56 protein-coding genes and 1 pseudogene (2 of these 57 only partly in view) are annotated in these 55705 nt (G+C 68.5%); 24 read left to right on the top strand and 33 right to left on the bottom strand.

The features are described from left to right. Together AC5Y5V_RS07185 and AC5Y5V_RS07180 are read left to right on the top strand one after the other, a co-directional pair. On the top strand, positions 1–761 hold the 3' end of the coding sequence (locus tag AC5Y5V_RS07185) for a PE family protein (protein WP_499932246.1). Its footprint begins 2731 nt before the window's first position; only the last 761 of its 3492 coding nucleotides appear in the window; the start codon falls outside the window, past its left edge; it ends in the stop codon at positions 759–761. A gap of 550 nt (positions 762–1311) precedes the next feature. After that, positions 1312–3072, top strand: coding sequence for a PE domain-containing protein (locus AC5Y5V_RS07180; protein WP_499932244.1), 1761 nt, complete (start codon positions 1312–1314; stop codon positions 3070–3072). A gap of 21 nt (positions 3073–3093) precedes the next feature. On the opposite strand, the gene AC5Y5V_RS07175 is transcribed toward AC5Y5V_RS07180, so the two are convergent. Beyond that, complete coding sequence (locus AC5Y5V_RS07175) at positions 3094–3402, bottom strand: hypothetical protein (RefSeq protein ID WP_499932241.1); 309 nt, start codon at positions 3400–3402, stop codon at positions 3094–3096. 133 nt (positions 3403–3535) lie between these two features. Here AC5Y5V_RS07175 and AC5Y5V_RS07170 point away from each other — a divergent pair, with 133 nt between their 5' ends. Further along, positions 3536–4636, top strand: a complete 1101-nt coding sequence (locus AC5Y5V_RS07170) for a ferritin-like domain-containing protein (RefSeq protein ID WP_499932239.1) — start codon at positions 3536–3538, stop codon at positions 4634–4636. 62 nt (positions 4637–4698) lie between these two features. After that, positions 4699–5907, top strand: coding sequence for a multidrug effflux MFS transporter (locus AC5Y5V_RS07165; RefSeq protein ID WP_499932237.1), 1209 nt, complete (start codon positions 4699–4701; stop codon positions 5905–5907). A 52-nt stretch (positions 5908–5959) separates the two neighbouring features. Here AC5Y5V_RS07165 and AC5Y5V_RS07160 read toward each other — a convergent pair whose 3' ends face one another. From AC5Y5V_RS07160 to AC5Y5V_RS07135, 6 genes are all read right to left on the bottom strand, one after another. Next, positions 5960–6724: an ABC transporter permease gene (locus AC5Y5V_RS07160; protein ID WP_499932234.1), complete on the bottom strand. Its 765-nt coding sequence runs from the start codon at positions 6722–6724 to the stop codon at positions 5960–5962. Further along, positions 6721–7527: an ABC transporter permease gene (locus AC5Y5V_RS07155; RefSeq protein ID WP_499932232.1), complete on the bottom strand. Its 807-nt coding sequence runs from the start codon at positions 7525–7527 to the stop codon at positions 6721–6723. The genes AC5Y5V_RS07160 and AC5Y5V_RS07155 overlap by 4 nt, the downstream gene beginning before the upstream one ends. After that, entirely contained in the window at positions 7524–8516 is a 993-nt protein-coding gene (locus AC5Y5V_RS07150; RefSeq protein WP_499932230.1) for an ATP-binding cassette domain-containing protein, read from the bottom strand. Before AC5Y5V_RS07150 ends, AC5Y5V_RS07155 begins: the two co-directional genes overlap by 4 nt. Then, complete coding sequence (locus tag AC5Y5V_RS07145; protein ID WP_499932228.1) at positions 8513–9868, bottom strand: wax ester/triacylglycerol synthase family O-acyltransferase; 1356 nt, start codon at positions 9866–9868, stop codon at positions 8513–8515. The genes AC5Y5V_RS07150 and AC5Y5V_RS07145 overlap by 4 nt, the downstream gene beginning before the upstream one ends. 657 nt (positions 9869–10525) lie before the next feature. After that, the gene (locus tag AC5Y5V_RS07140) at positions 10526–12370 is read right to left on the bottom strand and encodes a patatin-like phospholipase domain-containing protein (protein WP_499932226.1); all 1845 of its coding nucleotides are present in this window, start codon (positions 12368–12370) and stop codon (positions 10526–10528) included. A gap of 23 nt (positions 12371–12393) precedes the next feature. After that, positions 12394–13164: a sensor domain-containing protein gene (locus AC5Y5V_RS07135; RefSeq protein ID WP_499932224.1), complete on the bottom strand. Its 771-nt coding sequence runs from the start codon at positions 13162–13164 to the stop codon at positions 12394–12396. Positions 13165–13449: 285 nt separating this feature from the next. On the opposite strand from AC5Y5V_RS07135, the gene AC5Y5V_RS07130 reads away from it, so the two are divergent. Beyond that, positions 13450–13971: a M15 family metallopeptidase gene (locus AC5Y5V_RS07130; protein WP_499932223.1), complete on the top strand. Its 522-nt coding sequence runs from the start codon at positions 13450–13452 to the stop codon at positions 13969–13971. 14 nt (positions 13972–13985) lie between these two features. Next, positions 13986–15062 (top strand): hypothetical protein, encoded by a 1077-nt coding sequence (locus AC5Y5V_RS07125; protein WP_499932221.1) that lies wholly within the window; start codon positions 13986–13988, stop codon positions 15060–15062. Positions 15063–15068: 6 nt separating this feature from the next. Here AC5Y5V_RS07125 and AC5Y5V_RS07120 read toward each other — a convergent pair whose 3' ends face one another. Continuing rightward, positions 15069–15662 (bottom strand): hypothetical protein, encoded by a 594-nt coding sequence (locus AC5Y5V_RS07120; RefSeq protein ID WP_499932220.1) that lies wholly within the window; start codon positions 15660–15662, stop codon positions 15069–15071. Positions 15663–15695: 33 nt separating this feature from the next. Between AC5Y5V_RS07120 and AC5Y5V_RS07115 the strand changes: the two genes are divergently transcribed. Further along, a complete protein-coding gene (locus AC5Y5V_RS07115) occupies positions 15696–16457 on the top strand; it encodes an alpha/beta hydrolase family protein (RefSeq protein ID WP_499932218.1) in 762 nt (253 codons plus the stop codon). Between the two features lie 28 nt (positions 16458–16485). Here the strand turns inward: AC5Y5V_RS07115 and AC5Y5V_RS07110 are convergent, their stop codons facing one another. Continuing rightward, on the bottom strand, positions 16486–16731 hold the full coding sequence (locus AC5Y5V_RS07110; protein WP_499932216.1) for a hypothetical protein: 246 nt from the start codon (positions 16729–16731) through the stop codon (positions 16486–16488). Positions 16732–16770: 39 nt separating this feature from the next. Between AC5Y5V_RS07110 and AC5Y5V_RS07105 the strand changes: the two genes are divergently transcribed. Continuing rightward, on the top strand, positions 16771–17682 hold the full coding sequence (locus AC5Y5V_RS07105) for a hypothetical protein (RefSeq protein WP_499932215.1): 912 nt from the start codon (positions 16771–16773) through the stop codon (positions 17680–17682). Here AC5Y5V_RS07105 and AC5Y5V_RS07100 read toward each other — a convergent pair. Further along, the gene (locus AC5Y5V_RS07100) at positions 17647–18306 is read right to left on the bottom strand and encodes a class I SAM-dependent methyltransferase (RefSeq protein WP_499932213.1); all 660 of its coding nucleotides are present in this window, start codon (positions 18304–18306) and stop codon (positions 17647–17649) included. The genes AC5Y5V_RS07105 and AC5Y5V_RS07100 overlap by 36 nt on opposite strands. Positions 18307–18333: 27 nt before the next feature. Between AC5Y5V_RS07100 and AC5Y5V_RS07095 the strand changes: the two genes are divergently transcribed. Continuing rightward, positions 18334–19179 (top strand): helix-turn-helix transcriptional regulator, encoded by an 846-nt coding sequence (locus AC5Y5V_RS07095; protein WP_499932211.1) that lies wholly within the window; start codon positions 18334–18336, stop codon positions 19177–19179. Next, positions 19176–20564 carry a xylulokinase gene (locus AC5Y5V_RS07090; RefSeq protein ID WP_499932209.1) on the top strand — a complete coding sequence of 463 codons (1389 nt, stop codon included), beginning with the start codon at positions 19176–19178 and terminating at the stop codon, positions 20562–20564. The genes AC5Y5V_RS07095 and AC5Y5V_RS07090 overlap by 4 nt, the downstream gene beginning before the upstream one ends. On the opposite strand, the gene AC5Y5V_RS07085 is transcribed toward AC5Y5V_RS07090, so the two are convergent. Further along, complete coding sequence (locus AC5Y5V_RS07085) at positions 20561–22045, bottom strand: bifunctional phosphatase PAP2/diacylglycerol kinase family protein (RefSeq protein ID WP_499932208.1); 1485 nt, start codon at positions 22043–22045, stop codon at positions 20561–20563. The two genes, AC5Y5V_RS07090 and AC5Y5V_RS07085, sit on opposite strands and share 4 nt — an antisense overlap. A gap of 21 nt (positions 22046–22066) precedes the next feature. Continuing rightward, positions 22067–22741 carry a GAP family protein gene (locus AC5Y5V_RS07080; protein WP_499932206.1) on the bottom strand — a complete coding sequence of 225 codons (675 nt, stop codon included), beginning with the start codon at positions 22739–22741 and terminating at the stop codon, positions 22067–22069. A gap of 100 nt (positions 22742–22841) precedes the next feature. On the opposite strand from AC5Y5V_RS07080, the gene AC5Y5V_RS07075 reads away from it, so the two are divergent. Continuing rightward, positions 22842–24251, top strand: a complete 1410-nt coding sequence (locus AC5Y5V_RS07075) for an amidohydrolase family protein (RefSeq protein ID WP_499932205.1) — start codon at positions 22842–22844, stop codon at positions 24249–24251. 8 nt (positions 24252–24259) lie between these two features. On the opposite strand, the gene AC5Y5V_RS07070 is transcribed toward AC5Y5V_RS07075, so the two are convergent. The 12 genes and pseudogenes from AC5Y5V_RS07070 to AC5Y5V_RS07015 all read right to left on the bottom strand — a co-directional run bounded on the left by AC5Y5V_RS07070 (position 24260) and on the right by AC5Y5V_RS07015 (position 33208). After that, positions 24260–24565 carry a hypothetical protein gene (locus AC5Y5V_RS07070; protein ID WP_499932203.1) on the bottom strand — a complete coding sequence of 102 codons (306 nt, stop codon included), beginning with the start codon at positions 24563–24565 and terminating at the stop codon, positions 24260–24262. 53 nt (positions 24566–24618) lie between these two features. Further along, on the bottom strand, positions 24619–25488 hold the full coding sequence (locus tag AC5Y5V_RS07065) for a glycoside hydrolase family 16 protein (protein WP_499932201.1): 870 nt from the start codon (positions 25486–25488) through the stop codon (positions 24619–24621). 74 nt (positions 25489–25562) lie between these two features. Then, positions 25563–26408: a TauD/TfdA dioxygenase family protein gene (locus AC5Y5V_RS07060; RefSeq protein ID WP_499932199.1), complete on the bottom strand. Its 846-nt coding sequence runs from the start codon at positions 26406–26408 to the stop codon at positions 25563–25565. An 18-nt stretch (positions 26409–26426) separates the two neighbouring features. Continuing rightward, positions 26427–26762, bottom strand: coding sequence for a hypothetical protein (locus AC5Y5V_RS07055; RefSeq protein WP_499932197.1), 336 nt, complete (start codon positions 26760–26762; stop codon positions 26427–26429). Continuing rightward, on the bottom strand, positions 26755–27996 hold the full coding sequence (locus AC5Y5V_RS07050) for an aromatic ring-hydroxylating oxygenase subunit alpha (RefSeq protein ID WP_499932195.1): 1242 nt from the start codon (positions 27994–27996) through the stop codon (positions 26755–26757). The genes AC5Y5V_RS07055 and AC5Y5V_RS07050 overlap by 8 nt, the downstream gene beginning before the upstream one ends. A gap of 20 nt (positions 27997–28016) precedes the next feature. Continuing rightward, positions 28017–28760 (bottom strand): SDR family NAD(P)-dependent oxidoreductase, encoded by a 744-nt coding sequence (locus tag AC5Y5V_RS07045; RefSeq protein ID WP_499932194.1) that lies wholly within the window; start codon positions 28758–28760, stop codon positions 28017–28019. Next, positions 28757–29035: pseudogene (locus AC5Y5V_RS07040) on the bottom strand (2Fe-2S iron-sulfur cluster-binding protein); the annotation flags it as partial. The gene AC5Y5V_RS07045 and the pseudogene AC5Y5V_RS07040, both read right to left, overlap by 4 nt. 79 nt (positions 29036–29114) lie before the next feature. Next, complete coding sequence (locus AC5Y5V_RS07035) at positions 29115–29567, bottom strand: MarR family winged helix-turn-helix transcriptional regulator (protein ID WP_499932192.1); 453 nt, start codon at positions 29565–29567, stop codon at positions 29115–29117. A gap of 1 nt (position 29568) precedes the next feature. Continuing rightward, positions 29569–30816, bottom strand: coding sequence for a metal-dependent hydrolase family protein (locus tag AC5Y5V_RS07030; RefSeq protein ID WP_499932190.1), 1248 nt, complete (start codon positions 30814–30816; stop codon positions 29569–29571). Next, positions 30813–31142 carry a hypothetical protein gene (locus tag AC5Y5V_RS07025; protein ID WP_499932483.1) on the bottom strand — a complete coding sequence of 110 codons (330 nt, stop codon included), beginning with the start codon at positions 31140–31142 and terminating at the stop codon, positions 30813–30815. Before AC5Y5V_RS07025 ends, AC5Y5V_RS07030 begins: the two co-directional genes overlap by 4 nt. Positions 31143–31147: 5 nt before the next feature. Further along, positions 31148–32416: an aromatic ring-hydroxylating oxygenase subunit alpha gene (locus tag AC5Y5V_RS07020; RefSeq protein ID WP_499932188.1), complete on the bottom strand. Its 1269-nt coding sequence runs from the start codon at positions 32414–32416 to the stop codon at positions 31148–31150. Positions 32417–32605: 189 nt separating this feature from the next. Then, on the bottom strand, positions 32606–33208 hold the full coding sequence (locus AC5Y5V_RS07015) for a TetR/AcrR family transcriptional regulator (protein ID WP_499932186.1): 603 nt from the start codon (positions 33206–33208) through the stop codon (positions 32606–32608). A gap of 102 nt (positions 33209–33310) precedes the next feature. Here AC5Y5V_RS07015 and AC5Y5V_RS07010 point away from each other — a divergent pair, with 102 nt between their 5' ends. The 6 genes from AC5Y5V_RS07010 (at position 33311) to AC5Y5V_RS06985 (ending at position 39912) form a co-directional block, all read left to right on the top strand. Further along, the gene (locus tag AC5Y5V_RS07010) at positions 33311–34483 is read left to right on the top strand and encodes a spirocyclase AveC family protein (RefSeq protein WP_499932185.1); all 1173 of its coding nucleotides are present in this window, start codon (positions 33311–33313) and stop codon (positions 34481–34483) included. 43 nt (positions 34484–34526) lie between these two features. Beyond that, positions 34527–35699, top strand: a complete 1173-nt coding sequence (locus AC5Y5V_RS07005; protein WP_499932183.1) for a spirocyclase AveC family protein — start codon at positions 34527–34529, stop codon at positions 35697–35699. Further along, positions 35699–36517 carry a CbbQ/NirQ/NorQ/GpvN family protein gene (locus tag AC5Y5V_RS07000; RefSeq protein WP_499932182.1) on the top strand — a complete coding sequence of 273 codons (819 nt, stop codon included), beginning with the start codon at positions 35699–35701 and terminating at the stop codon, positions 36515–36517. Before AC5Y5V_RS07005 ends, AC5Y5V_RS07000 begins: the two co-directional genes overlap by 1 nt. Continuing rightward, positions 36514–38214 (top strand): nitric oxide reductase activation protein NorD, encoded by a 1701-nt coding sequence (locus AC5Y5V_RS06995; RefSeq protein ID WP_499932180.1) that lies wholly within the window; start codon positions 36514–36516, stop codon positions 38212–38214. The genes AC5Y5V_RS07000 and AC5Y5V_RS06995 overlap by 4 nt, the downstream gene beginning before the upstream one ends. Before the next feature lie 3 nt (positions 38215–38217). Next, complete coding sequence (locus tag AC5Y5V_RS06990) at positions 38218–39195, top strand: NAD-dependent epimerase/dehydratase family protein (protein WP_499932178.1); 978 nt, start codon at positions 38218–38220, stop codon at positions 39193–39195. A gap of 138 nt (positions 39196–39333) precedes the next feature. Continuing rightward, entirely contained in the window at positions 39334–39912 is a 579-nt protein-coding gene (locus AC5Y5V_RS06985) for a hypothetical protein (protein WP_499932176.1), read from the top strand. Here AC5Y5V_RS06985 and AC5Y5V_RS06980 read toward each other — a convergent pair. Next, a complete protein-coding gene (locus tag AC5Y5V_RS06980) occupies positions 39909–40928 on the bottom strand; it encodes an NADP-dependent oxidoreductase (RefSeq protein WP_499932174.1) in 1020 nt (339 codons plus the stop codon). The genes AC5Y5V_RS06985 and AC5Y5V_RS06980 overlap by 4 nt on opposite strands. A gap of 35 nt (positions 40929–40963) precedes the next feature. Between AC5Y5V_RS06980 and AC5Y5V_RS06975 the strand changes: the two genes are divergently transcribed. Further along, positions 40964–41623: a DUF3060 domain-containing protein gene (locus AC5Y5V_RS06975; RefSeq protein WP_499932172.1), complete on the top strand. Its 660-nt coding sequence runs from the start codon at positions 40964–40966 to the stop codon at positions 41621–41623. Positions 41624–41684: 61 nt separating this feature from the next. Here AC5Y5V_RS06975 and AC5Y5V_RS06970 read toward each other — a convergent pair whose 3' ends face one another. From AC5Y5V_RS06970 to AC5Y5V_RS06955, 4 genes are all read right to left on the bottom strand, one after another. Beyond that, positions 41685–44843 carry an ATP-binding protein gene (locus tag AC5Y5V_RS06970; RefSeq protein WP_499932481.1) on the bottom strand — a complete coding sequence of 1053 codons (3159 nt, stop codon included), beginning with the start codon at positions 44841–44843 and terminating at the stop codon, positions 41685–41687. 11 nt (positions 44844–44854) lie between these two features. Next, on the bottom strand, positions 44855–45238 hold the full coding sequence (locus AC5Y5V_RS06965; protein ID WP_499932170.1) for an Rv0313 family protein: 384 nt from the start codon (positions 45236–45238) through the stop codon (positions 44855–44857). Positions 45239–45318: 80 nt separating this feature from the next. Further along, positions 45319–47220, bottom strand: coding sequence for an Hsp70 family protein (locus tag AC5Y5V_RS06960; RefSeq protein WP_499932168.1), 1902 nt, complete (start codon positions 47218–47220; stop codon positions 45319–45321). A 154-nt stretch (positions 47221–47374) separates the two neighbouring features. Then, entirely contained in the window at positions 47375–48595 is a 1221-nt protein-coding gene (locus AC5Y5V_RS06955) for a hypothetical protein (protein ID WP_499932479.1), read from the bottom strand. A gap of 51 nt (positions 48596–48646) precedes the next feature. Between AC5Y5V_RS06955 and AC5Y5V_RS06950 the strand changes: the two genes are divergently transcribed. Beyond that, entirely contained in the window at positions 48647–49297 is a 651-nt protein-coding gene (locus AC5Y5V_RS06950; RefSeq protein ID WP_499932166.1) for a TetR/AcrR family transcriptional regulator, read from the top strand. A 136-nt stretch (positions 49298–49433) separates the two neighbouring features. Next, positions 49434–49952 (top strand): nuclear transport factor 2 family protein, encoded by a 519-nt coding sequence (locus AC5Y5V_RS06945; RefSeq protein ID WP_499932164.1) that lies wholly within the window; start codon positions 49434–49436, stop codon positions 49950–49952. 19 nt (positions 49953–49971) lie between these two features. Here AC5Y5V_RS06945 and AC5Y5V_RS06940 read toward each other — a convergent pair whose 3' ends face one another. Both AC5Y5V_RS06940 and AC5Y5V_RS06935 read right to left on the bottom strand, forming a co-directional pair. Continuing rightward, on the bottom strand, positions 49972–50628 hold the full coding sequence (locus AC5Y5V_RS06940; RefSeq protein ID WP_499932162.1) for a L,D-transpeptidase family protein: 657 nt from the start codon (positions 50626–50628) through the stop codon (positions 49972–49974). A gap of 4 nt (positions 50629–50632) precedes the next feature. After that, on the bottom strand, positions 50633–51316 hold the full coding sequence (locus AC5Y5V_RS06935; RefSeq protein WP_499932160.1) for a phosphatase PAP2 family protein: 684 nt from the start codon (positions 51314–51316) through the stop codon (positions 50633–50635). Between the two features lie 49 nt (positions 51317–51365). Here AC5Y5V_RS06935 and AC5Y5V_RS06930 point away from each other — a divergent pair, with 49 nt between their 5' ends. After that, positions 51366–51848, top strand: a complete 483-nt coding sequence (locus AC5Y5V_RS06930) for a hypothetical protein (RefSeq protein WP_499932159.1) — start codon at positions 51366–51368, stop codon at positions 51846–51848. Here the strand turns inward: AC5Y5V_RS06930 and AC5Y5V_RS06925 are convergent. Then, complete coding sequence (locus AC5Y5V_RS06925) at positions 51838–52116, bottom strand: hypothetical protein (RefSeq protein WP_499932157.1); 279 nt, start codon at positions 52114–52116, stop codon at positions 51838–51840. The two genes, AC5Y5V_RS06930 and AC5Y5V_RS06925, sit on opposite strands and share 11 nt — an antisense overlap. A gap of 47 nt (positions 52117–52163) precedes the next feature. On the opposite strand from AC5Y5V_RS06925, the gene bluB reads away from it, so the two are divergent. Both bluB and AC5Y5V_RS06915 read left to right on the top strand, forming a co-directional pair. Further along, on the top strand, positions 52164–52871 hold the full coding sequence (gene bluB / locus AC5Y5V_RS06920; RefSeq protein WP_499932154.1) for a 5,6-dimethylbenzimidazole synthase: 708 nt from the start codon (positions 52164–52166) through the stop codon (positions 52869–52871). Positions 52872–53025: 154 nt separating this feature from the next. Further along, the gene (locus tag AC5Y5V_RS06915; protein WP_499932152.1) at positions 53026–54414 is read left to right on the top strand and encodes a sulfatase family protein; all 1389 of its coding nucleotides are present in this window, start codon (positions 53026–53028) and stop codon (positions 54412–54414) included. Positions 54415–54418: 4 nt separating this feature from the next. Here AC5Y5V_RS06915 and AC5Y5V_RS06910 read toward each other — a convergent pair whose 3' ends face one another. Continuing rightward, positions 54419–55204 carry a trans-aconitate 2-methyltransferase gene (locus AC5Y5V_RS06910; protein WP_499932150.1) on the bottom strand — a complete coding sequence of 262 codons (786 nt, stop codon included), beginning with the start codon at positions 55202–55204 and terminating at the stop codon, positions 54419–54421. Positions 55205–55364: 160 nt separating this feature from the next. Here AC5Y5V_RS06910 and AC5Y5V_RS06905 point away from each other — a divergent pair, with 160 nt between their 5' ends. Continuing rightward, positions 55365–55705: the 5' portion of an alpha/beta hydrolase family protein gene (locus AC5Y5V_RS06905; RefSeq protein ID WP_499932477.1), read on the top strand. 868 nt of this gene lie beyond the right edge of the window; the window shows 341 of its 1209 coding nt (coding positions 1–341); the start codon lies at positions 55365–55367; the stop codon falls past the right edge of the window.

Genomic DNA, 55705 nt, shown 5'->3' with positions numbered 1-55705 from the left:
CCTCGTTAAGTTCGGTCGGCGGCACCGGCGGCGCCGGCGGCAACGGCGGCAACGGCGGCAACGGCGAGAGCGTCTTCGGCGTCGGCGGCGGCATCGGTGGCAATGGCGGCAACGGCGGCAACGGCGGCGCCAGCGGTGCCGGCGACCTCGCCGAGACCGGCGGTGCCGGCGGGAAGGGCGGCAGCGGCGGCGAGGCGGGCTTCAACGGGCTCGGCCTCTTCGGCTTAGCCGGCGGCAACGGCGGCGCCGGCGGCATCGGCGGCGCCAGCACCGGCGGCCTCGCCACGGACCTCGGCGGAGCCGGTGGCGTGGGCGGAACCGGCGGCGCTGGCGGCACAGGCCCCGTCGGCGTCGGATTCCCGGGCGGCCCGGGTGGATCGGGCGGCCAAGGCGGATCCGGCGGCGCAGCTTCCGGTCCCGGGGCCACCGGCGGCAACGGCGGCGCGGGCGGCACGGCCGGCGTAGGCGGCCTCGGCGGCCAAGGCGTACTGGCCCCGGGCGGCGCCGGAGGCTTAGGCGGCTACGGCGGTAGCGGCGGCGCAGGCGGCATCGGTGTCGGCGGCACCGGCGGCCACGGCGGCGACGGTGCCAACGGCGGCAAAGGCGGCCAGGGCGGGCCTAACTCGTTTGACCAGCCCGGCGATCCCGGCTCCGCCGGTACGACCGGCACCTCCGGCGGCAGTCCCATCGGCGGCCTCGGCGGCCTCGGCGGCCTCGGCGGATTCGGTGGCCCCGGCGGCGCCGGCGCTCGCGTCGACTAGGCCGTGTCTGACAGATGGGTTGGGCACCGCACTGGGCGCCGGCTTTCTCGTAACGCCTGGGGCTCGTGAGGCCGACGCAGCGCCGCGGCGTGAGTCCCGCCGGGCCCGTTGGGCCAAATTCCAGGCCACACTGGCCGGTCACCACTGTCGCTTGCCAAGCGGATGGGGAGCGAGCCTTGTGCTCGACGAACTAGACGACTTGAGGCGCAGGATCGAGCGAGCAAGCACATAGCGCGGTCTCGGACAAACCGGCGATCCGGCAATTCAGATTATGCAGCCAAACCATTGCCCATTAGTGGGCGCAGCTAAGGGCCAACACTCCCCCGACGGCACGCCCGAGGCCACTGTCCAAGGCCCAAAGGTATTGCATCGCAAAGAAAAATCGCCCCGGCGTTGCCCGATCGCTGAGTTTGCCCAACCGCTACCAGCCCACCCCCGCGCCGCCAAAGTTTCGGCGACGCGCGGGAGAACTATTGATCACAACCGCCTCGACGCGCATAGTGCCCGTTAGATTTTTCCGCAACTGAAACCCACACACGCAGGGGTGTCAATGACGCTAGTGATCGCAGCACCGGAAACGATGACCACGGCGGCGTCAGAGTTGGCCCGCCTGAGTTCACAGCTGGGCGAGGCGAATGCGCTCGCGGTGGGGCGCACCGGCGCGTTGCTACCCGCCGCCGCCGACGAGGTGTCGTCGGTGATCGCGTCACTGTTTTCCGGCCACGCTCGCGAGTTTCAGTCGCTCAGCACCGAGGCAACGACTTTTCAGGAGGAGTTTGCCCGGGCATTGAGCAGCGCGGCAAATTCGTACTCCGCCGTTGAGGCGGCGAATGCCTCGCAATTGCGCACGCTGCAAGACGGCGCCTTGGCCATGATCAACGCGCCCTTCAAGGCGCTCTTGAACCGCCCACTCATCGGCAACGGCGCGAACGGCGCCGCGGGCACCGGCGAGAACGGTGGGGCCGGCGGAATCCTCTGGGGCAACGGCGGCAACGGCGCCGACGGCGGAATCGGGCAGGCGGGCGGCAGGGGCGGTGACGCCGGGCTGTTCGGCAACGGCGGTAAGGGCGGCACCGGTGGGACTGGCACGGCCGGCGTCGCGGGCTCGAACGCCCTGGCGGCCAGCGGTGGCACCGGCGGCGCCGGCGGCGACGGCGGTCATGGCGGGCTGTTGTCCGGTAACGGGGGCGACGGCGGTAACGGCGGTCGCGGCGGCAACGCCGCCACGGGAGGCTTCGGCGGCGACGGCGGCGCGGCCGGGACCGGTGGTCAGGGTTCGGCCTTTTTCGGCCATGCGGGCACCGACGGTGCGGTGGGCGCCCGTGGCGCCGACGGTGGAACCGGCACCGGCGGGGGCATCTACTCGCCGTATGTGGACATCACCCTCTGGCCTTCGTCGGCCGGCTACGACTTTGCCGCCGCGGCCCAGGCGGGAGTCCACAACGCCACGCTCGCCTTCATCACCGCGGACCCCAATGGCCTTGCGGCGTGGGGCGGTTACCAGGCCTATGACGTCACCGGCGGCACCGACAGCTGGTACATCAACCAACAGATCGCCAACATGCACACCGCGGGCATCAACGGGACCATCTCGTTCGGCGGCGAAGCCGGCACGGATCTGTCGGCGGTGCCTGGTCAGACGGCCGCAAACCTGGCGCAGCAGTACATGAACGTCGTCAACACGTACAAGATCTACAACCTCGACTTCGACGTCGAAGGTGCCTTGCTCAGCAACCAACAAGCGCTGACGATTCAGGCGCAGGCGATCCAGCTGGTGCAGCAGCAGGCGGCGGCGGCCGGTACGCCCGTCACCGTCTCCTACACGCTTCCGGTGCTACCGACCGGCCTGGTCGAGGGGCAGACCGGCGGCCTGAACGTGCTGCAGGTTGCCGCGACAAACGGCGTCAGCGTCTCCAAGGTCAACGTCATGGCCATGGACTACGGCTCCGCCTTCGACCAGCCCGGAAACCCGGGCATGGGCCAGTACGCGATCGACGCGGCAACGGCCACCCATAGCCAGTTGATGACGCTCTACCCGGTCACCAGCCAGCAAGCCTGGTCGATGCTCGGGGTGACGCCACTGATCGGAATCAACGACGACCCGAGCGAGATATTCACCCTCGCCAACGCCCAACAGCTGACCACCTTCGCCCAGCAGAACGGCATGGGCTCCCTGTCGATGTGGGAGCTGCCGCGCGACCAATCGGGCACGTTGGGCGTACCAGATGCCAACAACGGCAGCGGGATAGTCCAAACTCCGTTCGAGTTCTCCCAGATCTTCGGGCAGATCGAAACCTACAAACGGACCTGACGCCGGATACCCGCGGCACCGTCAGGTCGGCGTCCAGACCCACTGCTGACGGCCGTAATCCCACAGCGGAACGGCCGTCGGCGGCGCCCACGACGGCCGCGGCGGGGGCGGCGGCGCCCACAGCGGTGCGTTCATCGGCGCATATGTCGGCGGGCGCTGCCACCATGCGGGCGCCGGCGGCGGCGGTATGCACTCATTGGTCGCCACGATGTGCGACCAGTTCGGGTCGCATTGCGCCGAGCTGACTCCCGGCGGCGCAACAGCCGCAGCCGCGAATCCCGCTAACGCGACCGCGACGCGGGCGGCCGGACGGCGAAGAAACCGCGTCATCGTAGAACCTCCCTCTGCGCCGGCGCAGCGCTTCAACAGCCACCCGCCAAGGCTTGACAGTACCGTCGAACGCGGCGCACTGTGATACACGTCATATGACCACTGGTCACACGGGGCGGAGAGGTGGCAGCTCATGACCACACGGGACATGTACACCGACGTGCCCGAGCCGTTGTTCCGCGACGTCCCCAGCGCCGGCGACGCGCGTTTCACCTGGGAGTACGACGAGGGCCGCGCGCGGCTCCTCTCCCTGTACCAAAAAGGCAAGGACAAGCAATGGGACGCCCAGTCGCGCATCGACTGGGCGCAGGACGTCGACCCGATGAACCCCGTCGGGCTGCCCGACGAGTTCCATCCGCTATTCGGCAGCCCGATGTGGGAGGCCGCCGACGAATCGCTGCGCGCCCAGATGCGCCAGCACAGCCAGGCCTGGCAGTTTTCGCAGTTCCTGCACGGCGAGCAGGGGGCGATGGTGTGCGCGGCCAAGATCGTCGAGGTCGTCCCGGACCTGGACGCGAAGTTCTACGCGGCCACCCAGACCATGGACGAGGCCCGGCACGTCGAGACGTTCTCGCGATTCCTGCAGGAGAAGGTCGGCCTGGTCTACCCGATCAACAAGCACCTGACCGCGCTGCTGGACGACACCCTCCACGACTCGCGCTGGGACATGCCCTACCTCGGTATGCAGGTCCTGATCGAGGGACTCGCGCTCGCCGCCTTCGGGGTGCAGCGCGACCTGGCGGCACCGGGCTCTCTGGCCAAGCAGGTGCTGGCCTACGTCATGCAGGACGAGGCCCGCCACGTCGCCTTCGGCCGAATCTCGCTGAAGGACTACTACGGAGCGCTGACCGATGCCGAGCGCGACGAGCGCGAAGAGTTCGTCGTCGATGCCTGCTATCTGATGCGCGACCGGTTCCGCGGCGAGGAGGTGTTCGAGACACTCGGCCTTGACGTCCAAGCGTGTGCCGAGTGGGTCGACACGTCGCCGATCATGATCCAGTTCCGCTCGCACCTATTCAGCCGCATCGTGCCGATCGTCAAGGACATCGGGCTGTGGGGCGACAAGGTGCAGAAGGCCTTCCGCGACATGGGTGTCCTCGACATGTCCGGCTTCGACATCGAGTCGCTGATGAAGGCCGACGAAGATCAGGCCGAAGCGCTGGACAAGGCACACGCCGAGATGGCCAGCCGGGCCCTCGAGGTGGACCAGGTGATCGCCGCGGGCGCAAGCTAACCGCGAAATGCGGCCCTCGCGGGCCGCGCCCTGCCTATCATGGTCGACGTGGCGGCGGTCCGATGACGAAGGCCCCGCCGCGTTTCATCGTCGCGATCCTGCTGTGCGTCGTCCCGCTCAGTCAGATACCGCTCGACGTCTACACCCCGGCGCTGCCGCGGATGGTCGTCGATTTGCAGTCCACGTCGACGGCCATGCAGAACACCGTGACCGCCTACATGCTCGGCCTGAGCATCGGCTTCATCCCGGTCGGCGTTCTCGCCGACGCGTGGGGCCGCAAGCGAATACTGCTGAGCTGCCTGGGTGTCGTGATCGCCACCAGCCTGCTGTGCGCGGTCGCCACCAACGTCCCATTTCTGCTGGTCGCGCGGTTTCTGCAAGGGCTGGCGGCCTGCGCATGCATGGTGCTCAGTTACGCCGTCGCCGCGGACTGTTTCCGCGACGCCAAGTTGACATCCGTGTCGGGCCTGCTCGGAGCGGCGTGGGGGCTGGCGCCCGTCCTCGCGCCCGCACTGGGCGGTGTCCTCGTCCAATACGTCTCGTGGCGAGTGGTTTTCGTCTTCATCGCGGCGATCACCGCGGCGGTGGGGGCGCTGGTCGCGTTCGCAATGCCCGAGACGCTGGCGGTGCACGACCGCACACCCGTCGCCCTGGGATCGACGTGGCGGACGATCGTCGAAACGCTGCGCAACCGCGTGTTCCTGTGCTTCGTGGCGATCTTCGGGGTGCTGGCCGCCGCGCAGTTATCCTTCGCCGTCGCAGGGCCTTTCCTGTACCAGGATCGACTCGGCTTCAAGCCCGCGGCGTACGGCGCAGTGGCGCTCGCGGTGGGCGCCGCGAACCTGCTGGGTGAACTGGCGTGCAGCTACTTCGCGTTGCGGACCACCACGCGCCGGCTGGCGTACACCGCGCTCGGCGTGTTCTTCGCGGGCGCGGCGGTGTTGGTGTTGACGGGCGCGCTGATCGGGACCAACGCGTGGACGCTCACCCTCGGTGCGGCGCTGGCGCTGGCCGGATGCGGCGTGCTGTGCCCGCAGATGTACGCCTTGGCGCTGGGGCTGTTCACCCGAAACCTCGGGCTGGTCGGCGGAATAGCAACGGCCGGTTCGTATCTCATCGTCAGCGCGGGCATGGCGCTGGTGGGCGCGCTGCCCGAGAACTCCCAGGACACGTTGGGCTGGCTCTACATCGGCTGCGGAGTCGTCGCCTTGGGTCTGCTGGGCTGGGCGACGTCGAGCCGACGGGCATCGCCGGCGCGAATGCCGGACTAATACACGCAATTCGGCATTTCACGTGCCTCAACCCAACACTCGCCGGGCAGTTCTAACAGGTGCTCGCCCTGCGGTAACCGACGGCCATCGGGCGAGCACACAACGCGACAGCGCCGACGCACCAGAGCAGCAGTCCCGTCATCGGCGCTGCCGCCGGCCCGCCGAGGGACAGGCTGCGCATCACGTCCACCGCGCAGCTCATCGGTTGGTACTGGACGATCGGCTGCAACCAGGACGGATACTGCCCGCGCGGCACGAAACCTGTTGAGAAGAAAACCAGCAGGGCGACCCCCAGGCCCGTCGCTTCCGCCACGACCACGTTGGTCAGCCGCACCGCGACGGTGGTCACGAGGAACGAGAACGCCACCCCGAACAACACGGGTATGCACAGCCAGAGCACGGCCGCCGTAATGCCTTGATTGAAACGGAAACCCAGCAGCAGGCCGGTGACGAGGACCACCATGGTGCTGAGCTGGATGCGGATGGTTTCCGCCGCGAACCGTGCCAGCAGGCCCGAGACGCGATGAATCGGCAGTACCCACAGCCGGGTGAGCAGACCCTCGTCGCGCTCGCGCATCAGCGCGATGCCCGCGGCCGAGGAACCGAACACCGCACCGACCAGCGCGGTCATCGGAACGGTCCCGTACAACGCGTCATGTCCCGTGACGGCGGTGACCGGACGTCCGAAAACCAGGTTCACCGCCAGGAGGAACAACACCGGCAGTAACAGCGCCTCGATGACCACGCGCACGTCGCTGCGCCAGCCCATCAGTAACCGCTGCAGCAGGATCCACGTCTGCATGGCGAGACCGGTCATCGGCGCATCCTCGACAGGACGACGCGGTACAGGAGCGCCGCGGCCACAGCCAATCCCACGACGTAGGCCAGCGCCGGCAGCACTGTCGTAACGATTGACGCCGGATCCTGGTGTCGGTGTCCGGCCAACGCCCGCAATGCCTCGACGAACACCGAAAGCGGCTGGTAGCGCACGAACGGCCGGATCCAGCCGGGGAACTGGTCGGCCGGTTCGATGCCCACCGAGAGGTAGCCGAGGATCAACTGCGGCAGCAGAAGCAGGTGGGGGGTCGCCTCCGGATTACCCACGGCGATGCCGATCAGGTCGCCCACCAGCGACAAACTGAGCCCTATGAGCAGGACCAGGCCGCAGAAAACAGCGGTCGGCACCGCGCCGCCGTAGAAGCGGAATCCGATCACGTGCCCGCAGAGCACGGCGATCGCCAGCGCGACCGCGCAACGGTAGCCGTTGGCGGACATCCGCGCCGCCAACGGGATGACGGGTGACATCGGCATCGTCCGGAACCGCCGTTCGATGCCCTGCACCGAGTCGGTGGCCGAACGGATCGCCGCCGACATCGCGGAAAAGAACACCGCCTGAATGGCGATCAGCGGCATCAGGTACTGGGCGTAACTGCCTGAGCCCGGAACGAAATGGCCCATCACCTGCCTCAGCGGCAGATAGAAGCTCACGGTGAAGACCGCGGACAACGCAAGCGCGATCAGCAATTCGCCGTTGCGCACGGTCGGCGCGATCACCCGCATGGTGAGCACCCACCACTGCTGCAGGGACGACGGCGCCACCTGCGCCGGGATGGGGCTCACGTGCTGACGTCGGCCGCGGTTTCCACCGGGCGCGACGCGGGGTCGCCGGTCAGCGCCAGAAACACGTCGTCGAGCGACGGACGGCGCAACACCACGTCCGCCACCTCGATGTCGGCGTCGGCGAGGTGTTTGAGCGCGCGCATCAGCGTGGCCGCCCCGTCGGGCGCCGGCATGACGACACGCGCCTGCTCGGCCATCAGCAGCGGCCGATCATGTTGCGGCAGCAGCGTTTCGAGTGCGGCGGCGGCCGCCGCGACGTCCGCTGGATCACGCGGGACGATCTCGCAGAAACTGTCGCCGGTGCGCTGCTTGAGCTGACTGGGAGTGCCTTCGGCCACCACCGCACCGTGGTCGATGAGCACGATCCGGTCACTCAGCGCGTCGGCCTCCTCCAGGTACTGAGTGGTCAGGAGCGTGGTGATTCCCTCAGACTTGAACCGCCGCACCAGATTCCACACGCTTTGCCTGCTGCGGGGATCCAGCCCCGTGGTCGGTTCGTCGAGGAACACGATCGACGGCTGCACGACGAGCCCACAGGCAATGTCGATGCGGCGCCGCATGCCGCCGGAGTAGGTGGACACCTTCCGGTCCGCGGCGTCGACCAAGTCGAACTCCGCGATCAGCTCGGCCGCGCGGGCCCTCGCCGCCGATTTGCGCAGACCCCGCAGGCGGCCGATCATCACCAGGTTCTGACGGCCGCTGAGCATGGTGTCGACGGCGACGTGCTGGCCGGTGAGCATGATCGAACCTCGCACCTGATCCGGCTGCGCTTCGACGTCGAACCCGGCCACCCGCGCTTCTCCCCTGTCGGGACGGGTGAGGGTGGACAGGATGTCGATCAGCGTGGTCTTGCCGGCGCCGTTCGGCCCGAGTAGTCCGACCACCTCGCCGCGGGTGATGCGGAAACTGATGTCCCGCAACGCGACGACATCACCGAACGACTTGCCGATGCCGCTGACCTCCACGGCCGCATTGTCGTCATCCGTCACAGACCGACCGCGCGTTCCAAGTCCTTGAGCGAGACTTCCAGGTAATCGAGTAGCTGTTCGGCACCGGGCACGATTCCCGCGCACGCGACCAACGAGAACGCGACGGTGTCGGCATCGCTGACCACGCCGAAGTTCAGCGCCTGCCCGGTGAGCGTGGGCGGCACCGCGTACGTCGCCTCCAGACGCGCGCCCCCGCGGTAGAGCGCCTCCCGCGGCGCCGGCACATGGGAGATCGCGACGTTGAACACCGGTGGGATCCGGGCGCCGATACCCGAACCGCCGCCGACTGGAATGCAGATCACGCCGGCCAGGTGAATGGCAACTTGCCGGGGCAGCGACCTGATGAATTGTTTGTTGTAGCTCATCGATTCGCTGATCACGTTCAGCCGCTCGACGGGGTCGTCGATCTGGGTGCCCAGGTTGCACACCGCGCTGCCGAAGATGTTGCGCTCGTTGGCGTCCTCGACGGCCCGGATGCTCACCGGAAGCATCGCCGCCAGCGGCGTGTCCGGCAGCGCATCGCGCTCGATCAGATACGAACGCAACGCACCCGCCGTCATTGCGACCACCACGTCGTTCGTGCTGACGCTCGCCGCGCGCGCGACGTCGTCGAGCCGCTGCAGGGGCCACGCGCGCACCGCCGCGCTGCGCGGTCCGCCGCCGGGAGCGTTGAACATGGTTCGGGGCGCCCGGAACGCGGGGAACAGTTCCCGCTCGCGCAGCGCCGCCCGGATCACCGACGCTGACTGACGGGCCGCGACGGCCGCATCGGCCATCGCCGCGCGCTTCGTGCGCCTGCGCCGCGGCGGCGGCGCCGAGTCGGTGGTGGCGCCCTCCTGCCTTGTCCAACTGGCCCGGACGCTCCTGTCCTCGGGGTCGGTGCTCAGCGCGCCGTGCAGCAGCCGCATGCCTGACACGCCGTCGAGCAGCGCATGGTGACTCTTGATATAGACGGCGAACCGGCCGCCCTGCAGGCCGCCGATGACGTAGGCCTCCCACAGCGGCCGGGTCCGGTCCAGCATTCCGCTGTGCAACGTCGACAGCACGTCGAAGAATTCACGGTCCCCGCCCGGCGCCGGTAGGGACACCAGTTTGAGGTGCTGCGCGAGGTCGATTTGCTTGTCGTACACCCAACGCACGGGCGAGGTACCACGTCGGGTGACCTTCGGGTGGCCCCGGAAAACGGTGGCGACGTCGGTACATTTCAGCAGCGCTTCATAGATTTGCTGAGCGAAGTCAGCATCCGCGTGAGCCGGCGGTCTGAACACCTGCAGCGAGGCAATGTGCATCGGATGTTCGTCGGATTCCAGCTTCAGCATCACCGCGGCCTCGGGTGTGGCGAATCGCCCCACGGTGCCCTCCCAAAAAATATGACTACTTCGGCGCCGCTCCACGCCGGCGAGAACCCACTCCTACCCACGGCCTGGCGGCAACACACGATCAACGGTTAGAGGCCCGAACCCCTCGGAGTGCGATGCTACGCAACCCGCGGCGTACCGGCTAGCTTTCGGCAAACCTTCTTCGGCGGGTAGGTCGACCGTCGCGCGGCCGGGGTGGCGCGTGCCCGGAGCTGCGCCGCGTTGCAGCGTCGGCGGCGTCACCGCGGCAAGCTTCGCGCCTCCGGTCATCCACGTCCCGAATCGCTTGCTGCGTAAACTGTTGAGCCACAAGCAAACACAACACTGGACATTGGCGGAAGCTGGCGGCGGTCGAAGACGCACGCGACAGCTTCGGGCGACAATGCCAAGGCGGCCCGTCGCTTTCTGCCGGCGTCGGTTGCCGAGCTCGTCCACTCTCCGTTCGAGAGTCGCCGCGGGCTGGCGAAGCGTCCAGCCCTTCAACATTCATAGCGTTTACACAGCGGACACCTCGGCGTTGTTGAGTTCCAGTGGTTGATGCTCGGCGATCGACGGCTCTGCGGCAAAGACGGTCCCGCGTCAACACCCGGCGCTAGTACACCAACCGCCCACGCGTGCCTGACTCCGGCAGCCGGCACGCTACTCCTGGAGTCATTGCCGCGGGGTCAGCCGCAGCAACGGCTTCGGCCGTGGAACCGTACCGGCGTTCGACGGGTGACCGGCGTCGGTCCACTCGTCCGCGACGCCGACGAGACCGGTCGTCGCCCGACGGTCCTTCAGCACCGCCTCGGGCGAACCAACCGGATAGCGCGTGGCCGTCGCCGCGTAGTTCTCGAGGAAGTCCTTGGTCCCGTCGCGGTAACTCTGCCGCAGTTCGCCCAGCGTCTCGTCGAGTTCGCCCATCGCGACGCGGTACCGAATCCACCGGTGCAGGCCGAAGTCGAAGTCGTCGAACAGCGCGGCGGCGTCCACGCCGCGGTTGGCCAGGCCTTCGACGGTGTCCGCCGTCATCTTCAGATTCATCCCGCCCTCGCCGGGGCGCTGCAGCACCGCGGCCACCCGATCGCGGAAGCCGGGCATGGTGATCTGGGTGGTGTCGACCCAGTTCTGCATGGTGTCGAAGATCGCCTTGTACATGCCCACCACCGAGGTGATCTCGTAACTGCGCGGCAGGATCCCGCCTCTGCCCTGGGGGCGGGGCACCCACACCAGCGATTCGTAGTCGGGGTGCTGCGGGGTGAGGTTGATGCCGAACGTCGGCCGCGTCGGCCACAGCGAATCGAACAGGTGCATCGGAAAATTGCTGGAGATCCCGCCGTCGGAGAACCAGGTTTCGATCAGCGTGCGCTTCCCCGGTCCCCTGGCCCAGTCGACGCAGAAGAGTGGCACGGCGCTGACGAGCGTCGGGAAACTCAGGCTCAGCCGGGCCGCCATGACGACGGGAAGGTCCCACGGATCGGGCAGGGACCGGACCTGCTCGCCGTGGCAGGGGCATTGCATCCGAATCGTCGTACCGCGATCGACGCGATCCGCCACCGCGTGCGACGTGTCGACCAGATGGTCCACGACGTAGTCCGGAAAGTAGACACGCAGCCGCTTTTCGCAGAAGAAGAAGTTGCGGTTGTTGAACGGAAACCGGTAGGGGCGCCGGAAGGTCAGGTTTGTGGTCATGACCTCCAGGTCGACGGCGCGGGCCTCGCGCGCGGCAACCCGCTGCCCGAACGACGGCTTCGCGACGTCCTTGAGGTCCTTGGCGAGGGCGACCGCCCGCTCGCCCCACAGGTCGCCGAAGGTCAGCGGCCGGACGCGTCCAGGCAGGCCTGCCAGCCCGTCGAGCACGTCGGACAACCAGTCGGTCAACGGTGGATGAGCTACGCCCGGATCGCGCGTGTGACCGTCGCACAGCCCGAAACCGTTGCGCGGCAACGCCCGTAACGTTCGCAGCGCGAAGACGGTCACGGCGACGACGAGCGGGATCGCCATGGCGACCGGCAGCCACCCCAGAGCGGCGACGGCCACGGCCGCCCACCCACGGGCCGTCGCGGGCGCCCCGTACCCGATCACGACGCCGACGGCCGGGATCAGCATGACGACGCTCGCGAGGGCGACCGCCACGGGCGCCGCGCGCACTGCGGACACCGCCGTCTGCAACACCTTTCGCGGCTTCGTACGGCCCGGCTCCAGCCAGGCGCTCAGCACCGCGAACGCGGGCCGGGTCGCCGGCGAGGGCTGGAACAGGTCGGCGAGATGTGCGCCGAGATCGGTGGGCAGCGTCTCGAGCTTGGCGAATCCGCCGCTGTTGCGGCCATGTTCGGCAGCGGCAGCGGCCGCGGCGGCGATCGCGCCGGCCGACGCCCCACCCAGCCGGCGGAACGTGTACTTCTTGGCCAAATGGCAGGCGGCCCGCGGGTAGACGATGCCGCTGCTGATGCCACCCTTCATGATCAGGTCGCATTCCAATTGCGGTGAAGCGTAGCTACTTTCGTCGGTGTGCACGCTCACGGATCCGCTGGTGGGCGCTATTGCCTGTCGACCTTGTCGGCGATCTCACCGGCGATCTTGACGCCCAGACCGCCGGGGTCCTTGCGGCACGCCTCGATATCGACCACGACGTTGTTGCGAACCGTCAGCGCCCGCTCACAACTCGCGACGAACTTGGCGTCACCCTTGCTTGCGTTCACGGCCACGACGGTGCTCAACGTCCGGTTGGCGGTCGACACCGCACCCACCGACCAGTGGATCTCGTAGTTGTTGGCGTCGCCGGGCACGGTGTCCTGCCGGTTGGCGCAGGCGGGCCACGCCTTCGAGGATGCGTCGAAGAAGGCGTTCGCCTCCTTGGCGGAGGGGAACAGCACAACGACCTGGTTCACTTGCGGGTCCGACTCGTTCGCCTCCGGGGGCAGGTCCAAGACGTCCCGCTCCCGATGCACCGCGGTGTTGCCGCTGCCGGCATAGATGGGGACCAGGCCGGCGGCGGTGGCGTAGAGACATTCGGGGGGCAATTTGTAGCCCGGGGAGAACATGCTCGCCGACTTGTCTTCGGTCAACACGTCGGCGGTGTCCATGATCTTCACCCCGGTGAGCCCCATCGCGGCGTCGATCTCCGGCGGGGGCAGCAGCAGACCCGGAAGCGCGGACTGGGCGACGGGCGGCTTCGTCGGGCCGGAATTCGTCGGGCTGGAGGTGGCAGCCGACGACGACGAAGCGGTGCCGCCCCCGTTGTGACCGCCGCAGCCCGCGACCAAGAGTCCGATCGCGGCCACGGCAAACGCGGCGGTTAGCTGGCGCATAGGGAACTGCCCTCCCCGACTTGAGTCCTGCCTGGGAGCCTAAGCCAGGGCGACGCTTCCCGTACAGCCTTCATGCGATGCCGACGCCGCAGGTGAGGGGCGAGTTGTGCGCGACGAGATGCGACAATCCTCGGCAAACGTCTCGGGTTGGTCGCCAACGGCGTAGGCGGCTTCGTGTTGGCCGGCAAGAACGACGTCTGGTATCAAGGCAACTTCGGTGTCTTCACCGACCCCGGCTGCCGCACGCTGAGGGTGGGAGCACACCGAACCGGGAGGGGTGGGGTAATGCGTTTGGTCGCGACGGCCATCGGGGTCACGGCCGCCGCCCTGACGATGGGCGTCTTGGCGGGTCCGCCTCTCGCGCTCGCCGATCCCGACGACGGCTCCTTGCCCCCCGGCACGACGCTGACGCCGTTCGACGTCCAGCAACCGGCGGTCGGTCGCCTCGACCCGGCGCTGTTGAGCGCCGTCCAGGGCGCCGCCACCGAGGCCGCGGTCAGCGGCATCACCATGACGATCACGTCCGGCTGGCGGTCGCCGGCGTTTCAGCAGCGTTTGCTCGACAACGCCGTGCAGACCTACGGCAGCCTGGCCGCCGCGCGGCAATACGTGCAGACCCCGACGATGTCCAAGCACGTCAGCGGCGAGGCGGTGGACGTCGGCGGGGTAGGCGCCGACCAGTGGCTCATCGCTCACGGGTCGCGTTTTGGGCTGTGCCAGATCTACGCTAACGAGCTGTGGCACTTCGAACTGGCCGCGGACGCGGCGGGGAACTGTCCGGCGCTGCTCCCCAACGCCGCCGGGTAGCCGACCGGCAGCAAATGTCCAAGCCGCTCAGCAAATTCCTCGCCGTGGTCTGCGCCGTCGTGCTCGCGTGCGCGGCGTGCGGCGGCGGCGGTAACAGCGGCAAGTCGTCGTCGAGCCCCAACGCCAAATCCAGCGCGGGTCCGACGGGCGGTGGCGCCCTGTTCGAACGCACCCAGCCGTTCACCGGGCACATCGGCGGGTCGCCGGTGTCGCCGCGCAGCTCGGCGATCATCCAGGCGCTCGCCGGCATGGGTGGGTGGGGCAACGGCAATGCGTTCCAAGTCGACTTCTCGATCCCGATCTTCTACGCCGACAAGACCACGCCGCGCGTACAGGTCGTCGGCAGCGAGAACTACTGCTTCGGCGGCGGCCCCGACTGCGAACACGTGCCGGCCAGCATGCCCGTCCCGGCCGGGGCCTACTTCGAGGGGTCCACGAACCTGACGTGCGACCCGTCCGGCAACACCGACGGCCAGGGCGACTGCCACCTGCTGGTCGTGGACCGCGACGAACACAAGCTCTACGAGGTCTATCAGGGGTCGAAAAAGGGCGAATCCATCGCCGCCGAAGGCTTTTTCGTGTGGGACCTGAACAAGGCGTACCCGGAGACGTTGCGCGGCGACCAGTGCACCAGCGCCGACGCCGCCGGCTTTCCGATCGCCGCGCTGCTGCCGACGGCCGACGAGGTCGCCGCCGGCGCCGTCAATCACCCGCTGCGGTTCATCCTCCCCAACAGCCGGATGAAGAAGGGCGTCTATGTGCGCCCGGCGACGCACGCCGGCGGTCCGGACAGCACCGACCCGAACGCCCCGCCGTACGGCGTGCGGTTCCGGCTGAAGGCCGACTTCGACGAGTCGCCCTTCTCGGAGTCGGAGAAGGTGGTCCTGCGAGCGCTGAAGAACTACGGCATGCTGCTGTCGGACGGCGGGGAGATCCCCTTGACGTTCGCCGACGACAAGACCAGCACCGCCAAGTGGTCCGAGCTCGGCATCAAGGCCGACTCCTTCAGCAAGATCGGGGTCGACCAGTTCGAGGTCGTCGAGCTCGGCGCCGAGGTGCCGGTGACCTACAAGTGCGTCCGCAATCACTGAGACGCGTTACGCGCCGTTGCAGACGCCCGAGTCGCGGATCGTGTTGCCGTACACGTTGGCGGTCGCGATGGGCGCGTTGATCACCCCGGACGGCCACTTCTCCTTCATCTTCTTGCTGAGCTGAGTCAGCTGATACCAGAGGTGGTAGAACGAATCGCCGTTGTACAGCGGCGAATATTCGTTCTTGTCGTAGTTGACCACCCACAGCGTGTGCACGCGCGGATCGAGGAACGCGGCCGACTGGTCCAGGTTGGCCTGCACCACGTTGGCCGCGCCCTGGACGCCGGGTGCCTCATACACATCACGCTGACTGCCGAGGAAGTGCTGGAAGTCGAACACCTGACCCATCAGCCGGGCGTACTGGGCGTCGAACCACTGGCACGCCTCACGCTGGGCGGTGACCTGCTCCGGCGTCACCCGGTCCTGCCACATGTTGTACGGGAACACCGAATAATCCGGCTGCCATTCCGACGGGTGCGGGACGTAGACGGGCAGCGGTTGGTAGTCGGCGGCGGCCGTGCCCGCCAGGCACACGGCGACGGCCAAGGCTCCCCCCCAGCGCGGCGCCGACGCTTCTGAGCCTCGTGGGCATCGGCCCATTATCTACGGCTGCGCGCATGGTAGATATCCACCATGGCCGAACGCGTCACGTTCCCCAGCTCCACCGGTCCATCGCTGGCCGGCGTCATCGACGCGCCGACAGGACCGGTGCGCGGCTGGGGTGTGTTCGCGCACGGCTTCACGCTGCACAAGGACTGCCCGGCGGCGGCCCGGATCTGCAAGCAACTGGCCGCCGACGGCATCGGCATGCTGCGCTTCGACGCGCTGGGTCTCGGTGCATCGGAAGGAGACTGGGGCGACGGGTCGTTCACCGTCAAGGTCGACGACATCGTCAAGGCATGCGAGTTCATGGCCGAACGGGGCACCGCGGCCGACATCCTGATCGGGCACTCGTGGGGCGGCGCGGCCGTGCTGGCCGCGGCGCGGCAGGCGCCGGGCGTGCGGTCGGTGGTGACCGTGGCCGCGCCCGTGGATCCCAGCCACGTCGAGAAGCACTACGACGCGGTGGTTGATCGCTGCCTGTCCGAGGGCAGCGCCGAGTGGATGGTCGGCGGCCGCACGCTGACCCTGAAGCGGGCATTCGTCGAAGATGTCCGAAAGGCCCACCTGCACGACAAGATCAAGAGCCTGCGCCTGCCGCTGCTCATCCTGCATTCGCCCACCGACAACACGGTCGGCATCGGCAACGCGACGGAGATATTCCGCCTGGCCCGCCATCCGCGCAGCTTCGTCTCGCTCGAGGGCTCCGATCACCTGCTCACCGCCCGCGGCCAGGCTCACCGCGCCGGCCGGATCATCGGCGCCTGGGCAGACGCCTACCTCGACGAGGAGTAACCGGCCCGTGGCTTACCGGCGAGGGCGCTCAAATTTGCGTGCCATTGCCGGTGAGGCTTCGAATTTGGGGACCCTCGTCGCGATCCGTGGTCACACGAGCCCCACAAACACCGAGCTCGAGGATCCGGGTCTGGCCGACGGTTCCCTGCCAGTTCGCGCCGTCGCGTCCGCTGACCCCGACGATCGGCGGGATCGGCCCGTACCGCCGGCGGAACACCTGCGCGGGCGTAACGGGAATGGTCCGAGACTGCTCGACGCGCGTGCCGTCCGTCATGTGCGGATGATAGGCCCCCTGCGGTACGTTCGCGGCGTCATGAAACACCGGGTGCCGGCCGCCGTCCTCGCGGTGGCGCTGGCGGCGATGCCAGCCCCCCGCGCGCACGCCGACGATTCCGCCGCCGCCCGCCTCAACACGCTGTTCAGCGGACCGGGCGTCGTCGTGCGCGCGCTGGAGAACTGCGTCGGCGCCGACCCGTGGGGCTTCTGCGCCGTCAAAGACGTCTACGGCGCGCTGGGCGGACCCTCCTCCGGCGCAACCGATTTCGTCAGGCAGGCCAACCGGTTCGAGTTCAATCAACCGGTCGACTGCGCGATCGTCGGCCCCGTCGCCGACGGCCGCCACGACGGCTGCGCCGTGGTGACCGGTGCGGCCACGCTGCTGCGGTCGGGCCTTCCGGTTCGGCTATACGGCGTGTGCGCCAAGCCGAACGCCAAAGACTGCGCGGTGCTGGGCACCATCACCGACCCGAACTGGACGCCCGCCGGCGTGTACCTGCTGATGGACCCGGCGTCGGTGACGGTGCACTGCCAGTACGCGCAGGACGCCGACCGCAACGGCTGCACCGAGAACGGCGCCCACACCGCGGGCCGTGAGCACCCCGCGTGTGCCGTCGACCCCACCGACCGCATGTGCGAGTACGGCCCCGACGACCGCGAGCAGATGTTGGCCGCCTACACCCGGTACTGCACCACCGATCCGACCAACTGCCTGGAGAACCAAATGGAAGCCCAATGGGGCCCGCAGTCGGTGCTCGCCGTCGGCTACCTGAACCGCACGGACCAGCCGTTCGACTGCGCGGGCGCCCGCGCGAAGGCGGCGACGTTCGCGGCGGCGGTCAACGACACCTGGGCCACCGACGTGCCGATCGTGCAGGTGCGTGTCGACGTGGCGCGGAATCGGCTGCTGTTCTCAGCCGGGCCGCGTTGCGCGGTAGATCGACAGTGACCCCGACATCGTCCGGATCACCCGCGCCTCGGTGACGTCGACGAAACCCGCCCGCTCGATCAGCTCCGGCAGGATCCCGTCAGCGTTGGGCTGCGTGTCGGCCTTGCCGTCGGCCCACTGGACGATCCGGAACCCCAGCCGCATCAGGGCCTCGCGCTGCAGGCCGAAGTCCGCGATGACGAGCCGACCGCCGGGTCGCAGCACCGCGAACATGTTGGCGATGATCGCCTGCTTCATCGGCACCGGGCACTGGTGCAGCACCAGGCTCGACACCGTCTTGTCGGCGGTACCCGGCCCGACGAGCTCGGCGGCCTTGTCGCCCATGCCCTGCACGAACTCGACGTCCACCCCCGCCTTGCGCACCTTCGCCCGCGCGATGCCGAGCACCTGCGGGTCGGGATCCACGCCGACCACCCGTACGTCCGGGTGACGCCGCTTGATCATCAACGCCAAAGACCCTGTCCCGCAGCCGACATCGGCGACGACGTCGCCGCGTTCGAGCGCCAGTTGCCGTACCGCCGCCGAACGCCAGCGCTCCTCGCGCGTCATCAGCGCGACGATCGGGTCGTACAACTTGGTCCACCGCGGGTTCCCCGCGGCCGGTGTAAAGGACTGCACTGACATGGTTACCAGTCGTACCATCGGGGATCGATGACTGTCTCTGCACAAACGGCCACAAACGTGTCCTGGGCGGACACCACTGCGATGGTGGACATGCGCCTGGGGGGTGACGCCACCGCGGGGGCGTTCGTCTACGAAGGAAGCCGGGTCACCACCCCGCGCCACGCGCACGATCTGCATCAGCTGGAGTACGTCGTGCAGGGCGTGCTCGAGGTCGAGACGGACGCGGGCGCCTATGTCCTGTCGGAGCGGCAGGCCGCATGGATCCCCGCGGGTCTCGGGCACGTCAGCACGATCGACACGTCGGTGCGTTCGGTGTCGATATTTCTGCATCCGATCCACCTTCGCCCGGCCCGCCACGACGCCGGAATCGTGTTGGTATCGCCGCTGATTCGGCACATGATCACCTACGCCTGCCGGTGGCCCATCGACCGCCGCTCGTCGGACGGCTCGGACGCGACCGCCGATGTCTACTTCCGCTGTTTCGCCGAACTGCTGGGCGAGCTGCTCGAATCGCGCAGCCCGTTCAGCCTGCCCACGACCCACCACCCACAACTCGCGGCGGCCCTCAAACACACGCGTAACAGCTTGGCGGACATCACGATTGACGACGCCGCGGCGGTTGCGGGCATGTCGGCCCGCTCGCTGCGACGGCTATGCGACCGCGAGTTGACGATGACCTGGCGGGATTACACGCACCAAGCGCGCCTGATGCGGGCGGCCGCGCTGCTGGCCGATCCGCAACTGAGCGTTCTGCAGGTGGCGACCCGCGTCGGCTTCGACAGCGCCAGTTCGTTCACCCGCGCATTCCGCGGCGCGTGGGGTCAGCCGCCGTCGGCGTACCGGCGCGGCGACGATTCGACGGCGCGGACATGACTCTGGTTGCGGGCATCGACTCGTCCACCCAGGCCTGCAAGGTGCTGGTGTGCGACGCCGGCACCGGCGAGGTGGTCCGCCACGGCCGTGCCGCCCACCCGGACGGCACCGAGATCGACCCCGCCGCATGGGAATCCGCCGCACGCCAGGCGATCGCGGCGGCGGGCGGCCTCGACGGCGTCGACGCGATCGCCGTCGGCGCGCAGCAGCACGGCATGGTCTGCCTCGACCGGTCCGGCCGGGCGGTCCGTCCCGCGCTGCTGTGGAACGACGTCCGGTCGGATGACGCGTCGCGCGCGCTCGTCGACGAACTCGGCGGCCCCGCCGCGTGGGCCGAGGCCGTCGGCGTGGTGCCGCTGGCCGCGGTGACGGTGTCGAAGCTGCGCTGGCTCGCCGACCACGAACCGCGCCACGCCGACCGCACGGCTGCGGTGTGCCTGCCGCACGACTGGCTGACCTGGCGGCTGGGCAACCAGGCCGACGTGGCCGCGCTGACCACCGACCGCAGCGACGCCAGCGGCACCGGCTACTACGACGCCGGCACCGACGCCTACCGCATCGACCTGCTGGAGCTGGCGATGCGGGGCCGTCGCCCGCAACTGCCCGCCGTGCTCGGCCCCGCCGACCGAACCACCGGCGGCGCAAGGGTATTCGGCGCGGGGCTGGGCGACAACGCGGCCGCGGCGCTCGGTCTCGGCGCCGACGAGGGCGACGTGATCGTCTCGGTCGGCACCTCGGGCGTGGTGTGCGCCGTCGCTGCCGCGCCGATCCGGGACCCGACCGGACAAGTCGCCGGATTCGCCGACGGCACCGGCCGCTACCTTCCGCTGGTGTGCACGCTCAACGGCGCGCGGGTGCTCGACGCTGCCGCGGCGATGCTGCGGGTCGACCACGACGAGCTGTCCCGGCTGGCGCTGTCGGCGCCGACGGGCAGCGCCGGCCTGGTCCTGGTGCCGTACCTGGCGGGTGAGCGAACCCCCAACCGCCCCAACGCGACCGGCGCGCTGCACGGCCTACGGGTGTCGAACATGTCGCCGGCGAACCTGGCCAGGGCGGCGGTGGAGGGGCTGCTGTGCGCGCTGGCCGACGGACTCGCGCGGCTGACCTCCTGCGGCGTCGTCGCGCGCCGGATGCTGCTGATCGGCGGCGGCGCCCGGTCGCGGGCGCTGCGCGAGATCGCGCCGGCGGTGTTCGGGATGCCGGTGCTGGTGCCCAGCCCCGCGGAGTACGTCGCCCTCGGCGCGGCACGCCAGGCGGCGTGGGCGTTGAGCGGGTCTGCGCGGCCGCCCGCGTGGACACCGCCGGCGGCCGACGAGTACACCGCCGATCCGACGCCCGCCGTGCTGAAACGCTATGCGCGGGTACGTGATCTGACCGAAGGCTAAGCGGCCGGCAGCGGCCGGAAGACCGGCAGCACCCGGTACAGCGCGGCGAAGGTGGCCTCGTCGTACTTCCGGCCGACCTCGCCGTCGTGGGCGATCACCGTCGGCGCGTCGACGGCGGAGAAGGTGAACTGCGGCACCTGCATCTCGTGGTAGAGCGGGCTGCGCTGTAGCCGTCCCAGCACCAGCGCGGTCAGGATGCGGGTCCGGGCGAACCGGCGGCCGATCTCCAGGATGCGCACGTCGATGAGCCCGTCGTCCATCCGGGTGCGGCGCGACGGTGCGAACCCGGTCGGCAGGTAGACGGAGTTGCCGACAAAGAACAGCGAGGTCTGAAGAGTCTTGTTGTCGTAGCGGATGCGGATCGGCCGGTCGTTGCGCAGCGTTTGCAGCATCGCGTAGGCGCCCGCCAGCGGCTTGCCGATGCGCTTCTCCAGCTTCTCGCGCCGCTGCACGAACGACGGGTAGGCACCGATGCTGGCGTTGTTGACGACGATCTGGCTTTCGTTGAGGCACACCAGATCCACGCAAGCCACGCTGCCGTGTCGGATCGCCTGCACGGTCTTGGCGACGGTGTCGCAGCCGATGTCCTTTGCGAAGTGATTGAACGTGCCGGCGGGAAAGACCGCCAACGGCAGGCCGGCCTCCTTGGCCGCCGCCGCGGCGGTGGATACGGTGCCGTCGCCGCCGCCGACGCCGAGCACCTCGGCCCGTGCGGCGGCGTCGCGCAATACCTGCCCCGGGTCGTCGTCGGGACCCAATTCGACGATCTCCGCCGCCGGCAGCGCGGCGCGCACCTCGTCGACGACGCGTGCGCCGGTGCCGCTGCCCGACGCCGGGTTGATGACCAGGACCACCCCCGACCCGTCGGGCCGTTCTGGCGTGTCGACGCGCAACGGTTCCGCCTTCGGCAGCGAGGTCTGTACGACCGGCGGGACGAGCCGCCCACCGAGCACGGCGATCCCGGCGCCGATACCGAACCCGGCCACCACGTCACCGGGGTAATGCACGCCCGTCGCCACCCGCGACAGCCCGACCAGCCCCGCCAGCAACGCCATCCCGAACCCCAGCGCCGGATTCTCCAGGCCCACGCCCACCGCGAACGCGGCGGCGCTGGCGGAGTGGCCCGACGGCAGCGAGTTGGACGTCGGGCGGCGGCGGACCCGCCTGATCAGCGGCACCGAATTGTCGGCCGGGCGGGGCCGCTGCCGGATGCGCTTGGCGACCTGGTTGGTGAACAGGCTGGCGGCTCCGAGCGACACCACCCCGCGCACCGCACCGCGTCGCGCCGAGGGCTGCCTGGTCGCGATCAACCCCGCGGCGATGGCGAACCACAGCTTGGAATGGTCGGCGGCCCGGGTCAGCGGCGGCATGACCCTGTCGAGCAGCGGCGTGGGGCTGTCGGCGATCGCGGCGAACAGCTCGCGATCGAGGGAGCCCAGGCCTCGGGTGATCTGTTTGATGCCGCGCGAACGCCGGTTCATTGGCTCCACCCTAGCCAGCGCCTACTGCAGCGCGTGAATTCCGTTGTGGAGCACCATCGCACCGATGAGGACCAGGACGGCGGCCGTCAGCGCGGCGTCGTTCCGCTCCATCCAGTCCTTCAACCGCGCCAGCGGTTGGTCGAGACGCTCACCGGCCCCCAGGTAAGCCAGGACCGGAATCGCGACCGACGACGCGGCAATGACGACGAACAGCGCGACACACAGCCAGACGTCGGCGATTTCCAGCCGGCCGCTGCCGATGGCCAGTCCAGCCGCCACGCAGATCAGCGACACGTCGGGCCGCACCACCGCCAGCACCACCGCGGTGAGGCCCGCCCGCGTCGGAGTGATGCCGGAAAACGAACGCATCCAGCGTGGCGGTCCGGTCGCGCGCTTGCGGGTCAGCCATCGGACGATGCCCAGCACGATCAGCACCGAGCCCAGGACCACGCGCGTCCAGGACACCCAGTGCGGCGGCGACTTGTGCATGCCGCCCAACGCCCCGGACGCGGCCACCGACAGCGCCGTCAGCGCGATGATGCCCAGCAGCCAGCCACCCAGGAACGCGAGACTGCTCGGTCGCGGGCGCGGCGCCTGCAATACCAGCACCGCGGGGATGATCGTGATCGGAGAGAGCGAGACGACCAGTCCGAGCGGGACGACCGCGGCCGCCACGGAACCCCAGCTTCCTGCCACGAGCAGCAATCATCGCATTTACATGCGCATTTCGGCGACACAGCGTGCCGCGTGGCTTAACGTGATCCGACAGGACGCGCGCTCAAGGGGGAAGCTACGCATGGCACGAACTCATCTCGGTCACATCTTTCATCTCGCCGGCGCTCCGCTGGTCACCGAAGCCGCCGCGGCGCTGGTGTCAATTCCCCAGGGCGCATTGGTGGTTGACGACGACGGGAAGATCGCGTTCTGCGGCGAGCGGGCCGACATTCCCGCCGAGCACCGGGACTCGGAGGTCGTCGATCACCGGCCCGGCTTCCTGCTCCCCGGCTTCGTCGACACCCACGTGCACTTCCCCCAGACGTTCGCCGCCGACTCCTACGGCGGTGGACAGCTGCTGGAATGGCTGATCGGCTGCATCTACCCGTCGGAGGCCCGCTTCGCCGACCCGGCCTTCGCCCAGCGCGCGGCGGTGGAGTTCTGCGACCGACGCGTCGCGGCGGGGACTACGGCGGCCATGGTGTTCGGGTCGGCATTCCCCCACGCCCAGGACGCGCTGTTCACCGAGACGCAACGGCGCGGCCTGCGGATCGTCAGCGGGCACGGCATCCAGACCGTCGGCCCGGACGCGGCCAAGCCGCTGATCACGTCGGAGGAGGACGCCATCCGGCTGACCCGCGAAGAGATCGACAAGTGGCACGCAGCCGACACCGGCGATCCGAAGACCGCGCTGTTGCAGGTCGCGATCATCCCGCGGTTCTCCCTGGCGGTCACCACGGAGACGCTGAAAGGTCTTGGTGAGCTTTACGACTCGGTGCGTGACCGGGGCGTGTACTTCCACAGTCACCTGAACGAGAACAACCGCCCGGGCACCGGCGAAGTGGCCGAAACCAAGCAGGCCTTCCAGGTCGACACCTACCTGGAGACCTACGACGGCAAGTTCCTGCCGGGCTCCAAGGTGGGCGGCGCGAGTCTGCTCGGGCGGCGCACGATCATGGCGCACGCGGTGCACTGCCAGGATTCCGAGCTGGCGCGGATGGCCGAAACCGGCACCTCGATCTCGCACTGCCCGATCTCCCAGCAATTCCTCGGGTCGGGCACCATGCCGTGGCTGCGGACCGTGGCATCCGGGGTGAACATCTCCGCCGGGACCGATGTCGGCGGCGGCGACGAGTGGCTGATACCGCAGGTTCTGGGCACCGCGTTCAAGGTGCACATCTCCGAACCGGGCGACGCCGGCGTCTCCATGCATCCGGCCGAGATGCTGTTCATCGGCACACTCGGCGGCGCACGCGCCCTGGACATGGAGGACCGGATCGGCAACTTCGACGTCGGCAAGGAGGCCGACTTCGTCGTCGTCGACCCGTCCGGCACCCCGGCACTCAACGCCACGGTGAATCAGGGCGTGCGGTCCGAAGACCCCGACATGGCGCGCACCCAGACGCTGTTCGCGCTGCTGATGGGGATCCGCAACACCTCAATCGCCGGAACCTACGTGCAGGGGCGCCTGCTGCAGGACACCCCGGCCTGACCCAGGCTCTAGCGGTGCCGGCGCAGCGTCCACGCGGGCACCCAGTGCGTCACGGTCTTGCGCTTGGATCCATAGGCGATCGGGTAGGTCACCAGGCCCCACCAGTCGCCCTGCTCGCAGATGCCCCAGCAGCTCAGCCGGCCCTCGACGACCTTGTGCAGCTGCAGCCCGTTGGGCTGGTACCGACCCGAGCGGTGCGGCTCGCGCGGGAAGAGCACCGTCAGGTCAACCAGCACCGTGACCGGCGGGCGCACCACCCGAAACGGGTTGCGGACCGGCTGCCCGTTGTACCCGATCGAACCGAGCGGCGCCATCCATCGATCATACGTTCGAATCGACGGTCGGTGTCAGCTTGCTCGGCAAGAGACTAAAAGACGCGCACCCAGTCGATGAGCATGTCCATCGGGTAATTGCCGCGACCGGGATCGCCGCCGCCCGAGCCGCCGACCGCGAGGTTCAGCACCGGGAACACCGTGTAACCCGGGTCGTTGAACGGCCATAGGCGAACAGGGTCGTTGAGGTCCTCGATGCCGGTCGCCGGGAGGCTGAAGTACGGTTGCGCGCCGTCGACGTAGTCGACCCAGAAGTACATGCCGCTCGGGTTCCACGTCACGCGCCAGTTGTGCCACCCGCCGTCGATCCCGATCGGGTGGGTCTCGAACGCGGTGCCGTCCGGGTTGGCGTGCACGGTGGTTCCCGACGGCCACTCCCCGTTGCCGTACCACTCCATCAGGTCGATTTCGCCGCTGCGACCCGGATCGTCATTCGACAGCCACCAGGCGGGCCACATGCCTGGGCCCAGGCAGTTGAGCTTGATGCGGGCTTCCCAGGTGGTCCCGATGCCGCCGCGCCACGTGCCGGAGACCAGGCCGCCGAAGTATCCGGCGCCGTCCCGGGTGGCGCGCAGCACGAGGTTGGAATTGCCGTCCAGGAAGACGTTGGCGCGGCTGTCCCGGTACTGGCCGAAGAACTCCGGTCGGTCCCAGTTGACCGGGTTGCGGATCGGCGTGCGGAAATTGGACACGATCCACTTCGACCGGTCGGGAGACGAGCCCGCCGGACCGTCGAACTCGTCGTGCCACAGGAACGACCCGCCCGCCGCGGACGGCGCCGCCGGTGGCGGTGCCGGTGCATCCGGTTGGGGGGGTCGCAAGGGAGCAGCCCCAGCGCTCGGGACGGGCATCATGGCCGCGAGAGCCCCAAAACCCGTCGCCAACATCATGCGTCGACGATCCATCTCTGGCACAAGCGGGGACGATATCAGCACACCCTGTGCGGCGTGCAGGAAGGCGATGTGACGGCCCGCCGGACCTACTGGATCGGTTCGTCGCCCAGCACCGTGGTGCGCAACATCTCGCGACGCGAGTCCGGGTCGTAGGGAGCCGCCCGGTGCAGGACCCCGCGGTTGTCCCAGATGACGGTGTCGCCGACCGCCCAGGTGTGGCTGTAGACCTTGTCGCGCACGGTGGCGCGCTCGAGCAGTTCGGTCAGCAGGGCGCGGCCCTCGTCGAGGTCCATGCCCACCACATAATCGGCCGACGCACCCAACACCAGCGACTTGCGGCCACTGCGGTGCGTCCACACCAACGGGTGCTCATGCGTGCGTCGGGAACGCCAGCGCGCCAGCTGCTCCGGAGTCGGATCGGGAGTGACACGTCGCTGCGAGGCCTCCAGCGAGTGCACAACGCGCAGCGAGCCGAACCGTTCCTTTTCCGCCGGGGTCAATTCGTCGTAGGCCGCATAGGAATTGGCGAATTCGGTTTCCCCGCCCCACTCGGCGATGTGCACCGCGGACAGCACGGTGGCCTTCTGCGGACATTCGTCGCCCAACGGGGTGCAGCCGTCGATGTGCCAGTCGAACGTCGCCTTCAGGTACGCGGCCGACGAGTTCTTCGCCGGGTCCAGGGTGATCGGGTAGATCCCCGCGACCGGGTGATGCCCGTCGGAGGAGTGGTCGATCTCGCCGAGACGACGGCAGAAGGCCACCTGCGCCTCGGGATCGAGCCGCAGACCGCGAAAGACCAACACTCCGTTGGCTTCCAGCGCATCCAGGATGGCCGCACCGACCGGATCGTCGGCGGCGGCGTGCGCCAGGTCGAGGCCGGCGATTTCCGCGCCGACCGACTCGGTGAGCTTGGTGATGGTAAGCAGACTCATGGCCCGACCTTTCTCGACTCAGGGAACCGGCTCGCCGGTGCGGATCATCACCGCGTCGGCGGCATTGGTGGGTGCGGGTTGGTGCATGATCTCCACCGCCATGGCGACCATGATCAGCGAATAGACCATGTGCAGCAGGTTCAGCGCGTCATCGGGCAGGCTGTCGAGCGCGAACTTGTCGCAGTACTCGATGGCTTCCTCGAGCCGCGGGAAGAACGCGTCGTAGAACCGCTGCATCTCGGGCATGGTGCTGGCCATCCGGGCGTTCCACCGCTGCGTCTCGGTGGCCAAACACCAGGTCGGCGCGTAGGGCTCCAGCTCGGCAAATGCGCTGGGCAGCAAGGCTTCAGGCATGGTATTCACGCACCCAATCGACGACGACCTTGTGCAGGTGGCGCACCAGGATCTCCTGGTCGTTGAGCGGGAATTCGTCGACGATGCCGTACTCCAGCGCCGCCTGCGTGCCGCCGAGCATTCCCGCGTCCTGCAGCGCGAACTCCTTGAGCACCACCGCCGCCACCTCGTGTTCCACGCGCTCCCGCACGCTGCGGGCGGGGTGGAAGTAGGTGTAGGCCTCGAAACGGTGCGTGTTGTGCGACGTCGGCCAGTAGCGGTACAGCAGGTACCAACCGCCATAGATCAGGATCTCGACGTTGGGGAATATCTGGAAGTTGCTGATCCCCCACGGTTCGATGCCGCCCGGGTTCAGCCCGGCCGGAAGCTCGCCGATGTCGGGGGTGCGCCAGGGACCGACGAGCCCGCTTTGGGTGGCCCGCTCGATCGGGTACATGTACTCCTGCGGCAGCAGCCAGCGGCGCCGTCCCGCCGTCGACACCAGCCGGTGCGGGCCGTCGAGTTGGAAATGCCCGCAGGTGAATCCGGCGTTGGGGTCGCGCACCTCCGGCGGCACCTGCTGCGGATGCAGGGACGGCACGTGGTAGTACTCCTGGAACGCGTCGGCGAAGATCTTCCAGTTGCTGTTGTTGTGCGCCACCCATTCGTAGCGTTCGGTCAGTTTGCCGAAGGGATAGTCGTCCAGGGCGGTGACCATCGGGCCCAGGAACTCGCGCAGGGTTTGTCGCGGCTCGGTGTCGAGGTTGACGAAGATGAAGCCGTTCCACACGTCGCAGTGCACGGGCCTCAGGCCGTATTCGGCCGGATCGAGGTCGAAGAATTCCGACTGCTGCTGCACGAAGTTCAGCGCGCCGTCCAGTCCGTACCGCCAGCCGTGGTATTTGCAGGTGAACTGCCGGCAGGTGCCGCGGGTTTCTTCTCCCGGAAAGTCGTTCCACACCAACTTGTTTCCGCGGTGCCGGCACACGTTGTAGAACGCGCGGATTTGGTCGTCGCGGCCGCGGACCAGGATCACCGAGACGCGTGCGACCTCGATCTCCTTGGTCACGTAGCTGCCGGTGCGCGGCAGTTCCTCGACCCTGGCGACGTTGAGCCACGCGCGCTTGAACACGGCCTCGCGTTCGAGTTCGTAGAACTCCGGAGAGGTGGAGTCCGCGAAGGAGACAGGGCCGGTGCCCAGCTCGGGATAGTGCTCGGTCCAGGACCCTTCGGCGGGTCTGCCCGGTCGCGTCATAGTGCCCTCCTGACCGTTACTCACATCACCGCTCCGCCGTTGACGCCCAGCACCTGGCCGGTGATAAAGCCGGCCTCCGGCGAGCACAGGAATCCGACCGCGGCGGCGATGTCGTCGCCGGTGCCCAGGTGCCCGACGGGGATGAGGCTGGCGATCTGCTCGCTGGACGCCAGCTGCCCGGCGGCCTGCGACTGCCGCTGCATCGGGGTCTCGATGCCCGACGGCGGGATGGTGTTGACGGTGATGCCGTGCGCGGCGTATTCGCGGGCCAGCGACTTGGTGAGCACGATGACTCCGCCCTTGGAGGCGGCGTAGTGGGCGGCGAACGGTGTGCCGCGCTGCGCGCTGGACGACGAGATCAGCACGATGCGGCCCCAATTGGCCTCGACCATGTCCGGCAGTGCGACCTGGCAGCAATGGAAGGTGCCGGTCAGGTTGACGTCGATGATTCGGGCCCAGGACTCGACGGTGATGTCCGCGAACGCCGCGCGGTCGAACATCCCGGCGCTGGTCACCAGGACCGAGACCGGCCCCAGTTCGGTGCGCACCTTCGCGAACGCCTCCTCGACGGCGGGCCGGTCCGTGACGTCGGCACCGACCGCGACGGCCGTGCTCCCGTTCGCCCGCAGCTCGTCGGTAACCCGTTGCGCCGCTTGCTCGTTGACGTCGAGCACGGCGACCCTGTGGCCGCGCCGGGCCAATTCGTGGCAGGTCGCCTCGCCGATCCCCGAGGCGCCGCCGGTCACCACCGCTACCTTGCTCACTCGTAAACCACCTTTACCGTCCGGCTGGTGGGCAGGGCCTGACACGTCAGCACCCAGCCCTCGGCCACCTCGTCGTCCTCGAGCGCGTCGTTGTTCAGCATTCGCGCGCAGCCCTCGGTCAGCCGCGCCATACACGTTCCGCAGGAACCGACTTCGCACGACGACGGCGCCGCCAGGCCGGCCATCCGCGCCGTCTGCAGCAGGGTGTCACCCGACGCGTAGGGCACCGTCCTGCTGCGACCGTCGAGCTCGATCGTCACCTCTTCGGTGGTCGCCACCCCTGGGCGAGCAGACGCAAAAGCACCCCAAAACGCCTCGTTTTGGGAGCTTTCGCGTCTGCTCGGCGTGGTCATGTCAGTTGTCGATGTGGTCGTCGAACAGCTCATGGCCCGTACCCTTTTCGACCACGCGGCCCAGCAGTTCGCGCAGCGTCTTCTGCTCCTCGTCGGTCAACACGCCGAACACCTCCTGGTGCGCGGCGATCGCGTCGCTGACAACCGTGTTCGCCACCTTGCGGCCCTCGCCGCTGAGGTAGGCCCGCAAGATGCGGCCGTGCTGGGGATCCTTCTTTCGTTCCACCAGGCCGCGGCGTTCCAGCGACGTCAGCGCGAGCTGAACCCCTTGCGGGCTGATCAGCAGGCGCCGCGCGAGTTCGGCGCCGGACAGCCCCGGTTCGTTGCTGAGCTGACGCAGCACGCCGATCTGGGCCGTGCTCACGCCGTGCGCGCTCATAGCTTCGTTGATGGTGGTCAGCGAATAGTAGAAGGCCTGTTTGAGCAGCCACAGGATGTTGTCGGTCAGCTCCATGTCATGCCTTCTGGTAGATCTGGCCGCTCTTCATGACGAAGCGGACGTCGAGGGTGGTGCCGATGTCCCGCGAGGGGTCGCCGGGCACGGCGATGATGTCGGCGAGGTAGCCGGATTCGAGGCGGCCCAGCTCGTGGTCGGCCTCGACCAACTCGGCCGCCGTCACCGTCGCGGCCCGGATCGCCTGCATCGGCGTCATGCCGCGGTCCACCAGGGCGATCAGCTCCTTGGCATTCTGGCCGTGCGGGATCGCCGGCGCGTCGGTCCCACACGCGATGCGCACACCGGCCGCGATCGCCTTGGGCAGCATGGACTTTGCGCGCGGGAAGACGTCTTCGGCCTTCTTGCGCAGTTCCGGCGCGATCCGGTCGATCGCCATCGCCTCGGTCAGATACGTCGTCGAGACCAGGAAGGTACCGTGGTCGACCATCATCTGAATCGTCTCGTCACTGGCCAGAAACCCGTGCTCGATGCAGTCGATTCCGGCGCGGATGCAGGCCTGTATCGCCGTATCGCCGACGGCGTGCGCGGCCACCCGCACCCCGGCGCGGTGCGCCTCGTCGGCGATCGCCGCGAACTCCGCGTCGGAGTACTGCTGCGAGCCCGGAGCCGTGCTGTGCGACATGACGCCGCCGGAGGCTGACACCTTGATCAGCTTGGCGCCGTGGCGAATCTGGTAACGGACGCAGGCGATCACGTCGGGCACGCCGTTGGCGATCCCCTCGGCCACCGACAGCGGCATGATGCCGGGCGCCAGCCGCTGGAACACCGTCGGGTCCAGGTGCCCGCCGTACGGGGTGACGGCATGGCCCGCCGGATAGATGCGCGGGCCCGCGTGCCAGCCTTGGTCGATCGCGCGCTGCAGGGCGACATCGAGCAGGTAGCCGCCGGTCTTGACCATCAGCCCGAGGTTGCGCACGGTCGTGAAGCCGGCGTCCAGCGTGGTGCGCGCATTGACCGCCGCGCGCAGGCTGCGATACACGGGGTCGTCCTGAACGCCGTGCATCGGTGCGGGCAGCCCCTGCGGACCGCCGGGGCCGCCGATGAACAGGTTGAGCTCCATGTCCATCAGGCCCGGCAGCAGCGTGACGTCGCCGAGGTCGATCACATTCGCCGAATCTACAAGCAGCCCTTCGGGATTGACGGCGGTGATCCGGTCGCCGTCGACGACCACCACCGCGGGCGAGCGGACCTGGCCGGCGTCGACGTCGGCCCAGCGGGCCGCGCGCAGGACGGTGGTCGCGGTCACGGGAACGGCTCGGACACGCAGTCCAGCGTGGAGGCCCCCGAGTCCGGAACCCCCGGCTGCTTCCAGCACTCCATCGGAAACGACACCATGATCATCGAATACAGCAGGTGCATGAGGTTCAGGACGTCGTCGGGCAGGTCCTGTAGCGAGAACTTGTCGCAGTACGCCAGCGCCTCCTCGGCGCGCGGGGTGATCGCGTCGTAGAACGCCTTCATCTCGGTCATCGAGCTCGCCAGCCGCTTGGCGTAGCGCTCCGGTTCCGACGGCAAGCACCAGTCCGCGAACGGTTCCAGGTCGGCGAATTCCGTTGGCAGCTTTGGCAACACGGCGCTCACACGCCCGCAGCCGACGCGCGGCGGTAATCGTCGATCCAGGCCGCGGTCTCCTTGTGCAGGTGCCGAATCAGGATCTCCTGGTCGCAGAGCAGGAACCCGTCGAGCACCTGGGACTCGATCATGGTCTGCGTCGCCTCGAGGGTATTGGCGTCCTGCAGGCCGTACTCCTTGAACGAGACGGCGGCGAGTTCCTGGGCGACGCGTTCGCGCGGGGTCCGCGGTTGCGGAAAGTACAGCGTGCCCTCGAACAGGTGGGTGTTGTACGAGGTCGGCCAGTAGTGGTAGGTCAGATACCAGCCCTGACCCCAGAACAGCATGACGAAGTTGGGAAAGAGCTGGAACGAATCCAGGCCCCACGGGTCGCATTTCGCGGGATTCAGCCCGGCCGGCAGCTCCCCCAGGTCCGGCTTGTCCCACGGCCCGAACAGCCCGCTCTGGCAGATGTCCTCGATGGGCTTGCGCATCTCCGCCGCCATCTCCCAGGCCCGCACACCCGACGTGCTGACCAGTCGGTGCGGCCCGTCCAGGCGGTAGTGCGGGGCCTCGAAACCGGCCTGCGCGGCGGCCTTCGAATACGCCGTCGGCGACTGGTTCGCGTGCAACACCGGTGCGTGATAGAACTCCTGGAAGGCGTCCATGTAGAGCTTCCAGTTCGCCTTCACCTCCGAGCGGTAGTGCCAGCGCGAGGTCATCTTGTCGAACGGATAGCCCTCGAGCGCCGTGATCATCGGGCCGAGGAACTCACGCAGCGGCTGTTCCGGGGTCTTCGCGAAGTTGACGAAGATGAAGCCCTCCCAGACGTCGCAGTGCACCGGCACCAGCCCGTACCGGCTCTTGTCGAGGTCGAAGAACTCCTGCTCCTGCTGCACGAACGTCAGGTTGCCGTCCAGGTCGTAGCGCCACGCGTGGTACTTGCAGGTGAACTGACGACAGACACCGCTGGTCTCCTCCAGCGGCATGTCATTCCACACCAGCTTGTTGCCGCGATGCCGACAGACGTTGTGGTAGGCCTTGATCTCCCCGGATCCCGTGCGCACCAGGATGATCGACGTGTTGGCGACCTTGAGCTCCCTGGTGAAGTAGCTGCCCTTGCGCGGAAGCTGTTCGGCCCGGCCCACATTGAGCCAGGCCCGCTTGAAGATCGCCGCGCGCTCCAGGTTGTAGATCTCCGGGCTGATGGAATCCTCGTAGGAGACCGGCCCGGTGCCGAGTTCCGGGTAGTGCTGCGTCCAGCTACCCTCAGCCGGCTTCGGGAATCGAGGCATGGTCGCTCCTGTCCGTGCGTCGACGACGACGGTATCCGCTCGACGCGTGAATCGCAAGTAGTTGAGATTGGTCGACGGCGGCGCCGAGTCTGCGCTCACGGTGCCCGTTCGTCGAAATTCACGCCCTCACCGCAGGGCCGACGCCACCAGCGCAGACTCGAGGACCAGCGCGTCGACTCCGGCGTCGGCTCAAGGCAGCTTGATCGCCGAGACGTACAACTCGAGGGCCGGGCCGTAGAGGTCCACGTCGTCGAGTTCGCTGCTGAGCACGACGGCGTCGGTCGTCGCGATCAGCAGTCGAGCGAGCGTCAGCGGAGGCATCAGCAACGCACCGCCGAGTCGGTCCACACCCGCGACGATGTACTTCGCGAGTGCCTCGGCCACGCGAAGCCGCTTCTCCGCCACGCGCTCGCGCGCCCCGGGGTTCCGCAGCAGGTACAGCGTGAACTCCTGACCCAGAGCGGCGTGGCGCGCCCCGCGGTCGCGACTCAGTTGACGCCATCGCTGCGCGATGTCGTCGCGCTCCTGCGCCCCCACTTGTGTCGACGCCGACATCACCTCGGTGAAGTTGTCGAAATAGCGCCGCCAGTATCGGTCGCTCACGGCCAGGAAAAGATCCTCCTTTGCCGAGAAATGCTTGTAGACGGCGCCTTTCGTATAACCCGCCGCATGGGCGATGTCATCGACGGAGGCCGCCATGAAGCCCTTGTCGGCGAAAACCTCCTCGGCGGCGTCAAGCAGCAGCGACCGCGTGTGCTCAAGCCGCCGCTCGCGGGTCCACCGCTCAGCCACCCCGGCATTGTCGCACAGTATCTAGGATACTCTTGAGTTTTTGAGATACTAGTCAGTATATTCATGCCGTTCGGTCGCGAATCTCGAGAAGCGGACGTGTCCATGAGCATGCTGTCGAATAAGAAGGCCGCAGGGCCCGCCAAGACGCCGCTCGGCGCGGTGGCCGGGCTGGATGCCACGGCCCAGCCCGCAGTCAAACCGGTCGCGATATGGGCCACCGTCGGCGGCGCCCTCCTGCTCCTGCAGGTGTATGTATGGATCCGCTGGATCACAGGCCCCTACTTCGAGCGGGTGCCCACCGGGCCGAGCCAGCCACCGATGTTCATGAAAATACCGCTCATGGCGAATGCGGTGATTCTCTGGGCGGCCCTGCCATTCGCCCTCTGGTGGTGCATCATTCGGCCCTGGCGCCGCGAGCGGCGAATCAGCCTCGACGGCATGCTGTTGGGGGCAATGGGATTGATGTTTTTCCAAGATCCGCTGCTGAACTACTTCAACACGTGGTGCACGTACAACACCTGGCTGTTCAACCGAGGCTCGTGGTCCTCACACATCCCGGGATGGGTGTCACCGGAGGAGCCGGGCCGGCAGGTGGCCGAGCCGCTGCTGACCAACGCGCCCGGCTACGCGTACGGCGTCCTGCTGATCACGATCGTCGGGTGTTGGGTCATGCGCAGAATCAAGGCCCGATGGCCGACGATCAGCAATGTTCGGCTGATCGCCGTGACCTACGCGTTCACCTTCCTCCTGGACCTGATCATGGAAGGCTGCATCCTGCTGCCCATCGGGTTCTACACGTATCCCGGTGCGATACGGGCGGTTTCGCTTAACGCCGGGCACTACTACCAATGGCCGGTCTACGAGGGTTTGATGTGGGGCGGCGTTCAGGCGGCGTTGTGCTGTCTGCGCTACTTCACCGACGATCGCGGCCAGACCCTCGTCGAGCGCGGGGTCGACAGCATTGGCGGCGGGGCCGTGACGCAGCAGTTGGCCCGTTTCCTGGCGATCTTTGCGGGCGTCAGCGCGTGCTTCTTCTTCTTCTACAACGTGCCCGCGCAGTGGTTCGGCATGCACGCCGACCCCTGGCCCGAAGACGTGCAGCGGCGCTCCTATTTCAACGGAGGCATCTGCGGTGACGGAACGGAACAACCCTGTCCCAGTCCGGTTTTGCCGCTGCCCACCAAGCGCTCCGGCTATATCGACATCCACGGCCAACTGGTCCTTCCGCCCGGCGCGCACCTTCCCGTGACCGTGCCGTTCGACCGACAGAAGTAGCCGCCGGGCCGGTCAGCATCAACTTCGAGAAAGGGACGGTCTGATGAGCGTGCTGTCGAACAAGAACAATCCGTCGCAAAAGACCGAATCGCTCAGCGCGGCAACATCGCTCGGCGATCAGCCGCGGTCCACCGGCAGGCCGGTCCGCATCTGGGCCATTCTGGGTGGCGCGATCCTGGTGTTCCAGTTGTACGTCTGGATCCGCTGGGTCACCGGCCCGTACTTCGTGCGCGTCCCCAAAGGGCCAAGCGACCCACCGACGTTGATGAAAGTGGTGCTCATCACCTGGACGGCGGTCATCATCGCCGGGCTGCCGATCGGCATCTACTACTTCATCCTCCGGCCCTGGCGGCGGGAACGCCGGATAACGACGGACGGCATGCTGTTGGTGGCCTGCGGGCTGCTGTTCTTCCAGGACCCGTTCCTGAACTACTTCAACACGTGGAGCACGTACAACACCTGGATGTGGAACCGGGGTTCGTGGGTCGCGCACCTGCCCGGCTGGACGTCCTACGCAGAACCGGGCCGCATGATGGCCGAACCGTTCCTGATGAACGCGCCGGGCTACTCCTACGGAGTGCTCCTGTGCACGATCCTGGGCTGCTGGGTGATGCGTCGGGCCAAGGCAAAGTGGCCCAACATCAGCAACATTGGCTTGATCGGCGTTCTGATCGCCTGGACGTTCGTCTTCGATCTGGTCATGGAAGGCATGTTCTTGATGCCGATGGGGCTGTTCACCTACCCCGGCGCGATCAGATCCCTGTCGATCAACGCCGGCACCTATTACCAATGGCCGATCTATGAAGGCATCATGTGGGGCGGTGTGCAGGCCGGCCTGTGCGCGCTGCGCTACTTCACCGACGACCGGGGCCGGACATTCGTCGAACGCGGACTCGAACAGGTTCGGGGTGGCTTTGCGCGGCAACAACTTACCCGCTTCCTGGCGATATTCGCGGCATGCAGCATGTTCTTTTTCGTCTGCTACAACCTTCCCGCGCAGTGGCTCGCCTTCCACCAGGACCCCTGGCCGCAGGACCTGCTCAAGCGCTCCTACTTCCTGATGGGGATCTGCGGAGACGGTACCGACCGGCCGTGCCCCGATCCCGCAATCCCGGTGCCCGGCAGGCACTCCGGCTACATCAATCAAGACGGCAAGCTTGTCCTGCCGGCGGGCAAGGAGATGCCGAAGACAGTTCCCGTCGAGCGAGGGAAGTGATGTTGAACAACCGGACCCCCGCTGTGCTCTCCGCACGGCAGGCACCGTTCTACAAGCCGATCGGCGACGAGGCGGAAGTCTTCCGTGCGGCGGCCCGTCGCGGCCTGCCGGTTCTCCTCAAAGGTCCCACGGGATGCGGCAAGACACGCTTCGTCGAGGCGATGGCGCACGAACTCGGTCGCGAGCTGATCACCGTCGCGGGCCACGAGGACATGACGTCGGCCGACCTGGTGGGACGCTTCCTGCTCAAGGGCGGTGAGACCGTCTGGGTCGACGGGCCGCTGACGCGGGCCGTGCGCGACGGCGCCATCTGTTATCTGGACGAGGTCGTGGAGGCGCGGCAGGACACCACGGTGGTCATCCATCCGCTCGCCGACCACCGCCGCGAGCTACCGGTCGACCGGCTCGCAACGACCCTGCCGGCCGCGCCGGGGTTCCAGTTGGTGATCTCCTACAACCCCGGCTATCAGAGCGTCCTGAAGAACATCAAGGAGTCCACCCGACAGCGCTTCGTCGCGATCGCGCTCGACTTCCCGCCCGTCGATATCGAGACGGAAATCGTTGCCCACGAAGCCGGCATCGATTCCGGCACGGCGCGCGCGCTGGTCCGGCTCGGCCACGCGATCCGCAACCTGGACGGCTCACCGCTGCGGGAGGTGTCCTCCACCCGGATGTTGATCCTGGCCGGCGGTCTGGTGGCCGAAGGCTTGGGCCTGCGCAGTGCGGTCCAGGCGGCGATCGTCCAGGCCCTCACCGACGACCAGGATGTGATCCGCGCGCTCGGCGAACTCGTCGACGCCGTCCTACCGCTGCCGTGACATACAGCAATTCGCCTGCCCCCGAACGCTTTCGGCTCGTCGCCACCCTGGTCGCCGGTAGAGCGGTCGAGGTCGTTGAGGCACCGGGCGGGGACGCCGCGCACACGAACGGCCAGGCCATATTCGTTTCGGCCGGCGGTTCGCCGGCCACGCAGCGCCGTGAAATGCTCGTCCAGGCAGCTCTGCTCGGGGCGGGCAGCCTGGATCAGCGCCTGGTGAAGCCGTTGCGGGCCCGGCCGACGGTGGCGCGCCGCTACCTGGCCCTGGAAGGGCACCGGGTGCTCGCCGAGCTTGCCGCGCGGCTACCGCTCGCGACCACACTGCGGCCCGACGGGCAGCCGGGCACCGCGACCGCCGACGAGTCGCTCGAAGCGGCGCGAAGCCGCGCCCCTATCGCCGACCCGCCAGAGTGGTTCGGCGTCATCCGGCCCGCCCGCCTGCTGGCGGCCACCGCGGGACCGGGCGCACAGCCCACCGATAAGGAACTGCGGCTGCGATTCGAGCCCGTCGACCTACCCGAGGCCGACGATGACGACGATGACGACGATGGGCGGCCCCGGGAAAGCAAGATACTGAAGCTGTTTGAGACTCCTCTCTTTGGGTCGAAGGCTGTTGCGGACTACCTCCGCAAGCTGCTTGGCAGCTCGCGGACGCCCGGAGACGCCGCCGCAGGCGTTGAGGCGCCGGTGCGCGCAGTGCGGCGGGCGGACAGCGTGGGACCGCACGCGCGGCCGCTACCCACCCGGATCCGTTTCACCGATGACGGCAGACCCGGTGCCGCTGTCGGCGTGGGCGGCGCCCGCTATCCGGAGTGGGACGTTCACCACAACCGGTATCGGCCCGACTGGTGCCGAGTCCTCGACTTTCCGCTGACGGTCAGCGCCGAGATCGCGGCCGCCGGGGTCCCGCGCGACGACGTGCTCCGGCGACGCCTGTCCCGGGTGGGTCTCGGCCCCAAGGTTTTACGGGCCCGGCCCGACGGTGACGAACTGGACATCGAAGCGCTCATCAATCTGTTCGTAGATCTGCGCTCCGGCCATTCACCGCCCGAGCACGTGTACCTGGAAAGGCGCAAGCTGGAGCGAAATCTCGGCGTCCTCATCCTGCTCGATGCCTCCGGATCCGCCACCGACGCCGACCGGGGCGGCCACTCCGTCCACGACCACCAACGCCGCGCGGCCGCCACCCTGGCCGTCACGCTGGAGGAATTGGGCGACCGCGTCGCCGTCTATGCCTTCCGGTCGCACGGTCGGCACGCCGTGCACCTGCCGGCGATCAAGAGCTTCGGGCAACGTTTCGGCGTCGTCGGGCGGGCCCGGCTCAACCAGCTGCAGCCATCCGGCTACACGCGGCTGGGCGCAGGCATCCGCGGCGCCGGCGAAATCCTGAAAACCCAAGCCGGCACACCGAATCGGCTGCTGGTCGTCCTTTCGGACGGCTTTCCCTACGATGACGGCTACGAAGGACGCTACGCGGAGGCCGACGCCAACAAAGCCCTCGAAGAACTCCGCGCGGACGGCGTGGCCTGCCTCTGCCTTTCCCTGGGCGCCGCCACCGGCACCGATGCGCTCGAGCGCGTCTTCGGGTCCGTCGGGCATGCCAGCGCCCCGACGCTGGCCGATTTGAGTCCGCAAATGGACGAGTTGTTTCTGTCCGCCCTACGAGAACTCGGCGCGCCGAGACCACAGCGAGGATGACCGATGAAGGTGCTGTTGACAGGTGCGTTGGGCAACATCGGCCTTGCCACGATGGAGGCGTTGCTCGTCGAAGGACACGAGGTGGTCGCCTTCGACCTCGATTCCCGCAGGGCGCGCAAACTCGCATCCGGCTTCAACGGCCGTGTGCGGTTCGTCTGGGGTGACATCACCCGTCCGGAGTCGCTGAGAACCGCGCTGGACGGCGTGGACGCGGTGATCCATCTCGCCGCCATCATTCCTCCGCAGACAGACCGCGTACCCGATCTCGCCCGGAAGGTGAACCTCGAAGCGACGCGCACCCTGATCGCACAGATGGAGGCCTCGCCCACGGCCAAGCGGCTGGTCTTCGCGTCGTCGCAGGGCGTGTTCGGCGACGTCCAGGATCGCGAGCCGCCCTTACGCGTCGACACGCCGGTCTCTCCGACCGACGAGTACGGGCGCCACAAGGTCGCATGCGAGCAGGCGATCCGGCAGTCGCGCCTGCGGTGGAGCATCCTGCGACTGTCCGCCGTGACACCGATCCACCTACAGGCGCAGGACCCCAGCATCATGTTCGAGTTCAGCCCCGACGCACGATTCGAATTCCTCCATCCCGCCGACGCCGGAACGGCGTTCGCCCGCGCCGTGGCCTGCGGGGAGTCGCTCGGCAAGACGCTCTACATCGCCGGCGGACCGAACTGCCGGACGACCTATGCCGACTTCATCAACGCCCTGATGAGTGCGATCGGGATCGGCCCCATTCCCGTCGACGCCTTCGTACGAGTCAGGCCGCCAAGGTTTTTCGGCGACTGGGTGGATACCGAGGAGAGCCAGCGCCTGCTTCGGTATCAGCAGCGAGGCCTCGGCGATCAACTCGAGGACATGAGAAGGGACTTCGGCATGCTGGTGCCGCTCATCCGTGTCGTGCGGCCGCTCGCGACCTGGTTCGTGGTCCGCAGCTCCGCCTACCTCAAGCAGAACCGGAGCCTGCCCGTCGGATAGACGCCCGTCGGCTTCCAGCTGCCGCGAACGTGCGCAGACGTACGGTGACCCGCCACTAGTTGACACCACGCCAGACGCTGGTATCAAGGAAGTTGATATACCGATGGCGGTTTGTCAGCACGGAAGGAAAAAGGAAACATGTTCGGTGGTGGATTCTTCAGCGGCGGAACCGGTTTCGGCGGCCCTGGTTTCGGCGGCCCGGGCGGCCCTGGTTTCGGCGGCCCGGGCGGCCCCGGCTTCGGCGGCCCGTTCGGCAAGCACGGCGGCCTGAAGCGGGCGGCCCTGGGCACCGCGGCGATGCTGCTCGACGGGCCGGCGGACGCCGCTTCGGTCGTGCAGCGCGTCGCCGACAAGACCGGCGGTGCGATCACTCCGCCGCAGGAGATGACCGAGCTTGCCATCGGCGTCCTCGCCGGCCGCGGCATGGTCACGGTCGACGACGGCGGCGTTGCCACCCTGACCGACGTCGGCAAGGGCCTGCTGGCATGGCGCGGTGTCACCACCGAGTCCGCTCAGGCCTTCCTGTCGCGGGCGGCCCAGTTCGGCGACGTATTCAAGATCCGCCGGACGCTGTTCGAGGTCGCCGGACTTGCCCGCACCATCACCTTCAGCGGCACCGACGAGCAGAAGCAACAACTCGCCGAAGCCCGCACCAAGGTGCTGGAAGCCCTGACCGAGGCCAAAAAGGCCCTGCACCGCGCGCTGGCGGAAGACTAACCCGTCCCGGGTTCGCTGAGCTTGACCAGCGTCTTGCCGATGTTGGCACCTTCGAACAACCCGTTGAGCGCGTCGACGCACGACTCGATGCCCTCGAAGATGGTCTCCCGGTGCCGCAGGCGTCCGTCGGCCTCCCACTGCCGGAGATTCGCGAAGGCCTCGTCGAAGCGGCCCCACTGGTGCAGCGCGTTGAATCCCTGCATCACAGCGGTTTTGGCGAGCAGGTTCACGTAGTTGGCGGGCCCGGGATGCTCGCCGGTCAGGTAGCTGGAGATGACGCCGCAGAGCACCACCCGCGCGTTGTTGTTCAGCCGGCCCAGCACCGCGTCCAGGATCGGCCCGCCGACGTTGTCGAAGTACACGTCGACCCGGCGGGGGCAGTGTTGCTTCAAAGCGGCGGGCAGGTCGTCGTTCTTGTAGTCGATGCAGGCGTCAAATCCGAAGTCCTCGACCACCGCCCGGCACTTCTCGGGGCCGCCGGCGATGCCGACCACCCGGGCGCCGGCGATCTTGGCGATCTGTCCGGCCACCGATCCGGTGGCGCCGGCCGCCGCCGAAACCACCACCGTGTCCCCCGCCTTCGGCCGCCCGATGTCGGTCATGCCGAAGTAGGCGGTGGCGCCTGTCGGTCCGTACACCGACATGATCGCCAGCTGGTCGTCCTCGCCGGGGATGGGTGTGCTGAACACGTCGTCGCGGATGATCACGTACTCCTGGAAACCAGTCAGCGTGGTGACGACGTCGCCGACGGCGTAAGCGGCACAGCGCGATTGGACCACCTCGCCGATCCCGGCCGCCCGGATCACCTCACCGAGCTGCACCGGCGGCAGGTAGCCGGGCTGGTCGTCGAGCCAGGTGCGGGCCGCGGCGTCGATCCCCACGTACGTGGTGCGCAGCAGCGCCTCCGCGTCGGCGGGTTCTGGTGCCGCCGATGTGACCAGCTCGGTGTCACCGGGCTGGACCAGCCCGGTGGGACGGCGACGCAACAGGATCTGGCGATTCGGCAATTCGGGCACCCCCCGAAGCTACAGCGGTGTGGGAGCATCTCAGCATGAACCCAAGCGATGACCCGGAAGAACGGATCCGGCAGCTGGAGCAACCGCTGGCCGACAACGCCCGGGCGTCGGAACTGGGCGGACAGCAACCGCCCGGCTACTACGTGCCGCCGCCGCCCCCGCCGCTGACGTACGGCCCGCTCGGTTCGGGCACGCAGTACGCCACGCCGAAGTCGTCGGGCGGCCGGATGATCTGGATCGTGGCGGCGATGTTCGTCGTCGGCATGCTGATTCTGGTCGGCGGGATCGCCGTGTACGCGATGAACCGCGTCCGCAACAGCGGCGTCGTCGCCCCGTCCATCGCCTCGGGCACGACCCGGGTCATCCCGTCGGCGAGCGTCCCGGGCACCACCGTCATCGATCCCACCGAGACGTCACCGGCGCCGGCGCCGGGCGCGACCATCAGCGTCGCCGGCAGCGGGAACAATCGGACCATCGCCTGCGTGGACAACAAGGTCAACGTCAGCGGCGTGTCCAACACGGTCGTCATCACCGGCCACTGCACGGGCCTGTCCGTCTCCGGCGTCAAGAACGTGATCACCATCGACTCCGTCGACACCATCACGGCCTCCGGCGTGGAGAACCAGGTGACCTATCACACGGGCTCGCCGAAGATCACCAAGTCGGGCCTGTCAAACGTCATCCAGCAGGGCTGAGTTTCGGCCGGCCGCGCCGAGTGTGTCGGATATGGACGAAAACTGAGGGCGGCAGCCGTACCTAAGCGTCACACTCGGCCATCGCTTCGGCCTGCGCCAGGTAGCCCTCGAACCCGGTCGCCGCCGCCCTGGCCCGGAAGCGCCGCAGAAACTCGCGACAGCCCGGCTCGTCGCCGTGGGCGCGGGCCAGCAGCGCGCGCAGCCGCAGCACCGGAAGCTCGTGCAGCACGAATCCCGGCTCGGTCGGGATCGCCGCGAGCCGGGCGACGGCCCGTTCGGCGGCCTCGAGGTCGGCTGGGCCGCGCGCCAACAGCGCCTCGACCAGCACCGTGGTGGCCGGCCCGCGGAAGATCATCTCGCCGGTGTCGAACTGCTCGGCGATGACGGCAGACGCGAGCTCGACCGCGCCGTCGACATTGCCGGATCGCGCACGGTCGCGGGCGAATTCGATGTCCGACATGCGCCGCAGCGTGAGAGTGAGCTGTTCGGTCTCGAACAGCTCCCTGGCCCGGACCAGAAATTCCATGCCGCTATCGCGGGCGCCGGCGTGCAGCAGCGCGACGGCCTGGTTCATCAGCCCGTAGGCGAGCGCGGCGTTGTCGCCGGATTGCCGGGCGATCTCCAACGACTCCGTCGCCAGCTCGAGGTCCCGCTCGGTGGGGTCGATGGCGCCGTTCTGGGTCGCGGACGCGTATTTGTACAGCTGGACATAGGACCGCGCGGCGTTGTCGGCCGTGCGGGCCAGCACGATCCCGGCCCGCAGGTCGTTGCGCCAGCCCGGCCGTCCCAGGCACATACCGGCGGCCCCCTTGAGCGTCTGCGCCCACGCCAGCGGCGAGCCGATCACCAGGTTGCCCATAACCGCGTCGCCGTCGGCAAGGTCGATGACCCGCTGCGCCAACCGCAGGCTCTCGGTCGCCTGGCCCGCCTCCCACTTCGCCTGCGCGGCAGCGTAGAACAGCCCGACCGTCATCGCCGGATCGCCGATCGACTCGACCAGCGTGGCAAACTCCGACGCCATGCCGGCGGCTTCCTCGTGGCGCGCGTTGAACGTCAGCGTGGTCAGGTGGCCCGCCATCCCGACCGCCAGCGATCGCTTGTCGCCCGCGGCGGTGGTGAGCTCGCGCAGTTCGTCGAAGCCGGTGTCGGCGGGCGTGCCGCCGACCTGGAAAGCGCTGCCGCACAACAGGGCCCGCGGTGCTATCCGCATGGCCAGGCGGTCGGCGTCGTCAAAGGGCAGCTCGTCGGCGACGCGCAGCGCGAGTTGCCAACTCTTGCGGGCCGCCCGAATGTCCCGCGCGCCATACCAAGTCGCCGCCTGCATGTGCCAGTCGAAGGCCTCCCGCAGGTCACCGGCGGCCGTGTACTGGGTCGCGACGACGGCCGCCTCCTGGCCGGTGAACCCACCCTGGGTGCGCTGCATTACCGCGGCCACCCGGCGGTGCAACTCCGAACGCCCGGCGCGCAATTGGGATTCGTAGGCGACCGCCTGGATGAGCGGATGGCAGAACGCGTACACGGCCCGCGGCGTGAACGCGACCTGCTCGACGAGCTCGGCCTCGATCAGCGGGACCAGGTCGGGCGAGTCCAGCAGCGACTCGAGCAGGACGGCGTCGAACTGCGCGCCGACCACGGCGGCCGCGTTCAGCGTCTGCTTGGCCGTTGCGGTGAGCCGGTCGATGCGGGCCCCGATGACAGCCTGCACACTCGCCGGCACCTGGATGTCGCGCACTTCCCGCGCACACACGTACGCGCCCACCTGGCCCTCGAGTTCGCGCCGCTCGGCGAGATCGCGCACGATTTCCTCGGCGCAGAACGGTATGCCCGCGGCACGCTCGGCGATCACCCCCGACAGCCCACCCACCGAGGGATGCTCGCCCAGCAGCGCCTTGACTAGTTCGCCGATGTCCGAATCGCTCAGCGGCGCAAGCGCGAACGCGTGTGCCCCCGGGATCGACGACAGGGGTCCCGAATATTCCGGCCGGTAGATGACCATCAGGGCGGCCTGCATCCCGGGCACCGTCGCCGCGAAGTCGGCCAGCAGCGACTCGCTGACACTGTCGATCCACTGAGCGTCCTCGATGACGTAGACCACCGGGTCCGGGCGGGCCAGCGACACGGTGTTGACCAGGGCGAGCAGGCGTCGGCGGCGTGCATCCGGGGTGACGTCGGGCAGGGCGGTGTCGGCATCGCGGATCCCCAGCAGGTCGTCGAGCAGAATCAGGTCCTCGGCATCGGCCTCGGGTATCGCGGCGCGCACCCGGGCCTGGGCCAGCTCGAGGGTCAGATGGCCGATCCCGAAAACCGTGCGCAACAGCCGGGACACCACATAGAACGGGACCTCCCGGGTGTGCGATTCGCAGTAGGTGACGAACACCTCGAATCCCCGACTCCTCGCGGTCGCCAGCGACTCGCGCACCAGCCTGGTCTTGCCGACGCCCGGCTGTCCGGTCACGGTGATCACGGTGCCGGCGCCGCCGGCCGCCCGGTCCAGCAAGCCCGCGACGGCGTCCTTCTGGGATTGGCGCCCCACCAGCCGCGACTCGTGCCGGACCTTGCGACGCTTGTCGACGTCGGTCGACAGCAGGCGGCGCGCCGGCACACCGGTGTCGAAGCCCTTGATGAGCACGCTCGCCAGCTCGCTCAGGATCACCCGGTCCTCGACCAGCCGCGCGGTCGATTCGCTCAGCATGACGCCGCCCGGGGGCGCGACCGATTCCATCCGCTGGGCCATCCCGACGTGTTCCCCGACGGCGGTGTAGCCCAGGTGGGTGGCGCCGACCTCGCCGGCGATCACCGGGCCGGAGTTCAGGCCGACCCGCAGCCGCAGGTCGATCCCGTCGCGGCGGCCCACCTCGACGCCCAGCCGCTGCGCATTCTGCTGGATGTCCATGGCCGCCAGGCATGCCCGAAATGCGTGATCCTCCAACGCGATCGGTGCGCCGAACAGGGCCATGATGCCGTCGCCAGTGAACTTGTCGACGATGCCGCCGTAGCGTTGCACCACGGCCACCGACTGGTCGACCAGCTCGGTCATCACCTCGCGCAGCCGCTCCGGGCCCAGGGCCGCGGCGATCTCCATCGACCGCACCACGTCGGCGAACAACACCGTCACCTGTTTGTACTCGGCGAGCTCGGCGACCAGCGTCAGCGGCGTCCCGCAGGCGTCACAGAACCGCGCGCCCGGGCGCGGCTGCGTTCCGCACGCCTGGCACGCCAGAGGTGTTGCGGTTATGAGGTCTCTTCGGAGTCGTCCAGCACGCTGACGGCTATGCCGTACGGCAGGAACCGCACCTTGCGCTTGGGGTCGACGTTGTTCTTGTTTGCCCGCAGCGCGTCCAGCTCGGTGGCATACACCTGCTCGACGCGCGCGCCGCCGTCACCGCCCACGGTGTAGATGGCCCACACCCCGTCACCGGCTTCGCCGGCGGTCTCCGGCGCCTGTCGCGGGCGCCGGCTCAGGTCCTCGAAGACGGCTGACCAGCCGGTCCGTACCCCGGGGCCGCCCAGGAACTTGCCGATGCGGTCGAACGCATCGCGCAGCCCCTCGCTGCCCTCCCTGATCACTCGATCCAAATCGTCGGGATCAAACCCGAACGCACCGTAGTCGCCCACGCGACCTCCTTACGGTTGCTGACTCACCTTTTGCCAGTCTGCCCGTACCGAGCGCGATCCGCCACGTGCCGACCCTGGGCTCAGTAGCCGCCGGGACTCAGGAACGGGTTCTGCTGGTTCTGCGGATACTGCGGGTACTGGGGATATTGCGACGCGGGCGCCGGATTTTGCTGGACCGGCGCCTGGTTCTGCGGCACCTGAACCGGGATCGGCACCGGCAACAGCGGGATGCGCAACCACTCCGTTGTCATCGGCACCGTCGTCGGGGTGGTCGCGGTGGGCGTCGGCGGCGGGGTGGTGGTTGGCGGCGGCGGGGTGGTCGTCGGCGGGGTGGTCGGCGGGGTAGTGGTGACGGGCGGCCGCGTGGTGGTCAGGCGCGGCGCGGTGGTCGGCACCGGGGTGTGGACAACCGGCGGCGGCACGGGGGTCGGCGACGGCGGGGGCGGGGGCGGGGGCGGCATGGTGCTGGGCGGCGGTTCGGGGCTGGGCAGCGGAGCCGCCGACGGGGGTGGGGGCACCGGGGTAGGCACGATGGTGCTGACCGGCGGCGCGGGCAGCGGCGCGATGCTGGGCCGCGGGGGCGCCTCGCGGTTTTCCAGGCCCGCCAGTGTGACCGCCACTCCGCCGATCGCGGTGACCGCGACCACGGCGCACAGCCCTACGACCAGCTGGGACAGCCGAAGCCGCCGCCATGGCCGGCCCCTGGGCGGATCCATCATGTTCAGGCGCATCCAGCCGGAGGGGCCGTCGTCGTCGTCGTAGGTTTCGCGGCGGAAGCGAGTCGACGCGTCGCCGGGGAACTCGGTCTGCGACCACGCCAGCTCGCGGTCGGTCATCGCATCCTCGTCGATCACCATCACATCGCCGGCCGGCAGCTCGATGACACTGGTACCGGCGGCGGCCGTGAGCAGGCCGACGGACGTCCGGGTTCGCAGGTCCAGCAGTTCGCCGCGCGCAGCGAGCAGCAACGCACCGTTCGCCGCGGCCCAGGCCGGCTGCGACGCCGTCAGGACCGGTATCCGGGCGTGCCTCGAAAGACGATGTGTGACAAGCGGAATACTGGCGCTGCCGCCCACGGTGACCAGCGCCGCGAGCTCCGGCCAGCCCTTCTTGTAGCGCACCAACATGTGGTCGAACGCGTAGATGAAGCTGGTCAGCCGGTCCTGGATGAGGTCCTCGAGCTGGTCGCGGGTGACCTGCACGTTGCACCGGTATCCGGCGAAGTCGGTGGCCACTTCCGTGACCGTGTCGGTGGATAACCGTTCCTTGGCCAGCCGGCACTCGTCGCGGAGCCGGCTGATCTGCCCGACCGATTCGGTGCTGCCGGAGTCGAGGTCAACGACGTGGCCCAGTTGCTCGAATACGTGCAGCAGCAACGCCTGATCGACCTCATTGCCGCTGAAGTCCAGGCAGCGCATGGTGGCGCTGACGGGCACGAAGTCCCGGCCCAGATCCACCAGCGTGGCCGAGGTACCCGCACCGCCGAAGTCCAGCAGCCCCACCAGGCCCTCGTCCGGCAGGCCCTGCTCAGAGCCCACCGCGGTCAGCGCCGCCACCACGTCGGAGACCAGGCACGGCGCCATGCCGCTGCGGACGAAGCCCACGTGGGTCCGCAGGCCGTCGCGCAGCGCCTGCACCGTCGGGGGTTTCCAGTGCGCCGGCACCGCGATCGAGATCTCCGACGAACCCGCGTCCGCGCCGGCGGCTGCCACCATCGCGTCCAGAGCTTCGACCATCAACAGGTCCGGGTCGTGAGCCGACCCGTCGCCGGACACCAGCGCCACCGAGTCGCCGATGCGCTCCACGAACCCGCTGATCAGCATGCCGGGCTCGGCTACGTTCGGGTTCTCCCCAGGCACACCAACTTTCGGGGCGCAGTGCGGATAGAGAGTCAGTACAGCCCGACGCGATACAGGCGGACTTCCGTTACGCGCTGCGACAAGGTTGGTGGTCCCGATCGACAACCCCAAAGGGTCGTACATATATCGAATACTTTCGTCGATTGGGGTCTTCGGCCAGCGTTAACCTTATCCACGGTCGGTCCCGATGCGGTTGGGTCGCAAGCCCATTGGTATCCGGTCGATGCCGTGTCGTCACCGAAGTGGTATCGACGGCCCCTTGACAGCCGGTGTCGGCTCAGACGACCGTAAGGGGCAGCGAACGCCGCGGCTCGAACTCGAACGTGGAGCCCTTGCTGACCTTTGCCACCATGACCTCTGGTAATTCGGTTGCGGCGGTTTCGGATTCGACGAGCTCAGCAACCCAGTCGGTGTCGGTGCCGCTGACCTCGACGCGGACCAGCGGATCGACCGCGGTGGCGATGGCCTGTAACGGTTTCACGGATTCCGGCGTGCACAGCGAAATCCAGGCCCCGTCGTCGTGGGCGGGCGAGCGGTCCACGACCAGCCGGCCCGACGACACGTCGGCGACGACGTAGCCGGCCGGATTGAGCAGCGGATGGAACTCCAAAACCTTTAGGATGCCCTCGATTCCGCCGGGCAGCCGCAACGCGCGGTGAATGCGCTCGGCGGCGACGCCAGCCAGGCCGATGAGCTGCTGGGTGTTGATCGACACGGCCATCTGCCCGTCGGCGGCCCGCTCGCGGACGGCGATCCCGTAGGACAGGTTGAGCATGTGCATCTGCAGGCACACCTCTTCGGCCAGCCGCACCAGTGCCGAATGCGAGTATGCACCGAAGTCGAAGTCGGAAAGCAGCGGGCCCGAGTAATCCGCCTGCCCCTCCTGCGAGCGGTCGACGGGGTCGAGTTCCCAGGTCGCGGCGCGGGTTTCGCGGATGACGTCCACCGCGGGAATCGTCTGGACCGCAGGGTAGGACTCGTCGATGATCACCGTCCACGCGCAGTGCGGGTGCCGATCCGACGGAGTGCGGGGCGGCCGATGGATCGGCCGCATCTGCGCGTGCGGGTTGACCGCTGCGGCGGTGGCATCGAACGTCGGATCCTCGATGTCGTGACACATGCCCTTGACGTACTTGTCGCCCATCGGCTCCACGTCGAGCAGGGCGCCGCAGTGGTCGAGGTAGAACTCGCCGTGCCAGCGGTCGTGGATGGTGTAGCGGAAATCCATGAACTGCGGCGGCGCCCCGATGTCGAGCTGAATGCCCTTGAAGATGGTGGGCACGTCGTCGCCTTCGAAGTTCAGCGCGCGCTGCATGCGCTTGGTGTAGACCGGGCTGGCGCCCGCCCACTCCTCGATGGCGATCTGCAGCATCTCCTCGTGACCGAATTCCTTGATGCACCAAGCCATGCCGGAGCGGTCGATCAGCTGCCCGATCAAGAGCAGCTCGGGTACCAGGACGACGAGCTCCTCGCGGGACAGCTGCGCAAATCGGGACACGGCTCGGGACACGCCTCCAAAAATAGTCAGGTTTATGTTATAAAGTCAACAATGTCTGTTAAGTCCATTCGTCCTACCCGCCGCACCAGCGCGCCGCGCAAGCGCGGCGACGACACCCGCGCGCGGATCATCGACGAGACGGTCCGCTGCATCGTGGAGGAGGGATTCGCCGCCGCCACCGCCAAGCACGTCGCCGAGCGCGCCGGCGTCACCTGGGGCGTCATCCAATACCACTTCGGCGACCGCGCCGGCCTGCTGATGGCCGTCGTCGACGACGGCGTGGCCCGGCTGGTCGAGAGCCTGTCGTCGGCCGATGTCAGCGCGTTGCCGCTGCGCGAGCGCATCGAGGTGGTGGTGGACACCGCGTGGAGCTGCTACAGCAGCCCGACGTCGATGGCGGCCTTCGAGATCCTGCGGGCCAACCGCGGCGGGCCGGGCGCTTCCTCGCGGCGCCACCTGCTGGAAATGAACGACGCGATCGGTCAGCTCGGACGTCTCATCACCGACGAGCCGTCCGACGCCGGTGTCGCCGACGTCATCTGGGCGACGCTGCGCGGCGTGGTGCTGGCGCAGATGATCGTCGGCGCCGAGGTCGACTGGAGCCAGGAGCGCCGCGCCCTGATCGACATGGTGACGTGCTACCTCGGCACCGGCCGCGCCTCGCGCACCGGCCGCGCCTTGCGGGACTCGCGCGACACGTAGTCTGTCCGCGATCATCGCAGTGGGTCACCTACCGAGCGCCCGCGCGACACGCGCGACACGTAAACCACGCACACGACACGCCGCTCATCATCGCCGTGGTTGCAGTCTCAGCGGTCACGGCGAAGGCCCGGGCAGCGTGTGCTGGAATGGCCAAATGAGCCTCCACGATGCCGCCAACGTAGCCGCCAACGATGTAGCCGCCGACGTCGATGCGATCCAGCGGGTCAAGTACCGGTACCTGCGCGCCATGGACACCAAGCACTGGGACGACTTCGCCGACACGCTGACCGAGGACGTCAAGGGCGACTACGGCTCGTCGGTCGGCAAGGAGTTGCACTTCACCAACCGCGCCGACCTGGTGGAATACCTGAGCTCCGCGATGGGCCCGGGGGTGATCACCGAGCACCGGGTGACCCATCCGGAAATCGACGTGACCGGCGACACCGCTTCGGGCACTTGGTATCTGCAGGACCGGGTCATCGTCCCGGAGTTCAATTTCATGCTGATCGGCGCGGCGTTCTACCACGACCAGTATCGGCGCACCCCCGACGGCTGGCGGATCAGCGCCACCGGCTACGACCGGACCTACGAGGCCACCATGTCGGTCGCCGACCTCAACTTCAAGGCCAAGCCCGGCCGCGCGATGGCGGACTGACCACGGCGAGCAGACGCAGCTACTTGGCGATCGCGATCACCGCACCGGGCCGCAGCCACCGGATGATCGACACCAGCGTCGCGTCGTCGATGGCCACACAGCCCTCGGTGGGCCCGCCGTCGGTGGTATGGAAGAAGAACGCGGCGCCGCCGCCCGGCACCTTGTTCTTGTTGACGCCCATCACCACCGCGTGCTTGTACTGCGGAATCTGCAGGTTCTCACTCTCGCCGGTGTTGAACGGGCACTGCGCCTTCTGACACACCTGCATGGTGTTGAACGTGGGGCTGTGGTCGTCGCCGCTCCACCAATGATTGGGGCCGACTTGCGTATACGGCAGTCCGCCACCGGGATTCGGCGCGGTGCCGAAGGCGGAGTCCAGGGAGTAGACGCCCATCGGGGTGGCCGGGTATCCACTCTTGGCCTGCGGCGCAAGGCCGGCCGAACCGACGTGGGTGGGGATGCCGGTCTTGATCGGCTGCCAGCCGGCGGCGGTGCGCTGGTAGATGTCCATCTTCGCGTTCGAACCGCCGGTCCCGATCACCGAAACCACTTGCGTCGCATTGCCGACGGAGTTCGCGAACCACGGAGCGCCGACCGCGCAACTCAGCGGGGCAAACACCAGCCACGCACACAGCAGACACGCCGCAACGCATGGCAGAGCTCCGAGTCGGCGCATCCCTTCATGGTCGGTCCCCGTCAACCGCAGGGTCAAGTAAAGGTTTAGACCCGGTTGGGTCACCGCGCCGTGACCAACTCCGCGGCCGAATCATCCACAGGCACAACAGGAAATACAGATAGCCGAGCGCCCATCCGGCCAGCACGTCGGACGGATGGTGGACGTTCAGCGCGACCCTCGCGGTGCCCACCGCCAGCACACCCAACGCTGCGACCGCCACCGCGACCCGCCGCGCCGGCCCGCTCAGCAGCGGCACCACGAAGGTCAGCAACGCCAGCGCGCCGGCCATCGCCTCGAGCGCATGTCCCGACGGGAACGACGTCTCCCCCACGGCCACCAGCGCGGTCGCCGGGCGCGGGCGGCCGGCCAAACCCTTGGCGGCGGCCGTCACGAAACCGCTGAGCGGCAGGCACGCCAGCAGCAACAGCGCGGCCCGCGGATTGCGCCTGACGGCGAAAGTCACCGCGCCGGCCATCCCCAGCAGCCGCAGTGGCGTCGGACCGAGCGCGAAGGACACGCCATCCCAGAACCACACCCAGGCCGGGTGTTTGACGCCGATGTCGTGTGCGGCGTTCAACGACGCCCAGTCCAGCGTGTGCAGCCAGCCCCACTCCTGGCGATAGCCCAGCCACAGCACGCCGTAGAGCACCAAGGCCGCCGCGGCGAGGAGTGCGGTCCGACGGGTCATCCATCCATCGATACCAGCACCGCACATCGCAAGCCGGTCATACTGTCGTATGGCGGTTTTTGTTCGCAAGCTGTTCGGCATCGGCAAGTTGCCCGCCGACATGCGCGCCCAGGTCGAGGCCGAAGGCCTGCTCTACCTCGCCGAGCACGTCGCGGTCACCCGGCGGTTCAGCGGCGCGATCCCGGGCCTGCGGTCCTCGGGCACGGTCGGCAGCTTCGTGGGCGCGCTGGCCTTCACGTCGGAGCGCGCGCTGGCGACGCTGTCGGTAGTGCCCAAGCTGGCCGGCCGCGCGGTGGACGTGCGCTGGGCCGACGCCGGGTCCGGCGCCGCCACGGCGGAGATCTCCGAGACGGGCCTGCAACTGGACCTGGACGTCGGCAAGGTGGACCCGAAGTTCAGCGGGCACCTCTCGCTGCACTACAAGGACGCCATCCCCGACGACGTGCTGTCCCGCCTGCCGCTGCGAACGCTGGCCTTCGACGTGCCGCCCGAGTACGTGTTCCGCGCGGTCGGCACGACCTTCAGTCCGTGATCGTGAACTTCGGCCACGGCGGCTGACGGAGCACCGCCAGGGTTCCGATCACCGCCGCCAACAGGCCGGTGGTCACACCGATCAGGGCGATCCGGCCCTGGGCGACGGCCGGCACCCAGGACGCCTGCCCGCCGTGCACGACGAACACGCCGACCGGCGAGGCGACGGGGAGGACGGTGGTACCGTCCGCCGTCTCGAAGGGCTGCCCGTAGATCGGCCTGCCGTTGCGGTCCGTGGGCAACTGGTCGAGCACATCGGAAAACTTCACGCTGGACACTCCCTTTCGAAACGGTTCGTCACCGGCCATTTTCTACGATGGGATCTGTGCCCGACCATGCGTTCAGTCCGCAGGAACGCCACGCCGTGTACCGGGTGATCTCCGAGCGGCGCGACATGCGCCGCTTCGTGGCCGGCGGGGTGGTGCCCGAGGCCGTGCTGGCGCGGCTGCTGCGCGCCGCGCACGCGGCGCCCAGCGTCGGGCTGATGCAGCCGTGGCGCTTCGTCAGGATCACCGACGACGCGCTACGCGGGCGCATCCACGCCCTGGTCGACGAGGAACGCGCCCTGACCGCGCGGGCCCTGGGACCCCGCGGCGAGGAGTTCCTGCAGCTCAAGGTGGAGGGCATCCGCGAGTGCGCCGAGCTGCTCGTGGTCGCGCTGTGCGACGGCCGCGACGCCCACGTCTTCGGCCGCCGCACGCTGCCGCAGATGGACCTCGCCTCGGTGTCGTGTGCGATACAGAATCTGTGGCTGGCGGCGCGGTCCGAGGGCCTAGGCATGGGCTGGGTGTCGCTGTTCGATCCGCGCCGGCTGGCGGCCCTGCTGGGCATGCCCGACGGCGCCGAGCCGGTGGCCGTCCTGTGCCTGGGTCCGGTGCCCGAGTTTCCGGATCGGCCGGCGCTGGAGCTCGACGGCTGGGCCTACGGGCGGCCGCTCGCGGATTTCGTCTCCGAGAACCGGTGGGGCGGGGCCGGACCCGGCCCGGCGGGAGCGACCGGCGCGGGGTGCCCCCGCCGAGAGTGAATTCCCTGCGAAATCGCCGCGGTTTTTTCGCAATGGCTTCACGGTCGGCGAGGGGTGGGGCCCGCTAACACGGCTGACATAGCCAGCACCCTGTCAGCCGCCTCGGGTATCGTCGCCGGTCGAGGTGAGGAGAACGGGTAAGGAGGATGGCACCGTGACGCGCGGCCGCGACAATGTGCTGCTGGTGCATTGGCACGACCTGGGCCGCTACCTCGGCGCCTACGGCCACTCGGACGTGTCCAGCCCACGGATGGACCAGCTGGCCGCCCAGGGCATCCTGTTCACCCGGGCCCACTCCACCGCGCCGCTGTGCTCCCCGTCCCGCGGCTCGCTGTTCACCGGCCGCTATCCGCAGAGCAACGGGCTGGTCGGCCTGGCCCACCACGGCTGGGAATACCGCGCCGGGGTCCGCACCCTTCCCCAAATTTTGGCCGAATCGGGCTGGTATTCAGCGCTTTTCGGCATGCAACACGAGACGTCCTACCCGAAACGGCTGGGCTTCGACGAGTTCGACGTGTCGAACTCCTACTGCGAGTACGTGGTGGACAAGGCCAGAGACTGGCTTCGCGTCACCGCTCCCGGCCTGTCCGGGCGGCCGTTTCTGTTGACGGCCGGGTTCTTCGAGACCCATCGTCCCTATCCGCGGGAGCGCTACGAGCCGGCCGACAGCGCGGGCATCGACCTGCCGGACTACCTGCCCGACACCGCCGAGGTGCGTCAGGACGTCGCCGACTTCTACGGGTCCATCGCCACCGCCGACGCGGCGGTCGGACAATTACTGGACACGCTGAGCGAAACCGGCCTGGACTCCAGCACCTGGGTGGTTTTCCTCACCGATCACGGTCCGGCGTTCCCCCGGGCGAAATCCACGCTGTATGACGCGGGAACCGGCATCGCCATGATGATCCGCCCGCCCATCGGCCGGGGGGTGCCGCCCGGCGTCTACGACGAGCTGTTCAGCGGCGTCGACCTGGTCCCGACGCTGCTGGGGCTGCTGGGGCTGCACGTACCGACCGACGTGGAGGGCGTGTCGCACGCGGAGGCGCTGACCGCGGACCGGCAGACCGCTCCGGTACGCAACCACGTGTACACGCTCAAGACCTATCACGACGCGTTCGACCCGATTCGCGCCATCCGCACCAAGGAATACAGCTACATCGAAAACTACGTGCCCCGGCCGCTGCTGGACCTGCCGTTGGACATCCAGGAGAGCCCGTCCGGGCTGGCGGTCGCGCCGTTGGTCACCGCGCCGCGTCCCGAGCGGGAGCTGTATGACCTGCGGACGGATCCGGGCGAAACCAACAACCTGCTCACCACCGACCACTCCGAGCCGGTCGCCGAGATCGCGACCGATCTGGCCGTCCGGCTACACGAGTGGCGCCAGCGCACCGACGACGTCATCCCGTCCGATTTCGCCGGCACCCGCATCGCCGCGCGCTACACCGAGACGTATCTGAAAACCCATCACGCGAACGTCACCAGCCGCTCGGCGATCGCCTTCGATCGGGGTATCGAAGAGCAGGTCACCCGCACCAACAAGTAGCGGGCTAACCGCCCGAGCGGGTGCCGCCGCCGACCTCGACGACCATGAAGACCCGCCTGAACGGGAAGATCGTGGTGCCGTCGGCGCGGGGCGGGTAGGCGTCGTCGAGCAGCGGGATGAGCTCCTCGCGGAACCGCTCCCAGCTCGCGTCGTCGAGCCGCTCACGCACCGGGACCAGCGCGGTGCCGGTGATCCAGTCGAGCACCGGATGCTCGCCGGTCAGCTGGTGCAGGTAGGTGGTCTCCCAGACGTCGACCTTGCAGCCGGCGTCCATCAGCAGGTTCGCGTAGTGCACCGGCGGCTGGATCACGGCTCCCACCCGAAACGGTATGTCGCGCATGATCTTCGCGTAGGGCTCGCGGCGGGCCAGCGCCCGCACCGCGGCATGCGACGCCGTTTCGAAGTTGCCCGGGACCTGGACGCCGATCCACGAGCCGGGCGCCAGCTCGTTAGCCCACCGCAGCAGCAGGTCGGCGTGCTCGGGCACCCAGTGCAGGGCCGCATTGCTGACCACCACGTCGGTGTCGGGCTTCGGCTTCCAGGTTCGCAGGTCACCGGTGGTCGCGTCGATCCCACGCTCCCGTGCGGCGGCCACCATCTCCGGCGAGCTGTCCATCGCCTCGATCACCGCCCCGGGCCAGCGCTTGGCCAGGTATTTCGTCAGGTGGCCCGGTCCGCAGCCGAGGTCGACCACCCGCCGTGCCCGCTCGGCCCCCACCCGCGACACCAGGTCGTAGAACGGGCGGCTGCGATGGTCCGCAAAGGCCAGGTAGACGTCGGGATCCCACATGTCGGTCCTCCTGATCAACCCCGTCACCCGTCGACGCGGCTAGACAAACCGTATTACCGGATGGTTCGGCGCCGCGCACCGTATCCGCATCGAAGGGCTCAAGACTCCGGATTTGCGGGATACCATCGCGTTGCGCGGTAAGAAAGGGGAGCTGGCCGTGATATCCGACGCAGAAACGCTCGATCCGCTCGGTTCCGTTCCGGACGTGCCGGTGCCGCCGGGCGCCGCGGGTGCGGACGTACCAGCCGGCGCCGACGGGCTGCCCCGGCGTTCCGCCCTGTCGCGCAGCCAGCGCCTCGTCGTCGACGCATCCGCCATCGGCGACCTCGCGCTGCGCACCGCCGCCGCGTCGATGCTCACCGTGGTGGCGCCGGCGGTCATCGCCAATGCCCTGCGCCAGCCCGGCAGCGAACGCGACAAGCTGCGCTTCTACGCCGAACTGGCCGCCGAGCGGGACACGGCGAAGTCGTTCCCGGCGCCCACCGAGATGCCGCTGGTCCG

This window comes from Mycobacterium sp. NGS68 (genome assembly GCF_059812195.1).
This window is presented reverse-complemented; position numbering and strand designations above follow the sequence as displayed.

What these genes read in the sequence shown, in the direction of transcription:
- AC5Y5V_RS07135 (WP_499932224.1), bottom strand. Translation starts at nt 13,164, where the DNA reads ATGCGCCAGCTAACCGCCGCGTTTGCCGTGGCCGCGATCGGACTCTTG.
- AC5Y5V_RS07035 (WP_499932192.1), bottom strand. Translation starts at nt 29,567, where the DNA reads ATGGAGCTGACCGACAACATCCTGTGGCTGCTCAAACAGGCCTTCTAC.
- AC5Y5V_RS07010 (WP_499932185.1), top strand. Translation starts at nt 33,311, where the DNA reads ATGAGCATGCTGTCGAATAAGAAGGCCGCAGGGCCCGCCAAGACGCCG.
- AC5Y5V_RS07085 (WP_499932208.1), bottom strand. Translation starts at nt 22,045, where the DNA reads ATGAACCGGCGTTCGCGCGGCATCAAACAGATCACCCGAGGCCTGGGC.
- AC5Y5V_RS07110 (WP_499932216.1), bottom strand. Translation starts at nt 16,731, where the DNA reads ATGACGGACGGCACGCGCGTCGAGCAGTCTCGGACCATTCCCGTTACG.
- AC5Y5V_RS06940 (WP_499932162.1), bottom strand. Translation starts at nt 50,628, where the DNA reads ATGCGCCGACTCGGAGCTCTGCCATGCGTTGCGGCGTGTCTGCTGTGT.
- AC5Y5V_RS07005 (WP_499932183.1), top strand. Translation starts at nt 34,527, where the DNA reads ATGAGCGTGCTGTCGAACAAGAACAATCCGTCGCAAAAGACCGAATCG.
- AC5Y5V_RS07105 (WP_499932215.1), top strand. Translation starts at nt 16,771, where the DNA reads ATGAAACACCGGGTGCCGGCCGCCGTCCTCGCGGTGGCGCTGGCGGCG.
- AC5Y5V_RS07095 (WP_499932211.1), top strand. Translation starts at nt 18,334, where the DNA reads ATGACTGTCTCTGCACAAACGGCCACAAACGTGTCCTGGGCGGACACC.
- AC5Y5V_RS06910 (WP_499932150.1), bottom strand. Translation starts at nt 55,204, where the DNA reads ATGTGGGATCCCGACGTCTACCTGGCCTTTGCGGACCATCGCAGCCGC.
- AC5Y5V_RS07115 (WP_499932218.1), top strand. Translation starts at nt 15,696, where the DNA reads ATGGCCGAACGCGTCACGTTCCCCAGCTCCACCGGTCCATCGCTGGCC.
- AC5Y5V_RS06985 (WP_499932176.1), top strand. Translation starts at nt 39,334, where the DNA reads ATGTTCGGTGGTGGATTCTTCAGCGGCGGAACCGGTTTCGGCGGCCCT.
- AC5Y5V_RS06930 (WP_499932159.1), top strand. Translation starts at nt 51,366, where the DNA reads ATGGCGGTTTTTGTTCGCAAGCTGTTCGGCATCGGCAAGTTGCCCGCC.
- AC5Y5V_RS07170 (WP_499932239.1), top strand. Translation starts at nt 3,536, where the DNA reads ATGACCACACGGGACATGTACACCGACGTGCCCGAGCCGTTGTTCCGC.
- AC5Y5V_RS07100 (WP_499932213.1), bottom strand. Translation starts at nt 18,306, where the DNA reads ATGTCAGTGCAGTCCTTTACACCGGCCGCGGGGAACCCGCGGTGGACC.
- AC5Y5V_RS07130 (WP_499932223.1), top strand. Translation starts at nt 13,450, where the DNA reads ATGCGTTTGGTCGCGACGGCCATCGGGGTCACGGCCGCCGCCCTGACG.
- AC5Y5V_RS07175 (WP_499932241.1), bottom strand. Translation starts at nt 3,402, where the DNA reads ATGACGCGGTTTCTTCGCCGTCCGGCCGCCCGCGTCGCGGTCGCGTTA.
- AC5Y5V_RS07020 (WP_499932188.1), bottom strand. Translation starts at nt 32,416, where the DNA reads ATGCCTCGATTCCCGAAGCCGGCTGAGGGTAGCTGGACGCAGCACTAC.
- AC5Y5V_RS06990 (WP_499932178.1), top strand. Translation starts at nt 38,218, where the DNA reads ATGAAGGTGCTGTTGACAGGTGCGTTGGGCAACATCGGCCTTGCCACG.
- AC5Y5V_RS07160 (WP_499932234.1), bottom strand. Translation starts at nt 6,724, where the DNA reads ATGACCGGTCTCGCCATGCAGACGTGGATCCTGCTGCAGCGGTTACTG.
- AC5Y5V_RS07165 (WP_499932237.1), top strand. Translation starts at nt 4,699, where the DNA reads ATGACGAAGGCCCCGCCGCGTTTCATCGTCGCGATCCTGCTGTGCGTC.
- AC5Y5V_RS07120 (WP_499932220.1), bottom strand. Translation starts at nt 15,662, where the DNA reads ATGGGCCGATGCCCACGAGGCTCAGAAGCGTCGGCGCCGCGCTGGGGG.
- AC5Y5V_RS07065 (WP_499932201.1), bottom strand. Translation starts at nt 25,488, where the DNA reads ATGGATCGTCGACGCATGATGTTGGCGACGGGTTTTGGGGCTCTCGCG.
- AC5Y5V_RS07075 (WP_499932205.1), top strand. Translation starts at nt 22,842, where the DNA reads ATGGCACGAACTCATCTCGGTCACATCTTTCATCTCGCCGGCGCTCCG.
- AC5Y5V_RS06975 (WP_499932172.1), top strand. Translation starts at nt 40,964, where the DNA reads ATGAACCCAAGCGATGACCCGGAAGAACGGATCCGGCAGCTGGAGCAA.
- AC5Y5V_RS07090 (WP_499932209.1), top strand. Translation starts at nt 19,176, where the DNA reads ATGACTCTGGTTGCGGGCATCGACTCGTCCACCCAGGCCTGCAAGGTG.
- AC5Y5V_RS07180 (WP_499932244.1), top strand. Translation starts at nt 1,312, where the DNA reads ATGACGCTAGTGATCGCAGCACCGGAAACGATGACCACGGCGGCGTCA.
- bluB (WP_499932154.1), top strand. Translation starts at nt 52,164, where the DNA reads ATGGGATCTGTGCCCGACCATGCGTTCAGTCCGCAGGAACGCCACGCC.
- AC5Y5V_RS06950 (WP_499932166.1), top strand. Translation starts at nt 48,647, where the DNA reads ATGTCTGTTAAGTCCATTCGTCCTACCCGCCGCACCAGCGCGCCGCGC.
- AC5Y5V_RS07125 (WP_499932221.1), top strand. Translation starts at nt 13,986, where the DNA reads ATGTCCAAGCCGCTCAGCAAATTCCTCGCCGTGGTCTGCGCCGTCGTG.
- AC5Y5V_RS07050 (WP_499932195.1), bottom strand. Translation starts at nt 27,996, where the DNA reads ATGACGCGACCGGGCAGACCCGCCGAAGGGTCCTGGACCGAGCACTAT.
- AC5Y5V_RS07070 (WP_499932203.1), bottom strand. Translation starts at nt 24,565, where the DNA reads ATGGCGCCGCTCGGTTCGATCGGGTACAACGGGCAGCCGGTCCGCAAC.
- AC5Y5V_RS06960 (WP_499932168.1), bottom strand. Translation starts at nt 47,220, where the DNA reads ATGTACGACCCTTTGGGGTTGTCGATCGGGACCACCAACCTTGTCGCA.
- AC5Y5V_RS07055 (WP_499932197.1), bottom strand. Translation starts at nt 26,762, where the DNA reads ATGCCTGAAGCCTTGCTGCCCAGCGCATTTGCCGAGCTGGAGCCCTAC.
- AC5Y5V_RS07000 (WP_499932182.1), top strand. Translation starts at nt 35,699, where the DNA reads ATGTTGAACAACCGGACCCCCGCTGTGCTCTCCGCACGGCAGGCACCG.
- AC5Y5V_RS06935 (WP_499932160.1), bottom strand. Translation starts at nt 51,316, where the DNA reads ATGACCCGTCGGACCGCACTCCTCGCCGCGGCGGCCTTGGTGCTCTAC.
- AC5Y5V_RS07060 (WP_499932199.1), bottom strand. Translation starts at nt 26,408, where the DNA reads ATGAGTCTGCTTACCATCACCAAGCTCACCGAGTCGGTCGGCGCGGAA.